At 69.3% G+C, this 57,671-nt stretch carries 43 protein-coding genes (2 of these 43 only partly in view); 19 read left to right on the forward strand and 24 right to left on the reverse strand.

Going from position 1 to position 57,671, the window contains the following annotated elements:
- The 8 genes from WME82_RS10770 to WME82_RS10805 form a co-directional block, all read right to left on the reverse strand.
- A protein-coding gene (locus WME82_RS10770; RefSeq protein WP_438042746.1) for a trypsin-like serine peptidase crosses the window boundary here: on the reverse strand, positions 1 to 1,230 show its 5' portion. 30 nt of this gene lie to the left of the window's left edge; 1,230 of the gene's 1,260 nt are visible here — the first part of the coding sequence; the start codon lies at positions 1,228 to 1,230; the stop codon falls past the left edge of the window.
- A gap of 136 nt (positions 1,231 to 1,366) precedes the next feature.
- The gene (mnhG, locus tag WME82_RS10775; RefSeq protein WP_438042747.1) at positions 1,367 to 1,942 is read right to left on the reverse strand and encodes a monovalent cation/H(+) antiporter subunit G; all 576 of its coding nucleotides are present in this window, start codon (positions 1,940 to 1,942) and stop codon (positions 1,367 to 1,369) included.
- On the reverse strand, positions 1,939 to 2,205 hold the full coding sequence (locus WME82_RS10780) for a monovalent cation/H+ antiporter complex subunit F (protein ID WP_438042748.1): 267 nt from the start codon (positions 2,203 to 2,205) through the stop codon (positions 1,939 to 1,941). Before WME82_RS10780 ends, mnhG begins: the two co-directional genes overlap by 4 nt.
- A complete protein-coding gene (locus tag WME82_RS10785; RefSeq protein WP_438042749.1) occupies positions 2,202 to 2,675 on the reverse strand; it encodes a Na+/H+ antiporter subunit E in 474 nt (157 codons plus the stop codon). The genes WME82_RS10780 and WME82_RS10785 overlap by 4 nt, the downstream gene beginning before the upstream one ends.
- Positions 2,672 to 4,183 carry a proton-conducting transporter transmembrane domain-containing protein gene (locus WME82_RS10790; RefSeq protein ID WP_438042750.1) on the reverse strand — a complete coding sequence of 504 codons (1,512 nt, stop codon included), beginning with the start codon at positions 4,181 to 4,183 and terminating at the stop codon, positions 2,672 to 2,674. The genes WME82_RS10785 and WME82_RS10790 overlap by 4 nt, the downstream gene beginning before the upstream one ends.
- Positions 4,180 to 4,527 (reverse strand): Na+/H+ antiporter subunit C, encoded by a 348-nt coding sequence (locus tag WME82_RS10795; protein WP_437745389.1) that lies wholly within the window; start codon positions 4,525 to 4,527, stop codon positions 4,180 to 4,182. Before WME82_RS10795 ends, WME82_RS10790 begins: the two co-directional genes overlap by 4 nt.
- Complete coding sequence (locus WME82_RS10800) at positions 4,524 to 4,943, reverse strand: Na+/H+ antiporter subunit B (RefSeq protein WP_438042751.1); 420 nt, start codon at positions 4,941 to 4,943, stop codon at positions 4,524 to 4,526. The genes WME82_RS10795 and WME82_RS10800 overlap by 4 nt, the downstream gene beginning before the upstream one ends.
- A 3-nt stretch (positions 4,944 to 4,946) precedes the next feature.
- On the reverse strand, positions 4,947 to 7,235 hold the full coding sequence (locus tag WME82_RS10805; RefSeq protein WP_438042752.1) for a putative monovalent cation/H+ antiporter subunit A: 2,289 nt from the start codon (positions 7,233 to 7,235) through the stop codon (positions 4,947 to 4,949).
- 211 nt (positions 7,236 to 7,446) lie between these two features.
- On the opposite strand from WME82_RS10805, the gene WME82_RS10810 reads away from it, so the two are divergent.
- A complete protein-coding gene (locus WME82_RS10810; RefSeq protein ID WP_438042753.1) occupies positions 7,447 to 9,213 on the forward strand; it encodes a hypothetical protein in 1,767 nt (588 codons plus the stop codon).
- Positions 9,214 to 9,335: 122 nt separating this feature from the next.
- Here WME82_RS10810 and WME82_RS10815 read toward each other — a convergent pair whose 3' ends face one another.
- The 3 genes from WME82_RS10815 to WME82_RS10825 form a co-directional block, all read right to left on the reverse strand.
- On the reverse strand, positions 9,336 to 10,997 hold the full coding sequence (locus tag WME82_RS10815; protein ID WP_438042754.1) for a response regulator: 1,662 nt from the start codon (positions 10,995 to 10,997) through the stop codon (positions 9,336 to 9,338).
- A gap of 66 nt (positions 10,998 to 11,063) precedes the next feature.
- Entirely contained in the window at positions 11,064 to 13,886 is a 2,823-nt protein-coding gene (locus tag WME82_RS10820; protein WP_438042755.1) for an ATP-binding protein, read from the reverse strand.
- Positions 13,887 to 13,942: 56 nt separating this feature from the next.
- On the reverse strand, positions 13,943 to 14,959 hold the full coding sequence (locus WME82_RS10825) for an ABC transporter substrate-binding protein (RefSeq protein WP_438042756.1): 1,017 nt from the start codon (positions 14,957 to 14,959) through the stop codon (positions 13,943 to 13,945).
- A gap of 554 nt (positions 14,960 to 15,513) precedes the next feature.
- Between WME82_RS10825 and WME82_RS10830 the strand changes: the two genes are divergently transcribed.
- On the forward strand, positions 15,514 to 18,318 hold the full coding sequence (locus WME82_RS10830) for a hypothetical protein (protein WP_438042757.1): 2,805 nt from the start codon (positions 15,514 to 15,516) through the stop codon (positions 18,316 to 18,318).
- A gap of 98 nt (positions 18,319 to 18,416) precedes the next feature.
- Here the strand turns inward: WME82_RS10830 and WME82_RS10835 are convergent, their stop codons facing one another.
- The 4 genes from WME82_RS10835 to WME82_RS10850 all read right to left on the reverse strand — a co-directional run bounded on the left by WME82_RS10835 (position 18,417) and on the right by WME82_RS10850 (position 21,786).
- Positions 18,417 to 18,983, reverse strand: coding sequence for a hypothetical protein (locus WME82_RS10835; RefSeq protein WP_438042758.1), 567 nt, complete (start codon positions 18,981 to 18,983; stop codon positions 18,417 to 18,419).
- Positions 18,984 to 19,026: 43 nt separating this feature from the next.
- Positions 19,027 to 20,178, reverse strand: a complete 1,152-nt coding sequence (locus WME82_RS10840) for a hypothetical protein (protein ID WP_438042759.1) — start codon at positions 20,176 to 20,178, stop codon at positions 19,027 to 19,029.
- Between the two features lie 110 nt (positions 20,179 to 20,288).
- Positions 20,289 to 20,828 carry a hypothetical protein gene (locus tag WME82_RS10845; protein ID WP_438042760.1) on the reverse strand — a complete coding sequence of 180 codons (540 nt, stop codon included), beginning with the start codon at positions 20,826 to 20,828 and terminating at the stop codon, positions 20,289 to 20,291.
- 10 nt (positions 20,829 to 20,838) lie between these two features.
- The gene (locus WME82_RS10850; RefSeq protein WP_437915612.1) at positions 20,839 to 21,786 is read right to left on the reverse strand and encodes an aldo/keto reductase; all 948 of its coding nucleotides are present in this window, start codon (positions 21,784 to 21,786) and stop codon (positions 20,839 to 20,841) included.
- Positions 21,787 to 21,909: 123 nt separating this feature from the next.
- Here WME82_RS10850 and WME82_RS10855 point away from each other — a divergent pair, with 123 nt between their 5' ends.
- Complete coding sequence (locus tag WME82_RS10855; protein WP_437915613.1) at positions 21,910 to 22,353, forward strand: MarR family winged helix-turn-helix transcriptional regulator; 444 nt, start codon at positions 21,910 to 21,912, stop codon at positions 22,351 to 22,353.
- A gap of 38 nt (positions 22,354 to 22,391) precedes the next feature.
- Here WME82_RS10855 and WME82_RS10860 read toward each other — a convergent pair whose 3' ends face one another.
- The 4 genes from WME82_RS10860 to WME82_RS10875 form a co-directional block, all read right to left on the reverse strand.
- Positions 22,392 to 22,949 carry a hypothetical protein gene (locus tag WME82_RS10860; protein WP_438042761.1) on the reverse strand — a complete coding sequence of 186 codons (558 nt, stop codon included), beginning with the start codon at positions 22,947 to 22,949 and terminating at the stop codon, positions 22,392 to 22,394.
- 295 nt (positions 22,950 to 23,244) lie between these two features.
- Positions 23,245 to 23,937, reverse strand: coding sequence for a hypothetical protein (locus WME82_RS10865; RefSeq protein WP_438042762.1), 693 nt, complete (start codon positions 23,935 to 23,937; stop codon positions 23,245 to 23,247).
- Positions 23,938 to 24,896: 959 nt separating this feature from the next.
- Entirely contained in the window at positions 24,897 to 25,928 is a 1,032-nt protein-coding gene (locus WME82_RS10870) for an AraC family transcriptional regulator (RefSeq protein ID WP_438042763.1), read from the reverse strand.
- 119 nt (positions 25,929 to 26,047) lie between these two features.
- Positions 26,048 to 27,301: a hypothetical protein gene (locus WME82_RS10875; RefSeq protein ID WP_438042764.1), complete on the reverse strand. Its 1,254-nt coding sequence runs from the start codon at positions 27,299 to 27,301 to the stop codon at positions 26,048 to 26,050.
- 585 nt (positions 27,302 to 27,886) lie between these two features.
- On the opposite strand from WME82_RS10875, the gene WME82_RS10880 reads away from it, so the two are divergent.
- The gene (locus WME82_RS10880; protein WP_438042765.1) at positions 27,887 to 29,200 is read left to right on the forward strand and encodes a sigma 54-interacting transcriptional regulator; all 1,314 of its coding nucleotides are present in this window, start codon (positions 27,887 to 27,889) and stop codon (positions 29,198 to 29,200) included.
- Positions 29,201 to 29,233: 33 nt separating this feature from the next.
- Positions 29,234 to 32,473 (forward strand): protein kinase domain-containing protein, encoded by a 3,240-nt coding sequence (locus tag WME82_RS10885; protein WP_438042766.1) that lies wholly within the window; start codon positions 29,234 to 29,236, stop codon positions 32,471 to 32,473.
- Here the strand turns inward: WME82_RS10885 and WME82_RS10890 are convergent.
- Positions 32,462 to 33,799, reverse strand: a complete 1,338-nt coding sequence (locus WME82_RS10890; protein WP_438042767.1) for a hypothetical protein — start codon at positions 33,797 to 33,799, stop codon at positions 32,462 to 32,464. The two genes, WME82_RS10885 and WME82_RS10890, sit on opposite strands and share 12 nt — an antisense overlap.
- A gap of 943 nt (positions 33,800 to 34,742) precedes the next feature.
- Between WME82_RS10890 and WME82_RS10895 the strand changes: the two genes are divergently transcribed.
- Positions 34,743 to 36,653: a hypothetical protein gene (locus WME82_RS10895; protein ID WP_438042768.1), complete on the forward strand. Its 1,911-nt coding sequence runs from the start codon at positions 34,743 to 34,745 to the stop codon at positions 36,651 to 36,653.
- Between the two features lie 238 nt (positions 36,654 to 36,891).
- Complete coding sequence (locus WME82_RS10900; RefSeq protein WP_438042769.1) at positions 36,892 to 38,454, forward strand: RtcB family protein; 1,563 nt, start codon at positions 36,892 to 36,894, stop codon at positions 38,452 to 38,454.
- A gap of 79 nt (positions 38,455 to 38,533) precedes the next feature.
- On the opposite strand, the gene WME82_RS10905 is transcribed toward WME82_RS10900, so the two are convergent.
- A complete protein-coding gene (locus tag WME82_RS10905; protein WP_438044875.1) occupies positions 38,534 to 40,177 on the reverse strand; it encodes a glycoside hydrolase family 43 protein in 1,644 nt (547 codons plus the stop codon).
- A 601-nt stretch (positions 40,178 to 40,778) separates the two neighbouring features.
- Between WME82_RS10905 and WME82_RS10910 the strand changes: the two genes are divergently transcribed.
- Together WME82_RS10910 and WME82_RS10915 are read left to right on the forward strand one after the other, a co-directional pair.
- The gene (locus WME82_RS10910; protein ID WP_438042770.1) at positions 40,779 to 41,198 is read left to right on the forward strand and encodes a hypothetical protein; all 420 of its coding nucleotides are present in this window, start codon (positions 40,779 to 40,781) and stop codon (positions 41,196 to 41,198) included.
- 576 nt (positions 41,199 to 41,774) lie between these two features.
- On the forward strand, positions 41,775 to 42,152 hold the full coding sequence (locus tag WME82_RS10915) for a hypothetical protein (protein WP_438042771.1): 378 nt from the start codon (positions 41,775 to 41,777) through the stop codon (positions 42,150 to 42,152).
- A 103-nt stretch (positions 42,153 to 42,255) separates the two neighbouring features.
- Here WME82_RS10915 and WME82_RS10920 read toward each other — a convergent pair whose 3' ends face one another.
- Positions 42,256 to 42,915 (reverse strand): glutathione S-transferase family protein, encoded by a 660-nt coding sequence (locus WME82_RS10920; RefSeq protein ID WP_438042772.1) that lies wholly within the window; start codon positions 42,913 to 42,915, stop codon positions 42,256 to 42,258.
- Between the two features lie 568 nt (positions 42,916 to 43,483).
- Between WME82_RS10920 and WME82_RS10925 the strand changes: the two genes are divergently transcribed.
- Entirely contained in the window at positions 43,484 to 45,655 is a 2,172-nt protein-coding gene (locus WME82_RS10925; RefSeq protein ID WP_438042773.1) for an OmpA family protein, read from the forward strand.
- Positions 45,656 to 45,750: 95 nt separating this feature from the next.
- Here WME82_RS10925 and WME82_RS10930 read toward each other — a convergent pair whose 3' ends face one another.
- Together WME82_RS10930 and WME82_RS10935 are read right to left on the reverse strand one after the other, a co-directional pair.
- Positions 45,751 to 47,784, reverse strand: a complete 2,034-nt coding sequence (locus tag WME82_RS10930) for a WD40 repeat domain-containing protein (protein WP_438042774.1) — start codon at positions 47,782 to 47,784, stop codon at positions 45,751 to 45,753.
- A gap of 446 nt (positions 47,785 to 48,230) precedes the next feature.
- Positions 48,231 to 49,487 (reverse strand): FG-GAP repeat domain-containing protein, encoded by a 1,257-nt coding sequence (locus WME82_RS10935; protein ID WP_438042775.1) that lies wholly within the window; start codon positions 49,485 to 49,487, stop codon positions 48,231 to 48,233.
- A gap of 1,052 nt (positions 49,488 to 50,539) precedes the next feature.
- Here WME82_RS10935 and WME82_RS10940 point away from each other — a divergent pair.
- The 9 genes from WME82_RS10940 to WME82_RS10980 all read left to right on the forward strand — a co-directional run.
- Positions 50,540 to 50,896 (forward strand): ArsR/SmtB family transcription factor, encoded by a 357-nt coding sequence (locus WME82_RS10940; protein ID WP_438042776.1) that lies wholly within the window; start codon positions 50,540 to 50,542, stop codon positions 50,894 to 50,896.
- The gene (locus WME82_RS10945) at positions 50,883 to 51,407 is read left to right on the forward strand and encodes an SRPBCC family protein (RefSeq protein WP_438042777.1); all 525 of its coding nucleotides are present in this window, start codon (positions 50,883 to 50,885) and stop codon (positions 51,405 to 51,407) included. The genes WME82_RS10940 and WME82_RS10945 overlap by 14 nt, the downstream gene beginning before the upstream one ends.
- Positions 51,408 to 51,600: 193 nt before the next feature.
- Positions 51,601 to 54,777 (forward strand): hypothetical protein, encoded by a 3,177-nt coding sequence (locus tag WME82_RS10950; protein WP_438042778.1) that lies wholly within the window; start codon positions 51,601 to 51,603, stop codon positions 54,775 to 54,777.
- Between the two features lie 507 nt (positions 54,778 to 55,284).
- Entirely contained in the window at positions 55,285 to 55,527 is a 243-nt protein-coding gene (locus WME82_RS10955; RefSeq protein ID WP_438044876.1) for a site-specific integrase, read from the forward strand.
- Between the two features lie 35 nt (positions 55,528 to 55,562).
- Positions 55,563 to 55,877 (forward strand): hypothetical protein, encoded by a 315-nt coding sequence (locus tag WME82_RS10960; protein WP_438042779.1) that lies wholly within the window; start codon positions 55,563 to 55,565, stop codon positions 55,875 to 55,877.
- A gap of 41 nt (positions 55,878 to 55,918) precedes the next feature.
- Entirely contained in the window at positions 55,919 to 56,143 is a 225-nt protein-coding gene (locus tag WME82_RS10965; protein WP_438042780.1) for a hypothetical protein, read from the forward strand.
- A gap of 96 nt (positions 56,144 to 56,239) precedes the next feature.
- Positions 56,240 to 56,728: a hypothetical protein gene (locus WME82_RS10970; RefSeq protein ID WP_438042781.1), complete on the forward strand. Its 489-nt coding sequence runs from the start codon at positions 56,240 to 56,242 to the stop codon at positions 56,726 to 56,728.
- A gap of 23 nt (positions 56,729 to 56,751) precedes the next feature.
- Positions 56,752 to 57,045 (forward strand): hypothetical protein, encoded by a 294-nt coding sequence (locus WME82_RS10975; protein WP_438042782.1) that lies wholly within the window; start codon positions 56,752 to 56,754, stop codon positions 57,043 to 57,045.
- 202 nt (positions 57,046 to 57,247) lie between these two features.
- On the forward strand, positions 57,248 to 57,671 hold the 5' portion of the coding sequence (locus tag WME82_RS10980) for a hypothetical protein (protein ID WP_438042783.1). It continues 278 nt past the right edge of the window; 424 of the gene's 702 nt are visible here — the first part of the coding sequence; it begins with the start codon at positions 57,248 to 57,250; the stop codon falls past the right edge of the window.

Raw genomic sequence — 57,671 nt, forward strand, 5'->3', positions numbered from 1 at the left:
GTCCGCGCAGATCGCGGACATCTCTGTTCCCCCGTTCCTGCAGGTGAACCAGCCGACGTTGGCGAGGTGATGGAGGCCGACCACCAGGCCCGTGTCGGCATCGATGATCGGCGACCCGCTCGAGCCCCCTTCGCTGTCGCACGAGTAGCCGATCTGCGATCCAGAGAGCGTGCCGGAGTAGGTCTGATCGATCGCGTCGATCTGGCAGCGGAGGGTATGCTCCGCATCCCTCCAGTAGCCGACCTGCTTCGGCCTCCCGCCCGGGTGCTGAATGAAATTGATGTGGGCGCCGACGCTGGGCGCCTCCGTCGTCGGGATGAGCTCGCCCCAGGTTTCCTCGAAGTCGTTCGGCGCCAGCAGTGTGATCAGCGTGTAATCGAGGCCGCCTCTGGAGCGGGCGCGGGTCCGGCTATTCGTCTTGAGGAGGGAGCCGCCCCTGACGCTCACGCCTGCCGCCACCGGGCCCGAGCAGGTCGTGTTCTGATAGCCAAAGCGGGCTTCGAGGCTCGCCGTCTCGACCTGGGTGCTGATGCAGTGGTTGTTGGTGATGAGCGTGTTGTCGTTCGACCCGGCGATCAGCCAACCCGTGCACAGGTACATGCCCCCGTCTCTCACGAAGCTCAGCCGCGCCACAGGTCCCTGCTGCTCGTTGAGCTCGCTGTGACACGCGATGTTCTCGCGACCCTCCGTGGCACACACGATATCCGGCGTGCCTCCGCCGGGCCTCCTCTCGAGGGAGACGCTGTGCGGCGTCGCCTCGCCCGATGTCACAGGCTCCGGAGCCATCGCGATCGTCCCGTGGCCGATGTCCGCGATCGAGAACCCGTGGCCACCGCCGGTGCTGCTGTGCAGCTCGACGATCGCGGTCTCGCCGTCGATGGCGAACGCCCAGACGTCGCCGTCCCCGTTCGGGCCGCGGTCCTCGTACCGGAACGACTGCGCGCCGTCGGGGCTCGAGACGGTGACATAATCGCCCTTCGCGAGAGAGAAGTCGTTGAAGTGAACGCGCACGAACGTGGCGCCCGGCGAGGTGATCGCCTGCTTCCAGCCACCGGCGTACGGGTGGGACGTCTCGGCCGCATACGCGATGACGTCACCCGCCCGGAGCGGCCCGGGTGCCGTCTCGAACCCGTCTGCATCGTCGGTTCCGCCTGCACCGGGAGCGTCCACGTTCCCGGCACACGCCGTGAGCGCGAGGAGCGACCCGGCGACCAGCATCATTCTGTTCATTACAACCCCCCTTCGTCCCGGCTCGCCGCATGGAAGCGGCGCAAGCGGACGAACCGCACAGGATAGGATAGGATGACGAGCCTGGCAAACACGCCTTCCCGCGGAGCGCCGGGGGCGTCGAGGTGCGGCTGCGGCGCTAGGCCTCGAAGATCTCGCGCACGCGGCCGAGCTCTGCCGGCTCCACGAGCACTTCGAGCCTGTCGCCGGCCTCGAGGATCGTCTGCCCTCGGGGCACGACGGTCCCGCCCTCCCGGTGAATCGCGCGAATGAGCACGCCGGCAGGCAGGCCGAGCTCGGCGATACGCTTGCCGACGATGGCGGCCCCGGGCACGAGCTCGAACGTGCGGGTCCTCGGCTCTGTGCCGGCGAGGGTGTGGGTCGCTGGATCGTAATGCGCCGCGAGCTCGTTCACCACGGTCTCCGGCGAGAGGGGCGTGCTCGTCGTGTAACCTGCGCGAGCGAGCAAGTGCGTCGCCACGGGCATCGTCAGCGCAACGAACGCGATGATGACGATGGCCCGGGTGGTGACGGCCGGGTCGTAGAAATGAAGGGCGGAGGCCGAGATGATGCATGTCATCCCGAACACCGAGGCCTTCGATGTCACCTGGAGTCGCGTGAACAGGTCCGGCATGCGCAGGATGCCCACGGCCGCGAGCAGCATGAAGATGCATCCGACGACGAGGAGCGCGCCCTCGACGAGTTCGAGGATCACGACGTCTCCCCCTGCCGCTCGAGGTAGTGCGCGAACGCGATGGTGCCGAGGAAAAAGATGAGCGACAGCACCATCACCGCATCGAGGAGGACGCCGTGGTCGGTCACCATCGCGTAGAGGGCGATGCCCCCGCTGCCGACCGTCGCCATGAGGTCCATGGCGACCACGCGGTCGGGCAGGCTCGGCCCGAGCAGGAGGCGGATGAACGCGACGACGAACGCCACCGTGACGACGGCGATCGCGACGATCAAGAGCGGGGTCATCGGAAGAGCTCCTTCACCCGGCGCTCGAGGTCGCTCTTGATGGTCGCGCGCAGCGCGTCGGCGCTGTCCACGAACATCGCATGGACGAAGAGGACCGTGCGGTCGCCCGAGACGTCGAGGCCAAAGGTGCCGGGCGTCAGGGCGAGGAGGATCGTCAGCACGGTGATCTCGAGATCGGTCGTCAGATCCAGGGGGACCGCGACGATGCCGGGTCGGCTCTTTCGCCTGATCGAAATGACGTCGCGGGCGACCCTGAGGTTCGCCCGCACCATCTCTTTCGCATAGAAGAGCATGAACGACAGCACCCCTGGCAGCTTCTCGAAATAGGTCGTGGGGCCGATCAGGCGCCGGAGCCAGAGGAGCAAGAGGTACCCGACGAGGAAGCCGAGGACGAGGCCCCCTGCGGTGGCGCGGCCGGTCAGGCCCACCCAGACGATCGCCAGGAACAGATTGAGGACGAGGGCTCTCATGGGTGACCCTCCCCCAGCACGGCGCGCACGTATTCGGTCGGATCGGCGAGCTGCGCGGCGGCCCGCCGGACGACGGCGAGGAGCGGCTCGGGCGCCATTCCGAGCGTGACGCCCAGCGCGGTCAAGAGGACGACCGGCACGTACAGGAGCGCGCGACGCCGCGCCCCGCTCTCGCGCGGGGCGAGGTCGGCCTCGGCGGGCGCGGGCTTCCAGAAGGCCTCGTTCCATATCTTCGTCATCGAAATGAGGGTGACGAGGCCGACGGCGAGGCTCGTGGCGACGACGGCCGCGGCCCCTCGCGAGCCGACCTCGAGCCCCGATCGCACCAGGATGAGCTTGGCCCAGAAGCCCGACAGGGGCGGCATGCCGGCGAGGGAGAGGGCCGTGACGAGGAAGCAGGCGGAGAGCCCGGGGCTCCGCGCGAGGAGCCCGCCCTGGAGGTCGAGGGAAACGTCTTTCCCGTCGGATCGCATGATCCCGCTGATGAGAAAGAGGTTCGACTTGATGATGGCGTGGTGCAGGACGAAGAAGATCGCCCCCGAGAGGGACGACAGCGTGAACAGGCCGAGGCCCATGACCATGTAGCCGACCTGGCTCACGCTGTGAAACGCGAGGATCCGCCGGACCTCCCGGTGGGACACCGCGCCGAGCACGCCGACGGCCATGGTGAAGGCCGCGATCCCGAGGAGGAGCGCGTGGGTGGCTTCCCCGTCGCCCACGAAAAGGAGGGTGAAGCTACGCACGAGGGCGTAGACACCCACCTTCGTCAAGAGCCCCGCGAACAGCGCGGTGACCGTCACGGGGGGCGTGTGATACGAGTCCGGCAGCCAGAAGAAGAGGGGGAAGACAGCGGCCTTGATGCCGAACGCGACGAGGAAGATCATCGCGAGGGTGAACCGGATCGGCGGCGCGAGGCTCGGCAGCTTGAGCGAGAGGTCGGCCATGTTGAGGGCGTGCACGGATCCGTAGAGGATGCCGAGGCCGGTGAGGAACAGGGCGCTCGAGATCAGGTTCATCGCGACGTACTTGATCGCGCCCTGCATCTGCGGCCGCTCGTTGCCGAGCACCAGGAGGACGAAGGACGCGATCAGCGTCACCTCGAACCAGACGTACAGATTGAAGAGGTCGCCGGTGACGAAGACCCCGTTCGTCCCCATGAGGAGCGCGTGCATGAGCGGGTAGAACCCGTGCGCCCGCCGTCCGCGGTCGATGTCCGACAGGGAGTAGATCGACGTGACGACCGCGATGACGCCCGAGAGCAGGACCATCAGCGCGGAGAAGAGGTCGACCACGAAGGTGATGCCGTACGGCGCGGGCCAGCCCCCGAGCTGGGTCGATTGAATGCCTCCCCGGTGCACGGCGCGGAGCAAGGCGAACCCGACGGTGAGCTGAAGGACGCTCCCGACGAGCCCGAGCGCGCGCTGTCTCCCCACGCGCCGGAAGGAGAGGAGCGAGAGGGCCGCCGTGGCCAGGGGGACGAGGACGGGTAGGACGAGGAGCACCTTCATGGGCGGGTCGATTCGAGAGAGTCGATGTCGTCGCTGCCCATCGTCCGATGAACGCGATGAAGGAGGACGACGGCGAACGCGACGACCGCGAAGCTGATGACGATCGCCGTCAGGATCAGCGCCTGGGCCACGGGATCGGCCGGCGGCGCGTGGAAGGCCCCCTCCCCCTCGGGGATCAGCGGGGGACGGCCGCGGACGACGCCGGCTGCCGTGAGGATGAGGAGGTTCGTCCCGTGCCCGAGCAGCACGAGGCCGAAGGCGAGCTTCACGATGCTGCGCCGGAGCATGAGAAACAGCCCCGACGCATAGAGCCCGCCGACGACGATCGCGAGGAGCACCGTCATGAGCTCATCTCCGCGGCCATGAGGAGGATCATGAGCACCATGCCCATCACGGCGGCATACACGCCGACGTCGAACAGCACCGGCGTCCCCACCGCGACGTCGCCGAGCCCCGGCACGGGGACGGTCGCCCACACGCCTTGCAGGAAGGATCCGCCGGCCACGAGCCCGACGACGCCCGAGAGCAGGATCGTCGAGAGCCCGAGCCCCATGAGCGTCTGGGGCGCGACGCGGAGCAGCTGCCGCGTCGAGGGGACGTCGTGAGCGAGGATGTGGAGCGAGAACGCCGCTGCGATGATGAGCCCGCCGAGGAACCCGCCCCCGGGCTCGTTGTGACCGCGGAGGAGCGCGTAGATCGAGACGATGATCAGGAGCACCATCAAGACCGGCGTGGCGGCGCGCAGGATGAAGGAGGGCATGGCTCAGGCCCCCTTCCGCGTGCGGGTCGCGAGCAGGGCATAGACCCCGATCCCGGCCACGCAGAGGACCGTGGACTCGCCCAGCGTGTCCATCGCCCGGAAATCCACGAGGATCACGTTGACGATGTCCCGCCCGTGGGCCTCCGGGTACCCCTTCGCCACGAAGAACTCGCGCAGGATCGGCTCCGGGGAGAGCGTCGACGACATGAGGATCAACAGGGTCACCGTGGCCCCGAAGATCAAGGAGACGATCGCGTCCGGGATCCACACGCGCGCGGGGGATCGGGGCACGAAGCGCGGCAGGTGGTGCAGGACGAGGACGAAGATGACGACCGTCAGCACCTCGACCATGATCTGCGTCAGCGCGAGATCGAGCGCGCTGAAGATCACGTAGACGAGCATGACGCAGAGGCCGATCGCGCCGAGCGCGGCGACGACGGCGAGGCGCGATTGCGTGCGCGTCGCCATGGCCGCGGACGCGAGGATCACGCCCGCGAGCACGAGCTCCGGGAGCTCCACCGTGAGCGACGGGATCGTGAAAGGGAGGCTCCGGAGCAGAGGCGTCCCGACGAGCACGACCGTCGTCAGGGCCGTGATGAGCAGATAACGGCGCAAATGCCCCGTCTGGAGCCGCCCGGTCAGCCACTCCGCGAACCGGAGGAGCCCCGCGAAGGCAGCGTCGTACACGCGCGCAGGGCCCCAGGCTCCGAGGCGCGTGGCGGCGTCGAGGAGGCGCCCTTCGCGGCCGGAGAGGACGCGGAAGAGCCCGAGGCCGGCGAGGAGCGTCGCGACGCTGAGTCCGAGTACGGGGGTCAGGCCGTGCCACAGGTGCAATTCGAGCGGCGCGGGCCGGGCGAGGATCGCGGTCGCCGCCGCGCTCGGGAGGTCGCCGAGGAGCCGCGGCGCCACCCCGAGGACGAGGCTCGCCGCCGCGAGCGTGGCTGGCCCGAGCCACAAGGACAGCGGCGCTTCGTGGGGGAGCGCGGGCGCCGCCGGAGGACCCCCGAAGAAGGGGCGATGGGCGACGACCAAGCTCACCACGACCAGGAGGGCGCTCGACAGGACCGCGGCCCCCGCGAGGACCGCCGTCGTCGAGGGCGGCGCCAGGACGGCCTCGTAGAAGAGCTCTTTCGACAGGAAACCGAGGAGGGGCGGCGCCCCCGCGCTCGAGATCGCCGCCAGCACGGCCGCCGTCGCGGTGATCGGCATCCGCCGCGCGAGGCCCCGCAAGCGGGTGACGTCGCGGGTCCCGGTCTCGTGGTCCAGGGTCCCCGCGGTCATGAAGAGCGCGCCCTTGTACAGCGAATGCGCGACCAGATAGACCACCGCCGCGGAGACGGCCGCCCGGGTCCCGATGCCGAGGAGCATCGTGAGGAGGCCGAGCACGCTCACGGTCGAATAGGCGAGGATCCGCTTGAGGTCCTTCTGCGTGACCGCGAGCGCCGCGCCCGCCACCATCGTGGCGGCGCCGAAGCCCGTCACGACGAGGTACCATTCGCGCGTCGCGCCCAGCGTGGGATGCAGGCGCGCGAGCAGATAGACGCCGGCCTTCACCATCGTGGCCGAATGCAGATAAGCGCTGACCGGCGTGGGCGCCTCCATCGCCCGAGGGAGCCAGAAATGAAACGGCACCTGCGCTGATTTCGTGAAGGCCCCCGCGAGGACGAGGAGCAGGATCGGCAGGTAGAGGGGGCCTTCGCGGACGACGTCCCCCGAGAACCGCGAAATCCGCGTCTCTCCGGTGACCACGACGAGGAGGACGAGGCCCGCGAGCATGGCGAGCCCGCCGCCGCCCGTCACGAGGAGCGCCGTCAAGGCGGCTTTGCGCGCCTCCGGCCGCTCGTGGTCCCACCCGATGAGGAGATACGAGCTCACGCTCGTGAGCTCCCAGCACACGAAGAGGAGAATGACGTCGTCGGCGAGCACGAGGCCCGCCATGGATCCCGTGAACAGGAGCAGGTAGGCGTAAAACCGCCCGAGCCGCGGGTGCGAGCGCAGGTACTCGCTCGCGTACACGAAGATCAGCGCGCCGATGCCGCAGATGAGCCCGAGGAACACGAGCGAGAGCCCATCCAGCCTCACCGCGAGCTCCACGCCGAGCGACGGGATCCACGGCAGCGACGCGTGATGGGCCTCCCCCTCGGCGAAGGGCCACGGGACGAACGGCACCGCGAACACGAGCACCGCGAGCGGGAGCGCCGCGAAGAGCCAGCCGGCGGGGCGCCCGAGCCCGCGGTGGAGGGCCGGCGCCAGCAGCGCTCCGACGAACACGCTCAGGACAGCCCACAGCATCGCAGCAGGTTCCCCTTCGATGCCGGCGAGGGGCCGAGGCGTTCGGGCCTACGGCCTGCCGAGCGGGCTCGACGCGCTGTTTGCCCTCGTTCCCGCGGCGCCGGCGAGCGCGATCGGGCGAGCGCGCCGTGCCGAGCAGCCCGCCTCGTCGCGGCCGCGCGCTCGATGGCTCTGCCGCGATGCGCGACGGGCGCAGAGCATCGGATGCGGCATGGATGCGCAGCGCGCCAAGGCGAGGCCCGCCGCCCGCCGCCCGCTCGCGGCGCTGCTCCTCGCAGCGCCGCTCCTCCTGGCGAGCTGCGGCCGGGCGCCCGCCGCCCGCCGGGTGGAGCCGCGCGTGCGGGCCGTCCTGGAGGCGCACGGGGCGCCTGCGCTCCCGGCGCCGCCTTCCGCGGAATCGGTCCCGTTGCTGCTCGTCGCCGACGCCGCGCCGAGTGCGCCCGCGCCCGCGCCCGCGAAGCGCCCGCCGGGAGCGGCGCTGCCGGCGCCGGAAGCCGTCGTGTCGGCGGCCGTGCCGTTCGCGCCGGGCGCGCTGCGCGACGTCCGGTTCATCCGCCTGCGCGACGCGCGCGGCGCGGCGGTCCCGCTCCGCGCGAAGCCGCTCGCCGTCTGGCCCAGGGGCCGCTCGATCCGCAGCGCGCTCCTCGTCTTCCGCGCCGCGCTCGCGCGCGGAGAACGAGCGATCTACACGCTGGATTTCGGCGCCCCTTCGCCATCGTCACCTTCGCAGCGCGCCGACCGCCAAGCCCCCCCGGCCCCCCGGCTCACCCAGGTCCCGCGGCCCTTCCAGATCCCTCGGGGCGCCGTGCTCGACGAGGCGCTCCTGCCGAACCCGGACGGCCCGATCGCGGCGGTGCTGCCGCCGTCGTGGTACGCGGCGAGCCTGGTGTCCGGGCCGCAGCTCCCGGCCATGGACGATCGCCGCTTCCCCGGGTTCGAGGCGGGCATCGAGGGCGCGCTCGCCCGCATGACGCCCGCCTACGACGCGTACGGCGTCAGCTGCGCGGCCCCGTACCGCACGTACTACGACGGCCCGCACGCGCTCTACCAGCGCTTCCTCCGCAACGGCGACGCCGCGCGCTACCGGCGCGCGCGCGCCGAGGCCGTCTGGTACCGGCAGCACGAGCTCAGGTTCTCGCCCGATCGCCGCCTCGCGGTCCACGTCTGCGAGCGCGACGACTGGAGCCCGGCGGCGCCCCTCTCCTGGCAAGTCCTCCGGCGCATGCTCGGCCAGGGGATGGTCGACGACTACCTGCTCACCGGCGATCCGGCGGCCAGGGAGGCGGTCCTCGCCATGGGCGAGGCCCTCCGGCAGAACCAGGCCGCGCTCACGGGCGGAAGGGAAGACGTGCTGCGCGTGACCGAGCGCAACATGGCCTGGGTGATGATGACCCTGTCGAGCTACTACGCGCTCGACCCGCGGCCGGAGCTCCTCTCGACGCTGCGCGGGCTCGCGGATCGCACGGTCGCGTGGCAGCAGCAGGGCGCGTCGGGCGCGTTCGAGCACGACCTGACCCGCGCCGACCCGTCGGAGTGCGAGCGCGGCCCGCGCGGCGGCTCGCCGTTCATGACCGCGCTGCTCGTCGACGCGCTCATGGACTACCACGCGCTCACCGGCGACCCGCGCGTCCGCGAGGTGGTGGCGCGCGCGGCAGGCTGGCTCGCCGAGCGCGCCATCACCTCGGACGGGCGCGCGTTCCGGTACCTGTGGGGCTGCGAGACCGACGCGTACGACGACAGCGGGACGGCCGACCTCAACCTGCTGATCGTGCCCGTGTTCGGCGCCGCCTACGCGCTGACGCGCGAGCCGCGGTGGATCGAGGTGGGCGACGCGCTGGCCGACGTCGGCGTGAAGGAGATGCTGGTGAAGGAGCCCAAGCACTGGAACCAGGCGATGCGCGCGTTCGGGCGCTACCTGGGGTACCGGGCGGCGCTCCCCGCCGCGGCGAGCGAATGGCCGCGATCCGCCGGTCGCTAGAGCGGCGGTCTCCCGCACAGGAGACGGGCCCAGATCGGCGTTTCGGCGCGCAAGCGCACTCAGGTGCGCTGAGCACCGAAAACGTCGAGGTGGGCCCGTATCCGAAGCGGGTGACCGTCGCTCTAATGGCCGTTCCTGCGCCCGGGAGCGGCGCCGTTGCGGGCGTGCTTGCCGTTGACGTGCAGGCCCGCCACGCCGTCGCCGGCCTGCTGGAGCGCATAGCCGATGCCGCTCTGGAGCGTCCCCTTGGTCACCACGGCGCCGAGATCGACGCCCAGATCGATGAGCGTCTGCGCCAGCTCGGCGCGGATGCCGGTGATCACCGTCTTCGACCCGAGCAGCCGCAGCGCCATCGCCGTGCTCATCAGCGTGCTCGCGACCGCCGAGTCGAGCACGGTCACCCCGGTGACGTCGATGATGACGACCTTCGCCCGGTTCGCCTGGACGCCGTTCAGCGCCGCCTCGAGCGCCTGCTCCGCTCGCGCGGAGTCGATCGTCCCGATGAGCGGCATCACCATGATGTGATCGGTGATCGGGATGAGCGGCGTCGAGAGCTCCGCGAGCCGGGCGCTCTGCGCGTCGATGACCTCCGCCTGCAGCGCGGCGCGCTCCTCCTCGGCCCGGGCGCGCTCCACGAGCTCCCGCTGCAGGCGCTCGTTCGTCTGGCGGAGCTCCTCCGTCTGGCGCGCCACCTCGGTCTCCAGGCGCTCGTTCGAGCGGCGGAGCTCGGACGTCATGTCCGCCAGGTGCCCGTAGAGCAGGGCGTTCTTCACGGCCACCGCCGCCTGGGAGGCCAGAAGCCCGAGCGTCTCCAGCTGCGCCGCGAGCAGCGGCTCCGGCGCCGCGTCGCCCTCGATGTAGAGGACGCCGATCAGCTCGCCCTGGCACATCATGGCCAGGCAGAGGATCGACCTCGGCCCCTTCCCGGCGAGGTACCGCGCGTCCTCCGGGCGAGCGTCGCGGCTCGTGTCCCAGACGAAGATCGATTGCCGGGCCCGCGCGACCTCCTCCACGAGCGACGCCGCGAGATCGGCGCCCGGGCCCACCGGCTTCGAGAGCCCGAGCACCACCGTGTCCGGCTCGCTCGTGATCGACGCCTCGATCACCAGCCCGGACTCGCGCGAGAGGACGAGGACGCACTTCCGCGCGCCGGCGTGCTCCAGCGTGAGCCGCATCAGCCGGTCGAGCACGTCGTCGAGGACGATCTCGCCCGAGACCGCCTGCGCCGCGCGGATGACCGTCGCCATCTGCGCCTGCGCCTGCGTGAGCCCCTCGAGCGCGCGCTCCAGCGCGACCGTGCGCTCTCCCACGCGCCTCTCCAGCTCCTGCGTGAGCCGCTGCAAGGCCGCCTCCGCCGCGATCCGCTCGTCCACCTGCGCGGCGAGGTGCATCGTCAGCCTCCTGAGCTTGGTGTGCACCCGGACGCGCGCGAGCAGCTCCTCGTCCAGGAACGGCTTGGCGAGGTAATCGACGGCCCCGAGGTTCAGGCCCTTCACCCGGTCCGCGGACAGGTCCGTGCTCGCCGTCATGAAGATGACGGGGATCGCGGCCGTGGCCGGGTCTCCCTTCAGCCGCCGGCACGTCTCGAATCCATCCATCCCATCCATCTTCACGTCGAGCAGGATGAGATCCGGCATCCCCTCCCTCGCGAGCCGGAGGGCGCGCGCGCCGTCCACCGCCACCGCGACCTCGAAGCCTGAGCCCGTCAGGGTATCCGACAAGAGACCGAGGTTCCTCGGGTTGTCGTCCACGATGAGTATCGTACCGGCTTCACTGGCATCCATCGTTCTACCCTCCAGGAAGCGCGCGCTCCCATTGCCGCGACCAAGGCGCGCGCCGTCCAAGCAACGTCAATCGCGTAGGTGCATCTTGATGAAATCTTCAACCGCTTCCATCTTGAAATCCTGCATCAGGCGGCGCAGGTGCCTGCAAAACGGCGCGAGCTTCGGATCGGCGCGTTCGAGCCTGTCGAGGTGCTTCTGGAGCTGGTGGAAGAGCCCCCTGTGCGCGAGATCGAAGAGGAGCCGCAGATCCTCGGCGGCGGGGGCGGTCATCGGAGAATCTGCGCCGCCGGCAGGCTCGGGTGAGCTCGGGTCGCGGTGGGCGCCGGCGGGCGCCTCGCCCGGCGCGCCAGGATCGCCCTGCTGCTCGTAGATCCACGAGAGCCCGAGGTGCCGCTGGATCTTGTCGAAGACCTCCTCCAGCTGCAGCGGCTTCGGGAGGAAATCGTCGGCGCCCGCGGCCAGGCTCTTGTCCTGATCGGAGAGGAAGACGCTCGCGGACGACGCGAAGATCTTCAATCCTGCACGATCCGGCGCCTTCCGGAGCAGCCGCATCATCTCCCAGCCGTCGAGCTCCGGCATCGCGAGGTCCGTGATCACCAGGTCGAACTCGCGCTCCGACGCCGCCGCGAGGCCCTCCTTGCCGTCCGTGGCCTCGGACGTCTCGAACCCGACGGACTGCAGCACCTTCACGAGCACCTCGCGGTTCTCGGGCTGGTCGTCGACCACGAGGATCCGCCGCCGCTTGCCCTCGTAGTCGACGACCGCCGAGGCGGGCCGGAGCGCCGTGGGCTGGGTTCGCCGGGGCGACTCGGCGAGGATCACGTCCATCCAGAACACGCTCCCCTTGCCGGGCTCGCTCCTCACCTCGATGGAGCTGCCGAGCAGCTTCATGATGCGCTGGCTGATCGCGAGCCCGAGCCCCGTCCCGTCGACGCGGCGCTTGCCGTCGCTGGCTTGCTTGAACGGGAGGAAGATCTGGTCGAGCTGATCCGGGCTGATGCCCGTCCCGGTGTCCTCGATCTCGAAGCGCACCCGGTGCGTCCTGCGCGGCGCGCTCTGGAGCGCGGCGGAGTCCGGCGCGGAGCCGTGCGGCGGGCGCGGCCCCTCGCCCAGCCGCTTGATCGTGAAGGAGACGCTGCCCTTCTCGGTGAACTTCACGGCGTTGCCGAGCAGGTTGATCAGCACCTGCCGCAGCCGCCGCTCGTCGGCGACCACGTCGGTGGGGAGCTCGGGATCGGGCGTATACACGAGCGCGATGCCCTTCTCCTCGGCGCGGATGCGGCAGATCTCGGCCGTCGATCGCAGGAACGAGGGCAGGTGGAAGTCGTTCGCGTGGGCCTCCATCGCCTGCGCCTCGATCTTCGCCAGATCGAGGACGTCGTTGATCAACGTGAGCAGGTGGGCGCCGGAGCGATGGATGACGTCGATCCCGCGCAGGTCCTGCTCGCTCAGCCCCCGCGAGCGCCGGAGGATCTGCGCGTAGCCGAGGATGCCGTTGAGCGGCGTCCTGAGCTCGTGGCTCATGTTGGCGAGGAAGTCGCTCTTCGCCTTGTTGGCGGCGTCCGCGGCGACCTTCGCCTCCTTCAGCTCGGCCGTGCGCTGCTCGACGCGGTGCTCGAGCTCCTCGAACGACCCCTGGATCTGGCGCGCCATCTGGTTGAACGACTCCGCCAGCGTGCCCATCTCGTCGTGGGATCGCACCTCGACCGCGGTGTCGAGCTTCCCGCTCGCCAGCTGCGACGCCGCCTGGGCGAGGCGGGTGATCGGCCTCGTCAGGACCTGCGCCATCAGGACGGCGACCGCCGTGACGATCGCGGCGATGAGCGAGGCGAGCAGCAGCGCGTCGCGCGTCGTCTTCTCCTCGATGGGCTCGAGGAACGCCGCCTCCGGCCGCACGAACGCCACGGTCCACGGCGGCTTCTTCATGCCGTCGAAGGCGCTCACGCGCGCGAGGGCCACCGCGCTCATGGGGGCGTCCCTCGCGGCCATGCGGGCCTGCAGGAAGCGGCTCGCGGTCGAGGTGGGGTCCTGCTCGCGCTCGAACCGGCGCAGCCCCTCGTCGAAGGCCTGCACGTCGGTCGACAGCTCCGCGGCCGGTTTGTCCGGCAGCCGCCGCTCTGCCTTGAGCCGGCCTTCGAGCTCCGGGGCGAGCGGCACCAGCGACTTGAACACGAGCTCCGGGGAGCGGCCGTGCGCCAGGCGGACGTGGTGCTCGTCGAGGAGGATCGCGAACGCGTCCGACGCCTCCAGGAGGCGCGTCTGGGAGAGGATGATCCGCTGGACGGCGGACAGGTTGTAGGTGCACCGGAGCACGCCGATCGTCTTCTTCTTGTTCAGCGCGTCGCGGACGGGGCTGCTGAAGACGAGCTGGGGCACCTCGCCGGCGAACACGACCGACGACGCGTACGGCAGGCCCGTCTCCACCGCGCCGACGAAGTAGTCCCGCTTGGATTCGTCCCTGTCGACGGGCGTCTGCACCGTGTCGAGGACGTTCTGCCCGCGCTGATCGAGCAGCGCGTACGAGAGAATGTTGATCGTGTCCTTCCGGATGAGCCCGTGCAGCGTCCTCGAGGCGCGCGCGTGCTCCTCGGTCCCGCTCCTCCGGGCCTCCTCGCCGAGGCTCAGGTAGCTGGTCAGCCCGGGCAGGCGGGCCTCGACGCGGACGGCGTCGAGGTTGCTCTCGATGAAGTCGTCGACGCTGTTCGCGGCCTGCGACGCGGCGGCGGCGAGCGCCTGGTTCGCGCTCTCGGTCAGCACCGTCTCGTTGGTCCGCTTGTTCAGGAGCGTGAGGATCGAGAGCGGCGCGAGCGCGACCGTCAGGAGCGCCACGATCAGCTTCATGCGGAGGGTGATCAGGGGGACCGGCAGCTGCTGCCTTGCGCGACTCATAGCGTTCGTCGAACCTCCGTGGTGGTGCTCTCCAGGTGCTCCACGCGCCGCTTCGATCACTCGCGCTTCGTGACGGGAGGCAGGAAGGACGAATCGAAGATGTTGTTGATGTCCGGGCGGCGCCCCAGCTGCCCGTCCTGGACGAGAAAATCGACGTGCTTGTTGACGAGCGGGGCCAGCGACGTGGGGTCGTTGTTCGGCGCGAACCGCTGTCGGACCTCCTCCAGCGAGAAGAGCTCGTATCCGTCGATGCTGATGTCCGTGACCGGGATCTTCAGCGCCTTCGCGATGATCTCGTTGCTCTCCTGCGGGTGGGCCTTCCAGAACTCGACGGCCTGGAACCAGCCCCGGATGAAGGCGCGGACGTCGTCCGGCCGGTCGCGCAGCACCGTGCCTCGGAACATCATGAAATCGGCGAACAGCCCGGGCGTCTCCTTGCTGGAGAAGATCGGCCTGGCGCCGGACTTCGCCGCCTGCGTCACGTAGGGCTCCCAGGTGTGTCCGGCCTGGATCGTATTGTTCGCCAGGAACGGGGCGACGTCCGTCTCGCTCACGTTGACCAGCGTCACGTCGTCGATGGCGAGGCCGTTCCTCTCCAGCATCTCGCCGACCAGCATCTCGCCCAGGGCGCCGGTCTTGGCCGCGATCTTCTTCCCCTTGAGATCCGAGATCTTCTCGATCTCCGGCCGTGCCATGACGACGTCGGCGCCCGCCGTCTGGCCGAGGTAGAGGACGACCCGCGCGTCCGGCTCCCTCGCGAGGACGCGCACGACGACCTCCATGGTCCAGGGCAGGCCGTCGACCTTCCCTGCGGTGAAATCGGAGATCATGCCGTACAGGTCCGGGTTGAAGAGGAGCTCGACGTCCACGCCCTGCTGGTCGAAGAAGCCCTTCTCTTTGGCGATCGACATCGGGAAGTACCCAACCCAGTAGCCGTGGCCGACGCGGAGCGGCGGCCGCGCCTCCTTGCTCCGATCGCCGCGCGAGGGCTCCGGCTGGCACGCCGAGGCGAGCAGGGACAGCGCCGTCACCGCGAGCCAGCCGATCGTGCGACGCACAGCGGATGTCTTCATGGTCTCTCGGGGCTCCTTCTCGGGATCGTGGAGAGGGCGCGTCAAGCGGGCGGCGCTCGACGTGCGCGCGAGGCGCCGGCGGGAAGGGGCGCGCGGCGGGGGTCCGGGGGCTGTCCTCTCTCGCACGCAGCGCCGCGCGGGCAGCGCGCCCCCCGCGCGGCGACGCGGCCGCGCGCGATGCCGGCCGATCGAGCGACCGGCGCCGTGCTCCCGGCGCCGAGACGACGGCCCGACTGCGAGGCCCCCCTGCATGTTGCGCAGCCTACCATGAACCGCCGCGGCGCCGCGATGCTCTGCGACCGGATCACGGCGATCCGGGGGGCCGTCTCGAGGTCGCCGGCGCCGTCTGCCCGACTGGACTGCCTCGCACCGTCGTGACACCTCGGTAGGTAGCTCGGCGCAGGTGTGCCGAAGGCATCGATTGCTGAAGCAAAACCATTGCGATATTGCAATGCGAGCCGGCCACGACTACCCTTTAACTCAACCTTCGCGCCTTATCGTCTGCTTGCCATTCGAAATCACGTGAAGAGAACCCCACTCACCGGAGGTGACTCATGGCCTCGTACTTTGTCGTGCGCGATGTCCTCTCCCGTCTCGTCGCGGCGTCGGCGCTGCTCGTGGGCCTCGCGGCCGGCCGATCCGCCGAGGCGGCGTCGTCTTTCACCCTCTTCGAGAGCGGTCATGTGCGTCCGCTCGCGCTCTCGCCCGACGGAAAGCTGCTATTCGCTGTAAACACACCCGACAACCACCTCGAGGTGTATCGGGTCAAGGATCAGGGGATCGAGCACCGCGCCTCCATCCCCGTCGGCCTCGAGCCGGTGGCCGTGGCGGCGCGGAGCGATACCGAGGTCTGGGTCGTCAACCACCTGTCGGACAGCGTGAGCGTCGTCGAGCTGACCCAGGGGGCGCGCTCGGGCCGGGTCGTGCGGACGCTGCTCGTGGGCGACGAGCCGCGCGATATCGTGTTCGCGGGTCCCGGAAAACGCCGCGCGTTCATCACGACGGCGCACCGCGGACAGAACATCCCGTTCGATCCCCAGCTCACGACCCCCGGCGTGGGCCGGGCGGACGTATGGGTCTTCGACGCCGCCCACCTCGGCTCGACGCTCGCCGGCGCGCCCCTCACGATCGTCACGCTGTTCAGCGACACCCCGAGGGCGCTGGCGGTGACGCCGGACGGCAGCAAGGTGTATGCGGCGGCCTTCCACTCCGGGAACCGCACAACCGCGCTCCACGAGGGCATCATCCCGAACGGCGGAGAGGCGGCGGGGGGCGTGCCCGGGCCGGCCACCAACGCGGAGGGGATCCCGCACCCGGAGACGGGGCTCATCGTCAAGTTCAATGGTTCCCACTGGGTCGACGAGCTGAACCGCGTCTGGGACAGCTCCGTCCGGCTCTCGCTGCCCGACAAGGACGTGTTCGTCATCGACGCGAACGCGAGCCCGCCGAGGCAGCTGCCCGGCGCCGCCGGGTTCTACACCGGCGTCGGCACCATCCTCTACAACATGGTGGTCAACCCGGTCAGCGGGAAGGTGTACGTGTCGAACACCGAGGCGGGGAACGAGAAGCGCTTCGAGGGGCCCGGGATCTTCGCCGGCCAGACGACACGGGGCCACCTGCACGAGAGCAGGATCACCGTCCTCGGCCCGGCGGGCAGCGTCACGCCGAGGCACCTCAACAAACACATCGATTACGACGCGTGCTGCGCCCCGGTCCCGAACGCCGAGAACCAGAAGAGCCTCGCCCTCCCGCAGCAGATGGCCGTCACGAGCGACGGCAAGACGCTGTACGTGGCGACGATAGGCTCGTCCAAGATCGGGGTGTTCAGCACCGCCGCCCTGGAGAACAACACCTTCACGCCGAGCACCTCCAGGCAGATCCCGGTGCCGGGCGGCGGGCCGACGGGGCTCCTGCTCGACGAGGCGCGGCGGCGCCTGTACACGATCACGCGCTTCGACAACGCGATCTCGATCCTCAGCACGACGACCAAGTCCGAGATCGCGCACGTGCGGATGCACAACCCGGAGCCGCCGAGCGTGGTCGCCGGCCGCCGGTTCCTCTACGACGCGTCGTTCGAGTCGAGCCACGGCGACTCGTCGTGCGCGAGCTGCCATGTCTACGGCGATTTCGACAGCCTGGCCTGGGATCTCGGCAATCCGGACGGGGTGGTCGTCGACATCCCGGGGCCGTTCGAGTCACACCCGCTGGACTTCGGGATACCCGACACCCACCACCCGATGAAGGGGCCGATGACGACGCAGAGCCTCCGCGGGATGGCGAACCACGGGCCCATGCACTGGCGCGGCGATCGCACCGGGGGCGACGACGAGCCGAGCGCGCACCCGGACAGCGGGACGTTCGACGAGGTGACGGCGTTCATGGAGTTCCAGGCCGCGTTCACGGATCTCCTGGGGAGGAGCGAGTTCATCCCCGAGGTCGACATGCAGGCGTTCGCCGATTTCATCCTGCAGGTCACCTATCCGCCCAACCCGAACCGGGCGCTGGACAACTCGCTCACCCCGGCGCAGCAGGCCGGGCGCAGCTTCTTCTTCAACAACGTGTCCGACTTCAGCGAGGAGGGCACCTGCGTCTCGTGCCATGTGCTCGACCGCCACGCGAACGAGGAGTTCGGCGTCGATGCGCCGGGCTTCTTCGGCGGCGATGGCCGGTACACGTTCGACCTGGAGACCGAGGCCTTCAAATCGCCGCACTTCCGCAATCTGTACCAGAAGGTCGGCATGTTCGGGATGGCGAACAACGATCTCTTCCCGGGCAGCGACGCGTTCCTGGGCGACCAGGTCCGCGGCTTCGGCTTCAACAACGAAGGGGGCGTCCCGACGCTCTTCCGCTTCGTGAGCTCGGCGACCCCCGACATGGGGTTCAACCAGTCGCCGCTCACCCCGGGCGGGTTCCCGCCGGGGCCGGAGGGGGACGTGATGCGGCGCGAGGTGGAGCAGTTCCTGCTCGCGTTCGACAGCAACCTGGCGCCGATCGTCGGGCAGCAGGTGACGCTCACCCGCCACAACGCGGCCGCGGTCGGGCCGAGGATCGATCTGCTCCGCGCGCGGGCTGATGCAGGGGAGTGCGATCTCGTGGTCAAGGGATCGCACGACCATGAGGCGGCGGGGTTCCTCTACGTCGGCGCGGGCCTGTTCGTCGGCGACCGGCTCTGCGACGCGCCGATCCGCGACGCGGCGCTGCGGCACCGGGCCTCGCGCAATCGGGGCGAGCTCACGTACACGTGCGCGCCGCCGGGCTCTGGGGAGCGGATCGGGCTGGATCGCGACGGCGATGGATTCCGCGACGGCGACGAGGAAGACGAGGGCAGCGACCCGGCAGACCCGTCGAGCACACCCTGAGGGTCGCGCCGCGCCCCTCGCTCGCGCGACTGCCCACATGACGGAAGCGCTGCTCGTCGCTCGGCGTGGCCTGGCGACGAGCAGCGCGAGGGGCGGCGCTACCCCGCCGGCCGGAGCCGGAATGCGCCGCAGTCGGGGTATTCGATGCGTCCGGCGAAGAGCGAGCCGTCGAACGCGAGGTCGCCCTTCATGCCCACGGTGACGTAGTTGGGCGGGCGCTCGAGCCAGGCGCCGGGCGAGAACGATGCCGTCCGCGTCTCGGCGTCGTAGCGGCCGCTCATGAGGTATTTGCCGGCGGCGCCGGACTCGGCATGATGAAAGCCGAACACGGCCTTGATCCTGTCGCCCTTGACCTCCAGGATCCGGAACGTCATCTCGGTCGTGCCCTGAGGGCAGTCGTAATCGCCGATCCAGGTCCGCGTCCGCTCGAACGGGTTGTCGCCGGGGAATTCTTCTGGCACCCAGCCGTCGGCCGCCGCTATCGCCGCCGCCGGGGGCGGATCCTGGAGGACGATGTAGACCGTCTCGGCTGCGGGCGGCGGCTCCGGCGCGCGCGGCTCGGCCAGCGTGGGCGCGGGGCCGCACGCGGCCGGCAGGAGGGCCGCGCATGCGGCGCGGCGCAGGGCCGAGCGCCGTCGGGGGGCGGGGGCGTTCGCGGTACCCATGCGCGGGAGGGTACCATGGAGAGGGCCGAGCGCGGAGCGTGCTTCAGCGGCGGCAGCCGATGCGCTCGGTCGCGACGACGACATCGTCGTAGAGGATGGTGTGTGTGTCGGAGACGGTCATGCCGAGCTCTTCCATCTCCGCCCGCCGGCGCGCGTCGGAGTCGCGCTCGTAGTAGGCGTCGAGCATGAAGCTCTTGAAGCGCACGTCATCGCTCGATCGGAAGTCGAAGCCACCGAACGGCTCGGGCGGCGTGCACGCGCTGAAGTCGCACCCTCCCGTGTGGAACTGGGCGCGGAGCCAGGTGCCGTCGGGGTAGCCGGGGCGGTAGTCGCCGATCGCCACGCCGTCGATCCAGAACGCGAGCGCGCCGTCGCTCTGGCCGACCGTGTTGGCGCGCGCGTGCATCTCGACGCAGAACCATCGGTCGCGCGGGAACGGCGCTTGACCCGGCGGCTGGAAGACATTCCCGTAGTAGTACGTCGTGCCTTGATCGCCGGCGCAGCCAGGGGTGGCGGTCCCATCGTTGCAGCGCCCGGAGCGCATCTTGTACCAGTAGGCGTAGAAGTTGAAGACGTCGTCGGTGGTCGTGTCGAAGTCGAACCAGAAGCCCTCGTCCCCGGGCGGCACCGTGTTCGCGAGGCCGCTGCTGTCCCAGCTCTCGGTGCCCGCCGCCATGCGCACCCAGTGGTGCGGGTTCGGGGCGAGCTCGGGGAAGCGCACATGGAAGCGCCAGTAGAGCGCGTCGACGCGCTCGTGGGTGACCCACGTGGACGACGAGATGTACGTCTCCTCCGCCAGATCGGCGGTCGTCACGGTCGAGCGGAGGTAGCCCTGCCCGGCGTGGGCTGTGGCCGCGTCGGCCTCGATGTGCAGATAGCGCGTGTCGGCAGTGGGCCCGTCCCAGCGCCCCCAGCCTTGCTCGAAGTCGTCGTGGAAGAGCACGGCCGGGTCACCGGCGAGCCCCACGTCGTCCGGGTAGCGCTCGCTCAGCGTGCCGGACGGCGACGTGTCGCCGCCGCCCCCGCCGCCATCGCTCGTTCCGCCGCCCCCGCCGCCATCGTTCGGTCCGCCGCCGTCGGGGTGCGGCGAGGGCACGTCAGGCCCTGAGCCGCCGTCGCCGCCGGAGCCCGGCGTCGAGTCGCAAGCGGCGAGGAACAGCGCGATCACCAGCGGGAATTGCAGATGGTTCTTCATCCTTCCACGCTATCCGCTGCTCCGCCGCCTGCGCGAGCGCCCGGTCCAGAAAAGCGGAAGACCCCGTGGCGGGCGGTGTAGGTTCGCTGTCCGGCGAGCCGCGGTCAGGATCAGAGGGCGCAACCGGCTCTGGTGTGCGCGCCGCTTTCGTGCGTGGGTTCGCGACGGAGACGTCGTCCGCTCGCATCCACGAGGACGGCCGTCGCGACGATCGCCGCCGGCAGCGCATACCATCGTGATCGCGAGACCAGCGGCACGTACGTGCTGACGAACATGTACCCGAGGAACAGCGTCGAAAGCCTGCCAGCGACGCGTAGCGTCGATCGCGCTCGCGCCCCCATGCGCCTTGCCGCGAACGCGATGAAGGCGAGCGCATAGAAGAGGGCGAAGATGCCGAAGACCGCGGGCCATCCGCCGACGTCAGCGACGCTCCTTCCGCCCGGGAACATGTTCGCGCCTCCGGTCGCCCGCACGAGCCCGATCACGAACATGAAGTGGATCGTGTGGGCGAGGATGAACCCGAGGTAGAACCCTTGCGAGCGTTGCCCCGAGCTCCGGAACAAGGCGGGCGCCACGAGCGCCGCGGCGAACAGGAGGGCGGACGCGCGAGCTGTCCAGTGGACGGCGAGGTAAAGGTCCGATGTGTGCACGATCGCTCTCCTATTCCCGCCACGCGGCCGTCTCACGCTCGAGGGCCTCGATTTCCGAGCTCGACAGCGCGAACGAGAGCGCACCCGCGTTGTGCCTCGCCTGCGCGCTGCTCTTCGCTCCCGGTATCGGGACGACGTCCTTCTGGATCAACCAGCGCAGAGCCACCTGGCCAGGGCTCCTGTCGCGCGCCTCGGCGATCTCCCGGAGCAGGCCGATGGTGCGCGACACCCGCGGCTCGTGCTTCGCTCGAAACACCTTCATGAAGCGCCGGAACCCAGCAGGCCGGCGCCCGTCCGCGTACTTCCCCGTCAGGGCGCCCATGGCCAATGGCATGTAGGCGATAAGCGTGATACCGAGCTCCCTGCAGGCCTCCAGCACGCCGTCGGTCTCCGGCTTCCGGTGCAGGAGCGAGTACTCGACCTGATTCGAAGCGAGCGGGATTCCCTGATCCGAGAGCGCGCGGTGCGCGAGGCGCATCTGCGCCGCGGAGAAGTTGCACACGCCGACCGCGCCGATCTTCTGCGCCCGTACGGCGTCGGCCATGCGGGTCATGACCCGAGGGATCGATAGCCAGGGGAAAGGGGAGTGCACCTGGTAGAGCTCCACGGAGCGGCGGTCGAGGCGCATCAAGCTCCCTTCGAGCTCGGCGCCGAGGTGGCCTGCGCCCGAGGACCGGAGCCGCGACGGGAACTTGGTAGCGATGAAGGCACCAGTGTCTCGCGTCAGCTCTCCGACCGCGCGCTCCGAGGCGCCGTGGCCGTACATCCCTGCAGTGTCGAACAGGCCGGCGCCGCTCGCGATGCTCTCATGGACAGCTGCTCGCTGCTCGTCCATGCCCCCGATCGGGCCGTACGCCGCCTGCCCGAGATCCAGGCGGCTCAGCCGCGACGGATCCCCCCAGTTCATCGTGCCTACCCCGAGCCGAGGGATCTGGAGCGAGGTCCGGCCGAGTCGCATGAGTCGGCTATCGTCACCACCGGATTTCATGGCCCACCTCAAAAGTTGAGCACATCAAGCATATGCAGAAGCTTGAGGTTGTCAAGCTTTGAGCTCGACGGGGTTTCCGAGTACCGTGGCCTCATGCCACGCTCATCCAAGACCCATGCCGTCGAGGCCAACGAGCTCGCCGCGTTTGCGACGGCCCTCTACCAGCTGGTGGAGACGCTGCGTGGCGAGCACGAAGAGGCGGCGGCCATGGCGGGCCTCACCGCGCCCCAGGCGATGGTGTTGACGCTTCTCTCGGAGCCCGCCTCGATGCGGCAGTTTGCCGAGCGCATGGGGTGCGATGCGTCGAACGTCACCGGCCTCGTGGACCGACTCGAAGCCAAGGGCCTTGTCGTGCGCACCGTCGACCAGGCGGACCGGCGCGTGAAGCGGATCGCGCGAACGCCGGCGGGCGATGCGGCGGTGAGCCGGTTTCAAAAGGAGCTGGTCCACGCGTCGTCGCTCGCGAAGCTGAGCCCCAAGGCGAGGCGAGGGCTGCTCGCGGCGCTCGCGGAGCTCCGCCGCGATCGGGAGCCGTGAACCGCCTGACGACCCACGACGGCCGAGAGGTCGTGCCTTTAGCGAGACGCGCGACGTAGAACGGTGGACCCACAAGCCGCGCCAGCGGCCACTGGAAGCGCGAGAAACGCGTACCACGCGAAGGGTACGACGTCCTCCGAAAGCAATCGCGAAAGCTCGCGCAGAAGCGGCGGCGGGTGCTCGAGCGCGACGGCCAACAGGGGTGCCAAGGTCGTGGCCCCGAGGATCGCGCCCAGCAGGGTCAAGGCGGGGCGCCTGCTGCCACCGGCGAGGGAGTCGCCGAAAAGCCAGACGAGGACGGCTACCGTCGTCGGTACCAGCAAGACCGGAAGGAAGGCGAGGGCCAAGCCGGCGGCTTCGTGCTGGAAATCATGGAGCTCGATCGCGATGAGAGTCTCCGCAACAGCCGCTGGCCCGCCAAGTAGACCAGCCAGGACGAAAGCGCCGACACGGGCGGTGGAGCCGGCGGCACGCTTCGGAAGCACCGAGTACGCGCCAATCGCGAGGGCAATGTTGATGGCGGCGACGATCCCTGCCGGCACTCGATACGAGTTCGCGAGTTCGAAGAGAAACCGCAGAGGCTCGAGAGCTTTCATCGATCGCCCGTTGTTAGTCGACCCAACGACCTGTAGGTCTGTCGCTGCCCGAAGCGCCGCCGGTCGCCGCGGCCTGTCGGGCTACCCCGAGCTCGCCGATGGGCGACGTGGTCATAGCTTTTGAGCGCCTTGCGTTGAAACCCGGAGAATTTTCACAGGGAGGCGGGGAGGAAGAAAAAATGAATCTCTCGCTCCCCGCCTCCCCGCCTCCCTGTGAAATTCCTGCTTTCTCTCGTGGTTTCAACCCGTTTGTCGCTCTGGCACGGCGCTGCATCCTGCGCGCAACGGAGCAGAGTCATGTCCTCGATTGCCGCCGGGCACGTTGAACCGCGTCGAGATATGCTCTCTGCGCGCTCGTCAGCGGCCTTCGCTCGGCCAGCGCGTACCAAATCGCGTTCTCGATCCAGAAGCGATACATGAAGGTTTCGAAGTCTGGAGCGCACAACACAAGCTGTTCGAACACGACGATGTCGTCGAGCGAGCCTTCAGAGTCGTCATCGAGCCATTCGGGAATTCCGGCGACAACAGCAGGCACATCGCCCGGCGGGAGGTACAGGTACCAAAGTACACACGCCTGCTGGTCGTTCATGAACCGAAGCAGGCGGCCCGGCTGGTTGCTCGGGGGTTCAAGGAGGCGCGCGGACAGTTCGAGATAACACGCTGTGCACGTCGGAACTCGACGGTGAATCTCCGGCGTCGTCAGGAACGCGGCGAAGGCATCAGGAATCCTGAACCCTGCCTGCTGTGCCTCCCTGTGCAGTTGGCTAACATCCAGCCGCTTGTCGTTGCTCTCCTCGTGAACGTCCAGAACCGTGTCGCGTTCAGGCGGGGCGGGAAGCCAGCGAAACGAGCCATCCCAATGGCTCCGTCCGAGCTCAGGAAGCTGATCGTAAGGGATCAACGTGTAGGTATTCCCGCACCCCCAGAAGCTTTCGTGCGAGCCCGCGGTATACCAGCCCAACGGGAAGGGAGAATCCAAAATGTTCATGGCGCTCCTATGCCCCATCTCGAGTCGGCACACTGCTCCGCCCAACGGCTGGCGCTCATCGGCGGCGCGAAGCGCCGTTCGGTGCAGCGTCGGGTTGGGCAAGGGGCGCGAGTGGACGCGCTATTGTCTGTCGTCGAAGAGCTCAAACCGCTCGAGCTCAGATCGTCCAATGTTCGGCGCGAATTGTCGTCCATGGAAGCTCCTTCAGAGTGAACTTTGCAGGGCACGCGTTGCGGTAGCGAGTGTCCGGCAAACGAGTAATCCACTGATCAACCGAAGCCGGAACCAGGTCCGTCTATTCGAGCGCCGCTGGTGACCTCCTGCACGGAGGATCTCACCAGCGGCGCTGCGCCGCAAGTCCGAGTGCGGTCCAGCGCCGTAGGGTAGATCCATCCGACGCAGGCGTCAGTCGCAGCCTTTCCGCGGAGCTGGGGGGCGCCTGTTGGGGGGCGCGGTGAACCGACCGCCCGGGAGCGGGCGGCGGGCGGCGTCCGCGAGATGACGACGTGCCGGGGGTGCCACCCGCGCGACGATCGGCGGACCAAGGGCTCTGTGGCGATCACGTCATGCCGCGACTCTACCCGGGATGGTGACCCGGCCCGGGTTGGACGATCCCGCCGATGTCGAAGTGGCCCACGGTCGTTCGCGAGCCTGAACACGTGGTCCGGGCCGCCCGTCACCCCGGCGGCGCGCATCGCCACACAGCCTTGTGCAGCTCGTCACGGTCGCCGGGAATCTCGCCCCATTCTCGCGTCACCGCCGTGTGTCGCTCGCGCAGGCGGCCAGGCCTTTCAGGAGATCATCGGCTGGCGGCGAGATCCAGAGGCGCCACAACACGGCAGGACGCGAGCGCGCGCGACAGCGGCGGGTGGGCACGTGAAGCGGCGGCTCACCCCTGTCGCATCGTAACTCCGTAACTCGCGACGCAGCCGCGCACGCCATCCCAGGCTCGCTCCCGCTCACGCCCCTTGATGGCCCGCAGCCCCCCTCGCGCCCCGGAGCTCGCGTGGAGGGCAGCCGAACCAGCGCCGGAACGCGTGGCTGAACGCGGTCGTGTCCGAGAAGCCGAGCCGGAGCGCCGTCTCGGTCACGCTGCTCCTCGCCAGCAGGTCGGCCGCGCGGTCGCGGCGCACCTCCTCGACCAGCTTCCGGAAGCTCGTCCGCTCGGCCTCCAGGCGCCGGCGCAGCGTCCGCTCCGTCGTGCCGAGGGACCGAGCCACGTCGTCCAGCGTCGGGATCCCGCCCTCGGCGCTCGCGAGCGCGCGGGCGAGCTGGTGCCGCACGCCGTCCGCGCTCGACGGCGGCGCGAGCTGCTCGCAGAGGGCGCTCACGCTCCGGCACAGGTACTCCCATAACCTCTGGTTCGCGCCCACAGGCACCATGTCGAGGACCTCGCGGCGGAACACCATCCCGTCCCAGGGCGCGTCGAACCGCACGGGGCAACGGAAGAACTCCAGGTGCGCAGTCCGGCGCGGCGGCGCCGCGTGGCGGAAGCTCACCTCCAGCGGCGTGAGGTCGTCGCCCGCCATCTGCCGCAGACAGCCGAGGTTCTGCGCCAGCGCTGTCTCGTTGGAGAGGCGGTGCCCCAGGGTGAGCGGCCGCAGGCGATGCCACCGCACCTCGGCGCGCTTCCCGCTCTCGATCGCCTCCCATCGGCCCGAGTCGGTCAGGAGCGCGCTGTACCGCGCCGCGGTGTCGAACGCATGGCGAATGGAGGGCGCGCTCATGATCGCGAAGCCGAGCACGTGCAGGTCCTCCACCGTCGCCCGCTGCGCGACGCGGATCGGCAGCGACGGGTCGTCCAGCGTCTGACCCAGATAGGTCCACAGATCGAGCAGCCGGTCGATCTCGATGCGCCGGTCGGGATCGGCGGCGAGCGACGGCAGGCGCGCGGCGCGCTCCATCGCGCCCAGCCGGATGCCGTCGCGGAGCCCGAGGTCGACGACCAGCCTGGCCACGGACGTCATCACGGTGGGCAGCGGGCGGTGCATGCGCCCGGGATCATGCAGGATCCGCACCGGCGGTCGCTCGCCGGTGTTCGCCGCGGCGCGAGAGCGCGGCGGGGCGAGCGCGGTCTGACGCGCCGATCAGGGCGCATGCACCGCGGGCGTCAGGGGCTGGTGAAGCCGAGGAGCCCGTGGCCGACGAGGAGGGTCGTGACGTTCGGGGGCAGGGAGGCGGCGTTCGCGGGGCCCGCCCATCCTTCGCGCATCAGCGCCGTCCGGATACGCGAGATCGGGGAGACCTGGTGGGCCTCCTGGAGCAGCTTCATCGCCTCCGCCGGGATGGTCAGCGTGCCATCACCTCCCAGCGCGACGCATTGAATCTCGACCTGCTTGCGCGCGGGCGGGGGCATCGCGAACGGCGACGCGCCCTCGACGTCGCCGTCCGTGCTGGTGAGGCGCACGACCGTGGCCTGCGCTGGCCCGCAGCTGCCCCCCGGGCCGCCGCAGCCGAGCGTCAATGGGCTGCCGTCGAGCGGCACCGCGACGAGGGCGGCCGCCGACGCCGTGTCGGGCGTGAACGCCTCGCCGGCCACGATCGGCGCGCTGTCGGGGAAGTCGAAGGCCATCTCGCCGCCGGGCGAGATGCCCACGACGACCTCGTCGCCGCCCTCGATCGGGTCGACGGGGTTGTTCGGAACGGGCCCCGCCCCGGCGAGCACGGTGTACTCGGCCGCGAAGGCTTCCTCCGCTGCGCCCTGGTTGACCACGATCGCCGTCGTGCTCGACTCCACGGCGACGATGGGGAACGCGCCCTGGTTCTTCGCGTTCGCCGCGCCGGTGACGCGCAGGTAACGGCCGACATCCGCTGCGGAGAAGGTCGCGCCCTCGATCGTGTAGGCCGCGGTCCCCGTCTGCCCTGGAGCGACGCTCGCCTGTCCTGCTCCCGTCGACGTCGGGCACACATAACCCGAGCCAGCAAAGCGGCACGCGAGGGGCCCGCCTTCGAGGCCGGCAATCGAGATCACCCCCTGATCCGTCAGCGCCGGCGGCGGATTGTCCTGCGTGTCGTAGACCCACGCCCTGCACCCTTCGATCTCCCCGGGCATCTGCTCGTAAGCGGGAGGCCTGGAGGGGGTGAACAGGACTTGCACCGTGAGGCCGTGGCCCGCCTGCGGAGCGCCTTGAATCGATACATCCTGGATCGAGATGATCCCATTGTGCGTCGCGACCGGGCAGCGGACCGAGCCGCCCTCACCGGAGCTCGATGAGCCGCCTTCACCGGAGCTCGACGAGCCGCCTTCACCGGAGCTCGATGAGCCGCCTTCACCGGCGCTCGACGAGCCGCCCTCGCCGGAGGCCGACGAGCCGCCGTCCCCTGCGCTCGTCGAGCTGCCGCCGGCGCCATCATCATCCGACATGGGGCAGCCCCCTGCGACTGCGAGGGTGGTGGCTAGCGCGAGGGCCATTGAGCCCCTCCTTGAATTTCGCGAGAGTTCCATTCGACCGATCATGGCTTTGAGCCTCCACGCGTCCGGCGAGGCGCGACGCGCGCCTCGCGGCTGGACATGAGGCAGATGTAGCGATTGGCCTCAGGGGCGGCCTGGTCGCGCCGGCCAGGGAGTTGGTCGAATCGGCCAGCCGCTCGCCTCCCGACGCGCTCCGCTCGTCGCGTCGAGGCCTTGCCCGAGCTTCCCCGAACGATCCCTCGCGACGAACGCGCGCAGCGCTGACCACGGGTCGATCGAGCCCCCGATCGGGTGCTCCTGTGCGCCGCGCCGTGCAAGGTGCTCGCGGCGTTTCTGGTCGATCGACGACCAGATGCAGCGCACGCCCGTGGAGGACGAGCAACCCGCGCGCCAGCCGCTCGGAATGCCGCCCGTGGCATATTGACCGCGTCTGCCCGACTGGGTACGACTGGGTTCGTGCCTGGTGAACCTGAACAACGAACGCTATCCGCCACGGGCGGACAGCGGTATCTGGACAAATCAGGCAACGGCAGCTTTTTGTTTCTGATCGCGGACAGCCATCGGCCGCTCGCGTCGTCGGCGCGCATCGCCCTCGATGACGTGGAGGAGGTCGTCATCGGCCGCGGCAATGCCCGGAGGCTGGAGGTCGTGGACAGCGGCTCACGCCGGCGCGTCGAGATCCGGCTCGACGACCCATGGCTCTCGTCGAGGCACGCGCGGATCATGCGGGTCCTCGGCCGGTGGTGCTTCGAGGATTGCGGCTCCAAGAACGGCAGCGTCCTCAATGGGGCGCCGAGGAAGCACGCCGAGCTCGCGGAGGGCGACGTGCTCGAGCTGGGCCGCACGTTCTTCCTCTACCGCGCGGCGATTCCGCGCGGCGCCGAGCAGGTCACTCTGCTGGAGGCGTCGAGCCTCGCCGCGCACGTCCCCGGGCTGCTCTCCCTCATCCCGTCGCAGCTCGAGATGTTCGAGCAGCTCAGGGTGGTGTCGGCCTCCACCATCCCCGTGCTGATCCAGGGCGAAACGGGCACCGGCAAGGAGGTCGTGGCGCGCGCCATCCATTCGCTCTCGGGCAGGCCGGGCGCGTTCGTGGCGATCAACTGCGGCGCGCTGCCGCGGGATCTCGTCGAAGGCGAGCTCTTCGGGCACAGGAAGGGCGCCTTCTCCGGGGCCACCGAGGATCGCCCCGGGCTCGTGCGCAGCGCCGATCGCGGCACGCTCTTCCTCGACGAGATCGGCGACCTGCCCTTGTCCGCCCAGGTGGCCTTGCTCCGCGTGCTCCAGGAGCGCGAGGTGCGCCCGGTGGGCGGCACGCGCTCGATCTCCGTGGACCTTCGCGTCGTGGCGGCCACACACCGGCCGATCGAGCGCATGGCGGCGTCGGGCGACTTCCGCTCCGACCTGCTCGCGCGGCTCTCCGGTCACGCCGTCGAGCTCTCGCCGCTCCGGGCTCGCCGGGAGGACCTCGGCCTCATCCTCGGCGCGATCCTCCGGCGCGCCGACGGAGAGCGCGCCGAGCACATCCAGCTGCACCCGCGCGCGGCGCGCGCCCTCGTCACGTACGGCTGGCCGCTCAACGTGCGCGAGCTCGAGCAGTGCATCACGACCGCGGCGGTGCTGGCGCAGCGGGGTACGATCGAGCTCGATCACCTGAACAGCGCGCTGAGGCGCTGCGCCGCCGACGCCGCGGCCCAGGGAGACGAGCCCGCGCGGTCCGACGAGCTCAAGGCGCTCCTGCGCGCGCACGGCGGAAACATCGCTGGCGTGGCGCGCGCCATGGGCAAAGCCAGGATGCAGATCCATCGCTGGTTGAAGCGGTATGAGATCGACCCCGATGACTTCCGCCAGTGAGGCGCTGCGCCGCGGTCGTGGGATGAGGCGACCGTGACGCCGGACACGGTCGTCGCGGCCCGATACCGCATCGTGCGACGGCTGGGCGCGGGCGCGATGGGCGCTGTCTACGAGGTGATCGACGTCCAGACGGATCGCCGGCGGGCGCTCAAGGTGATGCACCCCCACACCATCGAGCGCGCCGACCTGAGGGAGCGATTCGCGCTGGAGGCCCGCGTGTCCGGTCAGGTCGACAGCCCCGCGCTCGTCGATGTCGTCGACGCGGGCGTCGATGACGCCACGGGGACTCCGTTCCTCGTGATGGAGCTGCTCCGGGGGGAGACCTTGAGTGAGCGGCTCTCGCGCGTGGGCCGCCACCCGCCGGAGGAGGTGCTCGCCTATCTCGGTCAAGCGGCGCCGGCCATCGACAAGATGCACCAGATCGGCATCGTCCACCGCGACCTGAAGCCGAGCAACCTGTTCCTGGAGCAGCGAGAGAACGACGCCCCGCGCCTCAAGATCCTCGATTTCGGCGTGGCGAAGGTGCTGCGCGAGGGCGCGACCCGCGGCTCGACCGGCGCGGTCGGGACGCCGATCTACATGGCGCCGGAGCAGTTCCAGAGCGGCAGGATCACACGCTCCGCCGATATCTACGCGCTCGGCATGATCGCGTTCACGCTCCTCGTCGGCAGACCCTACTGGGAGGACGAAGTGGGGATTGGCGACAGCCCCGTCGCCTTCGCGCTCATCGCGCTGCAAGGCCCCAAGGACCCTGCGTGCGAGCGCGCCGCGAGTCACGGCGTGACGTTGCCGCCCGCGTTCGACGCCTGGTTTGCTCGCGCGACGGCGCTCGCGCCGGGCCAGCGCTTCTCGACGGCGGGCGCCGCCGTGGAGGCGCTCGCGCGAGCGCTCGGCGTGCCAGGCCACGATCTGTCCGCCGAGCAGGCCGATGGGGGCGAGGCTCGTGAGGGGGCGCCGCCCGCTGGCGAGCCGTCGACGCGGACCGACACGTTCCCATCCGACGGCCGATGGGGCGGCGGCGAGGCAGCGAGGCGCACGGACTCGGCGGGCCCCGGCGCATGGGGGACCGGCACCGAGCCGCCTCGCTCCGGGTCCGAGGGTGATGCACCGAACCCGACCTCCCCTCAGCAGCAGGCCATCGTGCATCGACCGCGCCGGCGACGCTGGATAGCGGCCTCGATCCTCCTGCTGGCCGCCATCGGTCTGGGCGCCGTCCGGTGGGCGTTCCCTCACCGGCCCGAGCCTGCTCCACCGCCCACCGTCGTGCGCTCTCCGCTGGAGCCCGACAGCATGGTGCTCGCTTGCCCGATCCTGGAGGCCTCCGGGGTCGAGGAGCCGGCCGGGTGGCTGGGGGCCGCCGCGGCGGCGACGTTGTGCGAGCGGGCTCGTGTCCTCCTCGGAGGCCGCGCGGCGCGCACGTTGGCCCCTGCGGAGCTGCTCTCGCTCCCGCGGCCGCACGCGGACACGGTTCCGATCGACCCCTATGCCGGACCCGAGGCTCGCGCGCGATCGCTGGAGGCGGCGCGCCGGCGGGGAGCGGCGTATGTGGACGGGACGATCGTCCTGGAGCCGTCCCGTTCCTTTCAGCTCACGGTCACGCTGCGAGCCGCCGACGGCAGGGAGCTCGCGTCCTCGGTCGGCAGGGCGAGCGCGCTCTATGAAGCCGTGAGGAACGCCATGGACCCCTGGGTCGATGCAGGGGCGTTGCCAAAGGCCCCACGCCTCGACGACGCCGTGGCCGACTTCTCGAGGGCGCGCACGGTCGACGGGGCGCTGGATCTGCTCGACCTGACGCTGGCCATGACCCACAACGCCGGCGGGCTCCGACAGGAGTGCGCCCGGTTCGAGGCGCGCGGCGGCGGGCTCGCGGAGATGGGACCGGGAGAGCGCTTCCGCTGCGCCTACACGCTCGGCGAGCCCGTTCCTGCGGTCGCGCTCCCACCGGCCAGCGCCGGCGCCTCACCGGGTGAGCTCGCCGCGCGCGCACGCGTCGACCTGATGGTGCGGCGTGCCGTCGATCCGTCGGTGGTGGGTGAGCTCCAGCGCCTCTATGATCGCGAGACGTCGGCCTGGGGACGCTCGACCCTCGCAGCGACGATATCCTGCCTGCTGCCGTCGCCCGATGAGAAGCGCGCCACCGAGACGACGACGCTCGCCAAGGACATGGCGTTCGCTGCGGTGCAGGCCGAGCCGAAGAACCCGCTCGGGGAGTGGTGCGCGCCCTGGTTGCAGCTGGCGACGGTGACCCACGGAACCCCGAGCGCGACGAGCGCCTTGCGGGGGATGCGGGGTTGGATGCCGTGGGAGGCGTATGGATGGCTGTGGGAGGACTCCGATCCCGGAGCCGCCGAGCGCCCAGCGCAGGATGCTCGCCAGCGCGCTCTCCGGTTCGCGCGGCGTGCCTATGTCCTCTCTCCCCTGGACATGAACGTGGCCGACACCCTGGTCGATCGGCTGCTCCAGGAGGGAGCGCGCCAGGAGGCGCGCGGGATAACGCTCGCGGTGGCTCAGGGAAGCCAGGTGCTCCACAAGGTCGGGAGCGAGCTGCTCCTCATCCGCGTCGAGGCGAGCGAGGCCAGCATCGGCGCTGCTCTCGAGCGGGCGACGCGCGCGATGGCCATCTCCCCTCTCGATTCCGGGTTCGTCCGCGTGCAGCGCCTCCAGATCGCCTGGCGCGCCCTGGAGCTCGCGCTCGTCCTCGGGCGCGAGCGCGCGATGGCCGACCTCATCGTCGCCCGCTTCCTCGACCCGGAGCCACCCCTCCTCGAGGGCACCCACATCAGCGTCCCGCTGCGCATGGGAGCCGTCTGCGCCCGCGCCAGCCGGGCGGTGTCGCGGCGTTGCTTCGAGCGGCTTCGCAAGCTCCGGGGCAGGTTCCCGGAAGGCGAGCTGCCGAACACGGAGAGCTTCATCACCGGAGCTGAGCGTTATGCCAGCGGAGACCCGAGGGGCGCCGCGCTGGCGTGGCGCCCGTTGCTGCAGGAGCCTGAGCCGTTCGTCGAGGTGCTCGGCGACGCCATGATCGCGACCTATGAGCGCGAGGGGGAGCGCGAGCTGGTCGACCGGCTGGAGCGGGCGATCCCGGACGACAGCGAGGCCCTGAACGGCGCGAGCCTGAAGACGGTGCGCGAGGCGGAGCGCGCGGCGAGGCGCGGGGACAGGCAGAGGGCCCTCGCGCTCGCCCAGCAGGTGATCAAGGCCTGGTCCGCGGTGGACGCCCCCGTTCCGGCGGTCGAGTCGATGAGGCGGCTCGTGGCGAGGCTACCTGAGTGAACGGTCGATCAACCAGGGTTTGAACGAAGAGCACCGGGAGTCGCTCCTGAGATCGCATGGATGGTTCAGGTAGACCGTGACAGGGTATCTCCACTGCGCGCCCGCCTCGTCGCACGGCGTGTAGATGGATCGCCTGGCGCCAGCAGACCGGGTGCAAGCGCCTGGATTCCCGTTGAAAGGAGAGCATGGCTTCGGTTCATGGACGAAGCACTGCGCTGCCGCATCGGACGCAGGGAGAGCGCAGAGCCTGTCGGCCAGGTTCGCCATGCCTTGATTCCAGTCCTCGCCATAACACGCGTACTGCTTGTCGAAGAGCACCCCGTCGGGCCGAGCCCCCCCGGGGTTCGAATCGAAGATGTTCCCGTAGAACCCGCCCTCGCGGTACCTGAACAGCTCCACCTCCTTCGCCGGATATCTCACTGCCTCGGAGCTCTCGAATTTTACGTCGACCGCAAAATTTCGCTCCGATAGCATCACGCTGAAGTACCCAACTCGTTCGTGGGTGGAGCTCGCCTCGTCAACAATGCCTGCGCCAGCAGGGCCATTCGAGGGGCACGTGAACTCCACCGTATCGCCAGGACCGTCGAGCGCGTCGCTCTTGATGTGCTTGATGTACCTGCTCCGAGGATCTGCCGCAGCGTAGTCCTCATGGTTGCATCCATGGATGCCCGCGCATACACGCACGAACACCGGAGATGAGCTGGCGTGGGCCGAGTTGAGCTCGAGCGTGACCTTCCTCGGCCCGCTATCGCCTGGCCGCTGCGCCAGGCATTGCCCGACGTAACGCGCCGTCCACCCGCAGTCGCTCGTCGCCCGACGCGGTCCGCCGGGAGGGTTGCAAGCGGCGAAGCTCTCGATCTTCGTGGCCTCGCCTGTGCTGGTGTTCCTCTCGCGAGACCTGGTCTCGGCGGGGACCTTGTCATGGAGCGCGACGAGATCCCCTGGGCCGCGCATGGATACCACGACCACCTTGTTGAGCGCGTTCACCCGGGCGAGCACGCCGGCGGAGACCGCTTGCAGGCATTCCGGGGAGGGAAGGTCGTTGAACCAGTCCCCGAGCGGTCCCCCGCTGGCGCATGCCCCGATCTGCCCGTTCCACTCATAGCGCTTGTTCCCCACGCGGGCCGACACCTTTTGGCCTTCCTTCAGGGCAAAAGATACGATGTAGTGCATCAGCTGAACGGCGCGAGGCTCCAGCGTCGGGTCCTGCGTGCTGAAAGGCTTGACATCGTCGAGCTTCAGGCTGTTCAGCTTGCTCACCTTGAGGCGCTCGAGCAATTCGCTGTTCGCGCGGAGCGCCTCCGCGCTGATGCCGTTCTTGGGCATGCCGTTGTGAGGCAGCTGCCCCGGGGGAGCGACCGGCTCTGTTGGCCCACCTGTGGACGCCGGCGTCACAGGCCCGTTGGGATTCACCGTGACGATGCATCCGCCGCACCCCAGCAAAGAACCCACGCCGATGCAGGCTAGCGCCATGTACAAACGGCTGATGGTCACAGGCATTCTCCTTCTCCTGAACTCGAGTCGCGAGGTGAGCGCCCCTCGTGGGCGCGCATCCTGGCACGGACGTGCGGCGGTTGGCCAGCTGGCTCCATCGGTGCTGAATGGCTCTTGCCGCCGGCGAGGCATCTTTCATGCCACGGTGTGCGCTGCGCGCCCTTGCCTACCAGCATGGCTGGATGCCTGGATCTGACAGCGGGCGGCACGTTCGCCGTCCCATCGAGGCAGCGCAGAGCGCCGGCGCGGTGAGCCCGGCGCCGGCGATAAAACGAGGTGTTACGCCGGTGATACACCGTGTTGCGCTGCGGAGAACCTCGGCGCGCACGTCTCCCCGTAACAGGTCGGGCGCCCCGCTGTTGCACCGCGCGGCGCGGAGCCAGGGGGGCGTCACAGGACGGCGACGGTAACCGATGCGCCGGGCCGGCGGTCCGTTTCGGCGTGAAGCCACGGACGATGCGCCGCCATAAAACGGCACGTCCAGCCCTCCGGCATCACCCCGTCGAGGCGCGGGCGTCCCCGTTTGGCACGCGCTTGAAGGGCCAGCTCTGGCCACGCGTGACCGTCCGTCCGGTTGGCACCGGAGCTGCAATGTGGGCAAGCGTCTCCCCGCCCGGGCGGTCAGGCGCCCGGATAGCCATCACTCGGCCCGGGATCTGCGACCAGGGGCGGGGGATACGTCCAGCTCTGCGTGAGGATTGCAGACGTCTGGATCTCCTTGTCACGCGCGCGCCTTTCGCGCCGCGCGCACCAACGACCAGCGACGGAGAATTCCATGAAGAATCGAACGATAGGCGCGGCGTTGACCTGCGCCCTGCTGCTCACCGCCTGCGGCTCCGAGCCGGAACAGCCGGAAGAGCCGGAGCTCGCCGGATCGAACAGCGACTCGCTCATCGTGGCGCCCTCCAAGCGGGCGCCCAAGGTCGATCAATTGTACCTGCGGGTCACGTCGGATGGCGTCGGGGTGCTCTCGCTCGAGTTCGCGCCGGGCGACCGTAAGCGGGTGATCGAAGAGAACAAGGGCGCGGCGTTCCAGCTGAGCCTCGATGCGCGCGAGAAGGCGGTCACCTTCAACGACTCGGGAACGAAGCCGGATCTCAAGGCCGGAGACGGCTTGTTCTCCGCCGCGGTCCCCATCGACCTGGAACGGCTGAGCCAGATCAACAGCGAGATCTCGAAGCTCAAGACCCGCACGCTCCAGACGTTCGAGCCGGGGTCGCGTTTCGCCGCCAAGCCCATCGAGATCTCGCAGACCAACGCGATCGACATCGAGGCGCTGAAGAAGGGCGCGACCATCCGTTTGCCCAACCTCGCGGAGCTCGGCCCCCTGCGCACGCTCGGCGGCGTGACCACGGCCGCCATCAACCCGCAGAAATCGCTGCTGATCCGTTCGCTGCCGGTGATCGAGGACCCGGCGCGCACCATGAACCCGTGCGACTCGAGCGCCGCGAACGCCCCGCTCAAGAAGTGGACCTTCGGCTACCTGATGGAACAGATGGCCATCGGGTCCGGGCTCACCGCGAGCCAGTTCGTCGAGCAGTGGCTGGCTTCCTGGCGCACCCAGCAGATCGTCAACGCGAGCTCGGGCAGCCTGGTCCTCGATGCGACGAGCGCGGCCGCCGCGGCGAGCGTGGACAGCATGATCATCAACCCCTGGCGCCAGAGGAGCGGCGGGGGCGCGTTGAACCTGAGCATCGCGCCGTTTCGGCTGCAGGCCATCTTGTATCGCCCCGACCTCGCGCAGAGCTCGCCCTACCTCGGCGGGGCTGCCGGCAACAACGGAGGCGAGCTCCGCTTCGTCTTCGGCCTGATGGAGGTCCGCGACGGAAATCGCGACGGCGACGCCAGAGACGGCGTGGACACCTGCCAGCCGATCGAGGCCGCGGCGATCTTCGAGTACGGAGTGCCCATCACGAGCTGCGGCGACATCAAGGATTGGGCGAACAAGTGGGTCAACCTGAGCGCCTTGCTCCCCGGTGACCCCGCCTACGGCACGTCGCTCGAGGCGCTGACCGAGCAGGTGGTGAGGAACGGCGCCGCGCCGGGCAACCCCAACCAGAACGCGCTCAACCAGCTGCGCACGAACGAGATCGATCTCACGGGGATCTGGCAGATGCGCGAGTTCGTGATCCGCCCCGGGAGCGGGCCTTTGCAACAGACCACCACGAAGAACAACCCCCGCGAGCACCAGGCCAGCTTCACGTCGGTTCCGGGCACGACCCCGGCGCCGATCGATCTGAATGGCAGCGATGCGCTGCTCACGGAGATCCTGGCCTCCATGAGCCCCGGCTACACGATGCCCGAGGCCCCCGGGGGCGTGCCCTTCATGGGCGGCGCGTCGACCTACAACGCCGGGACCTTCTGGGATCACCCGGACCTGGCGACGCCGGCGGAGCTCGAGGCGCGCTTCCGGTTCTCGTCCAACACGTGCAGCGGCTGCCATACGGGCGAGACGGACACGCTCTTCTACCACATCCGCCCCGCGGGCCCCGGCGGCGTCCCCAGCATCTCGGCCTTGCTGCAAGGTCCGTTGACGGTGACGGACAACCGTGGGCTCAGCCATTCGTTCGCGGAGATGGACAACCGCAAGCAGGCTCTCGCGAGCCTCGCGAACCAGTCGTGTTCGTTCCGCATTGGAATCCCGCCCTTCCAGGTGTTGCGGCTGCCGCTGCTGAGCGTCCACTGAACCGCGATGAGCGCGGGGCCCGCGGCGACCGAACGCGCCGCCCGGGCCCCGCGCCAGCCGGGCAGGTCGAGCTGGCCGGCGCCGCTTGACGACCGGCGTTCCTGGTTTATAGTGAGCCCCGCTGCTGCGGTGTGCGATCCCCTCGTTCGCGCGCCGGGTCCAAATCGGGGGAGAGTGAGCCGCGGCCCCGTCGCGTGAACGCGTCGGCCGCGTGCGTCTTCGTGGATTGGACAGCAGCATGGTTGGCAAATTGCATCTCGATGCGGTGGTGCGTCGCCTGGATGGCGCGACGGCCCGCATCGACAATCCGTTCGGTATTCCGATCACCCTCGTGGCCAGGGAGGATGTCGTCGTCGAGGCCGACGGCATCGAGGAGCTCCTCCGGTTCGCCTCGCTTGAAGGAACGCTCCGCGATCTTCAGACCTGGGAGAAGGCCGGCAGGATTGCCCCGTTCTGGGGCGGCACAGCCGGCGAGATCCGCTCCATCGTGCTCACGCCCGACTTTCACAAGGGCGCGGGCATCCCCGTGGGCACCGTCGTGGATGCCCGCGGGTTCGTGGTGCCGCAGGCCGTCGGCAACGACGTCTGCTGCGGCATGCGCCTGCTCGCGACGGACGTGGACCGGGACGAGCTCGCGCCGCACATCGGCGCCCTGAAGCAGCGGCTCCGCGCGATCTTCTTCCAGGGCCAGCGCGATATCCCCATGTCGCCGCGCCAGCGCGCGGCGATGCTCCGTGATGGCCTGTCCGGGCTGCACGAGACGGCGGCGGACAACGCCCGCACCGGCCTGTGGGCCCACTACGATCCTCGCGCCCAGCGCGCGGATCTCGATCGTGTGCACTTCCACGGCGGGCTCCCCGCGCGTGGGACGTTCGCGTTCGACGCGTACATCCAGGCGTCGGGCCGGGCGGACGGGCGTGACATCCAGATCGGCACGGTCGGCGGCGGCAACCATTTCGTCGAGATACAGGCCGTCGACGAGCTGGTCGACGGCGCGACGGCGCGCTCGTTCGGGCTCTCGAAGAACGCCGTCACGATCATGGCCCACGCGGGCTCCGTCGGGCTCGGGCACGCGGTCGGCGGCTATTTCAACGAGCGGGCCCGCGCGCTCTACCCCGCGGGGGTGCCCCATCCGGCGCACGGCTTCTATGTGCTGCCGGCGGTGGGCCCCCACGCCCACGAGGCCTCCGTCTACCTCGACGCGATGCGGAACGCCGCGAACTTCGCGTTCGCGAACCGCCTCTTCCTGGGCCTCATGGTGGTGCGCGCGATGCGGGAGGTCCTTGGCCGTCACGTCGCGAGCACGCTCGTGTACGACGCGCCGCACAACCTCATCTGGGAGCCCGACGGGGCCGAGCCGCGCTACCTGCACCGCAAGGGCGCGACGCCCGCCGGGGGACCCGATGGCGAGGGCGGAGCGTTCTCGTACACCGGTGACCCGGTGATCATCCCCGGCTCGATGGGCGACTCGAGCTGGGTGCTCGCGGGCGCAGGGCACGCGGCGCTGCTCTCGAGCGCGTGCCACGGCGCGGGCCGCAGCCTCACGCGCGGCCGCTCCGCGCACGCGGACGAGGACGTCTACCGGCGCGCGGTCGAGAAGCTGCACGTCGTGACGCCGCTCGACCCCGACGCGCCCCACGTGCGGCGGCGGCGCGACATCCTCGCGAAGTACCACCAGCGGATGAAGGAGGAGGCGCCGTATGCCTACAAGCCCATCACGCCGGTGGTGCGCTCCGTCGAGGAGGCAGGGATCGCGCGGCGCGTGGCGCGACTCTGGCCGCTCGTCACGGTCAAGGGATAGGGAACGCGATCGGAACGATGGTTCCGATCGCGAGCGGGTGCCCGACCTGCGCGGGCTCCTGGTTCCACCTGCCGAGCGACTACCGGCGCCGACGCCCAAGAACGAGCGCAGAAGCGGCCAGCCAGAGAGCGGCGGCGAGTCCGCCGCCCCCGGTGCTCGCGCCCGTCCGGCAAGCGCACGAGCCGTCTGCGTCGTCGCCGGCCGCGTCGTTCCCACCGGAGGGGCCGGCGCTGCCGCTGCTGCCCGGGCCGGCGGAGCCGGTCGTTCCGCCGGTGCCTCCCGTGACCGAGCCGCCGCTGCTCGAGGTCGTGGCGTCGGCGCCGCCGCCGGTGCCCGAGGGCGCGCCCCCGGCGCCGGCGCTGCCACCGCTGCCGCCCGCTCCCGGGTCCGAGCCGCCGGCACCGCCTCCGCCGCCGTCGCCCCCGTCACCCGGCATGGTGGGTCCGGTGAACCGCCACCAGTTGAACTTGAAGAGATCGCCGCCGCCACCGACGAACTTCAGGAACAGGTCGTGTTTCCCGCTGCCCCCGCTGACCGCGCAGGTCTTGGTGGTCCAGGACGACGCGCCCGAGACGTCACACGTCCCGAGCAGCGTGCCGTTCTGGCTGTCGAGGTGGAGCTCGATCTTCGCGTCGCTGGCTGCGGACGACACCCGCGCCTCGAAGGAGGTCACGCCGTCCAGGAACTCGACGTCCTTCACCTTGATGTAGTCGCCGTTGCTGATGGACGTGACGTTCATGCCGGCGCCGGTGTCGGTGCACACCTCGGTCTTGAGCCCGGACGAGAAGGCGATGGTCTCGGCCTCGACTTGCTTGAACGGATCCAGCGTGTCGACGGCGGACGGTCCGTTCGTGGACATCATGATCCTCGGAATGCTGCCGTCGGCGCCGTAGGTGAACTCCTCCACGCAGACCGAGCGCTTGAAGTCACTGCCGCCCGGCAATGCGCTGTTGTGATAGAAGAAGTACGAGTGCCCCTTGTAGTCGACGACGCCGGCGTGGTTGGTGAAGGTTCGGCCAGCGCCCATGATGTCGCCGCGGACGGTCCAGGGCCCGGTCGGGCTGTTGCTGGTCGCGTAGCTGATCTTCTCGGTCCCGGCGATGGCGGCGTAGACGAGGTAGTACAGCGACCCTCGCTTGTAGAACCACGGCCCCTCGGTGAAGCCACTCAACGGCACCTCGGTGATGCTTCCCGAGGTGCTGATCATGTCCGAGTTCAGCTTCACGTGCCGGAGCTTGGCATTCCCCCAGTACATGTGGGCCTGTCCATCGTCGTCGACGAACACCGTCGGGTCGATGTTGCCGCCTCCGGGCGCCACGGCCAGCTCCTTTCCCAGCGGGTCCATGAACGGGCCTGCCACATTGTCCGATACGCCAACGCCGATCTTCGCGCCGGTGTTGTTGTTCAGCGGCACGTACAGATAGTACTTGCCGTTCCTGGCGATACCCTGCGGCGCCCACGCATTGTCGGTCCCCCAGCGGAAGGTCTTGTAGCCCGCGGGCGAGCCGTGGTCCGTCCAGTTGACCATGTCCGTGGTGGAGTACAACCTCCAGTCGTTCATGGTGTAGAAGTTGCTCACCGTGACGTCCTCGTCGTGGGACGTGTAGAGGTACAACGTGCCTTCGTGCACCATGGGAGCGGGGTCGGCCGTGTAGAAGGTCTGCACGATCGGGTTGTCCGCCCGAGCGGGGGACGGAATCGCGGCGACGAGGCCCAGCGCCATCGCCGACAGGGTCATTCTTCTTGCTCGGTAGAACGTTGTATTTAAGCGCACGTTGAATCCTCTCGCGAGCGAAATTGCCGGCGCCCCGCACCCCTGGTGCTGGCTCGACGGAGGCGCCATCAGATGAGAGGACAGCCCGCGCAAAGGCACGCAGGACGGCCCCCCCAGGGCAAAGCACAAGTATACCCTTTCGAAATGTGAACGATCACATTCCTGGTGTCAAACCCAATCGACCGGCCCGGGCGGGATCCTCGATCCCGAAGGGAGGACTGCGCTGGCGGGCTCTTCCGGAGCGCCGCGTCACGGGGGGCGGGCGGGCGCCGGACCGCGGTGATCGCAGGCTCGATGCGCTCTATGCCGACCTGCGCACGGACGGCTGACGCCTCGATGCCGGCCTGCGCACGGACGGCTGGCGCTCGATGCCGCAGGCGGCCGGCGCCCCGGGTATCGCCTCTTGTGCGCGACGACTCGAGCGCGCGCTCCGGCCAAGAGCTCGCCCCATCATCGGCCGATTTTGATTGACGTCGTTGATGTGAACGATCACATTTCGAGCTGCGATGGGGTGGTTGAGCTTGCCTTTCACCGGATCAGGAGACGCCAGATGTCGATAAGCATGAAGCTGATGGGGGCCATGATCATGAGCGTCGGCATTGGCTCTGCCGGCGGCTTTGCGAGCGCAGCATGGGCCGCGGGCGAGAAGGCGGACGTCCCCGCGTCGGTCGCCGAGGGGAAGGATTTCGGCTGCGGCGCAAAAGGACAGAAGGCCTGTCCGATGCAGGGCTGGATGAAGACGGTGATGCAGTCGGCGACCACGAGCGGCGACGGCGCGAAGATCGCGTCGGCGCTGGACTATGTGGCGTCGAAGCCGCCGCCCGGGATGCCGAAGTGGGTCGCCATCTCGAAGGACGGCGCGGAGAAGGCCAAGAAGGGCGATATCGACGGCGCCAAGGCGAGCTGCAAGGCCTGCCATGATCTGTACAAGGCGGAGTACAAGGCGAAGCTCCGTGACGCCGCCTTCTGAGGCGCCGCGCCCTGCTCTCGCCTCTGTCAAGCGACAGTAAAACTGGCTCTCCCGCGATCTTGCTGCTGTCCTCGCTGAGCTCGCTCGCGATTGCGTGCACCTTGCGTGCGTTCTAGCTTGGGAGCTCATCGAGCCGGCTGGAGATCGCAGGCGCTCGAACGCGACCGCGCCAGCGCGGCCGCAGCGCCATCGCCATGGTCGATTCCATCCTCCTTCCCCCTGACCCTGAGCCAACGCTCGAACGCCTGCAGCACGAGGCGGGCACGCTCGTGCTGACCCCGAAGCTCGCGGTCCTTCAAACAACGCGCATGCCGCGGGGCTCGAGCTCGCGACGGCAGCCCGGGACCGGCAGCGCCGGCGATGCGCAACCACGCGCGAAGGTGAGCGAGGTTTCGCTCAACCACGCGCGAAGGTGAGCGAGGTTTTGCTCAGTCCCCATCGCGACGAAGGAGGCAGCGTCACAGGCAGGCGTCCGGCGGCCCCGGCCCTGGGAATGGCCCGAGGATGCGGGGGGTTGATGCGCGGGCACCGGCCTTGCTCTGAGGGAACAGCGAACCTTCACAAGGAGCTGCTCAGATGAAGAACACCATTCGCGCCGCGCTCGCCATCCTGTCTCTTGCCTCCGGCCTCCTGGCCGGCTGCGTCGTAGCCCCCGACGAGACGAGCACTCCGGATGAGACGACCGCCGTGACAGAGGCGCTCGTGAACAACGGAGGCGGTGCTGGTTCGCTCGGTTGGTGGTGCGGCGACGACGGAACCTGCACGTGCGAGGGTGGAACGCTGTCGTCAGACTGCTGGGGGCTCTCTCAGTACTGCGTCGACAGGTTCGAGTGCCGCATCAATCCGCCATACCTGTGTTATTGCCACTGGAAGGTCGTGCGGCAACACCCTGGCGTCAAGGGGACGACCGGGACAGTCGGGAACGGGACAGTCGGGACGGCGATCAGTCCGTGAGTGCCCGCGCGGCGGCAGGGCTCGGATCATGGGAGGGCGTGACGACGGATCGCAGCCCCTCGGAAGGCGTGGGCCCAACCCGGGCCCAATGGTCAACTCAGCCTCAGGCTGCGGCTGGAGCGTTACGAGCGTAGTCCGCCATTTGGTCGCGCAAGGCCTTTTGGAAGGCTGGCCGCGCCTCACAGCGCTTGACGTAGGCGTCGAGCACGGGAAACTCGGTCACCAGGTCTGTGTGGCGAAGGAACCTCAGCACGGTCGTCATCAGGACGTCCGCCGCGGTGAAGCGATCGACCAGGTAGTCGCGCCCGTCGAGCCAAGCGGAGAGCGCGCCCAGCCGAACTTTCACCGCATCCACAGCCGCGGGGCGCCGCAGCTTCGCCCACTGTTCCTCGCTGTGCTGCAGGTCCATCGCGAAGAGGTTCTGGATCGGCGGCTCAACCGTGTCGAGCGCGGCGAACATCCAGGCGACCGTGCTGGCGCGGTCGTGCCGATCGGGGGGCATCAGAGCCTCGGAGTCCGCAGCGATGTGATGCACGATGGCGCCCGATTCAAACAGCCCCCGACCATCCGCCTCGAAGGCCGGCACCATGCCGAAGGGGTGCTTCTGACGGTATGCGTGCGAGCTCCGCTCCCCGCCATCGATCAGCCTGACCTCGTAGGGAAGCCCGGCCTCCTCCAGCGCCCAGCGCACGCGCAAGTCGCGAACGAGCCCCTGCGCGAACGGCGGGGCCCAGGGCAATCCCGTGACGGTGATCTTGTCCATTTGAATTCTTTGCCTCTGTGGAGTTGTGTTCCTTGGAGATGGCGCCGATCCTCGGACGACCTTCGGCCACCCTTCGCTCATGCTCTCGAGCGAAAATCATTCCTCGTCGTGCAGGGACCGGCATGCACCAGGCGAATCCGGGTGCCGTCGTGGACTTTTGTGAGCGTCCACGTGACGACGGTCTCTCGAACAAATCGCGGAGCGACGCGCGGCCGCTCGGCCCACGAAGACGTACTCCTTTTCGATCTTCATCCAGGGGAGCTCGTGCCGCTCCGCGGAGAGCGGGACGCGTGCTCACGCGCCGTCCGCCGGCAACGAAAGGTGTAACGCAGGGGCAGCGCCCCTGGGAGCAACAAATCTGTCGCGAATCCGGTGAGCAGGGGCCGCGGCCCAGCGGTTGCGGGTCCGGCGGCAGGGATAGGCCGGGCGGTATGCGCCTTCGCTGCGGCCGGGCGAGCGGGGAGCTGCTGCGCCGCCGCCGTGCTCGACCGCTTGCCGTCGATCTGCTTCGGGTACACTGCCGGCGCACCAGCGCCTCCACCTACTTCTGCACAGAAAGCTCGCCCCCATGAAGCACGCGTTCCTCGCGGCGCTCTCGCTAGCCCTCAGCGCGTGTGCCGGACCGCTGGCGAAAGGGCCGTCGGTCGATCTCCGCCTGCGGCACGTCGTCCTCTACCAGAACGGCCTCGGTTACTTCGAGCGCACCGGCGTCATGTCGGGCGAGCGGCTCACGCTCCGGTTCCGGGAGCGCGAGGTCGACGACGTGCTGAAGAGCATGGTGGTCGTCGAGCAAAACCTTGGGCCGAACGAGACCCCCTCCACCGTGAGCGCGCTCTTGCCGCGCTCCGAACAGGCGAGCGGGCCCGAGGATCCCACCGAGATCGAGCTCGTCTTCTCGCCGGCCGCGAGGAGGCCCGTGTCGATCGCGTATGCGGTGCCGACCGCCGCCTGGAAGGCGACCTACCGCGTGATCCTGCCGGCCAAGGGGCAGAAGGAGAAGCGGGCGCTCCTCCAGGCCTGGGCGCTCATCAGCAACATCGGCGACGAGGACTGGAGCGAGGTCAACGTGACGCTCGCGACGGGCGCACCGCTCTCCTACGTCTCGAACCTGCGCGCGCCGGCGATGCTCGACAGGCCGGAGCTGAAGGGCGTCTACGACGGCGAGGGAGGCGCGCTCGCCCCGGTGCTCGCGGAGAGCTCGCCCGGGCCCGACGCCGACCGCGATGGCGTGCTCGACCACGAGGACGCCTGCCCGCGCGAGCCCGGCTCGGCGAGCCCGCAACCCGACCGGCACGGCTGCCCGCAGGCGGTCCGCGCCATCAGCAGCGAGATCCAGATCCTGACCCCCGTGCTCTTCGACAAGGGCTCAGACGTCATCCCGCCGCGCGCGAGGCCGCTCATCGAGGAGATCGCGCGCACGATCAAGAGCGTCCCGCACCTCCGCGCGTTCGAGGTCGAGGGGCACGCGTCGTCCGACGAGGCCGGCGCGGCGGATCTCGCGGCCCGGCGCGCCGCGGCCGTGCGCGCGGCGCTCCTCCAGCTCGGGGTCACTGCCGAGCTCGTGACGCGCTCGCACGGCGCCGAGATGCCCCTCGTCGCCGGCGACACCGAGGAAGCTCGGCAGCGCAACCGCCGCGTCTTCCTGCGCGCCCCGGACGTCAGACAGGCGCAGGCCCCAAGCCCGAGGCGCGAGGCGCCGGCCGTCACGCCCGAGGCGATGGCGAAGGCGCCGGAGGGCGCGGCGAGCGTGGACGCCGTGGCCGGGGCCTTCCGGTACGCGATCGCGAACCCGGTGACGCTCCCGAAGAAGTCGTCGGCGCTGATCACGCTCATCAACCGCCCGGTCGCGGGCGAGGACGTCCTCCTGTTCCGCCCCGATCCCGCGGCGCCCGCGAGCGCGACCCACCCCTTCCGCGCAGCGCAGATCGAGAACCGGAGCGCGCTCGGTCTCCAGCCCGGATCCGTGTCGATCTTCTCCGGCGGGACCTTCGTGGGCGAAGGTGTGCTCACGCGCCTTTTGCCCGGGGAGAGCGCGACGATCCCGTACGCCATCGACAGCTCGACCGAGGTGCGCGCGACGAGCATGACCACGGACGTGCCGGTGCGGGTCGTGTCGCTGTCCCGCGGCGCGCTGCGCGTGGAGGATCGGTACCGGCGCGTGACGGTCTACGACGTGAGGCCCGGCCGGGACGTGCCGGAGACATTGCTCATCCGCCACGCGAGGGCGACTGGCTTCGAGCCGCAGGGCCTCCCGGGGTGCACGGACGCGACGCCGGACGCCTGCCTCGTCGAGAAGAAGCTCGCGCCCGGCGCGCCCCAGAAGGTCGTGGTCGAGGAGACGCGGCTGTCTCAACGCGAGATCCCGCTCGTCCAGGCCGACAGCGAGCAGCTCTCGATGTACCTGAAGGGATCGAGCCTCCCGGCCGAGCTCCGCGCGAGGCTGGACCGCGCGCTCGCGCTCCGGCGCGCGCTCGACGCGGCGAACGACGAGCTCGACCCCCTGCGGCGGAGGCGCGCCGAGCTGATCGACCGCGCGGCCGAGCTGCGCGAGAGCCTGAGGACCATCGAGCGCACGCCCCAGGCCGGCAAGCTCCGCCAAACCTTGCTCGACCGGCTCGCCGAGGTGGCCCGACAGTCGGAGGAGATCGGCGCGAAGATCACCCAGCGCGTCGAGGACGTGGCCATGGCGCGCGCCGAGTTCGACGACACGCTCCGCGATCTGGTCATCGAAGGTCGGTGAGCGCCGGCGGACGATCCGGGGAGACCGCGCGGCGGCGCGCACCCCGCTTCCTACGCTGCCTTCGACGACGAGGGGCGATCGTCGGCTACGCTGTCTCAGCGCGGCGGGGGAGCAGGAGATGGATGCGCGGGCGAGTCACCGAGGCAATACACGCGCACGCCGGGGGCCACGCCCACGATGACGTGACGCGCGTCGGGGGAGAAGCTCACGTTCCCCATGTTCGCCTCGGCGAAGGAGTACAGGCGACGAACAGGCTCATGCTTCTCGATGTCGAAGATCGTGATCGTGCCCGTGTGACCGGGTGTGAGGCCCCAGTTCGTCGCCGCGCTCGCCAAATAGCGACCGTCGGGCGAGAGGGCGATCTCGCCGTCGTGGATGTCGATGTCGCCTGTGCCGCCGCTGCTCCGCTCGAGGAACTCCTCGATCGGATCGCCGGTCTCGACATCCCAGAAGCGAATGCTGCCCTGCTCGTCGGCGGTGGCGAGGCGTCGATTGTCGGGGAAGAAGGCGAGCGTCCGCACTGGGTGCTCGTGGCCGGCGAGCTCGTGGAGCACCTCGGTCGTCGCTGCGTCGTGGATGCGGACGGCGATGCCAGTGTACGTCGTGGGAATGGTGGAGTCGTCGCTCGAGGCAAACCCCGCGACCGCGATGAGCCTTTGATCCGGAGACCAGACCCAGGCTGTTTGACCGCCGTCGAACCCGGGGAAGGTGGCGACGCGCGCGCCGGTCGCGGCGTCAAATACCGGGAAGATCCCCCTCGTGTTGGCGTCATGGGTGCCGAGCATCAACGTGCCGTCGGGGGACATCCTGAAGTCTCCCGACCACTCGGGGTCCGAGGACGAGGTCGTGGGCAGGTCCTCGTCCGTCTCATAGGTGACGGTCCGCGTCGGGTCGCCCTTCTCGAGGTCGTAGTAGCGACCGACGCCATCATGGTTGATGAGCAGCTCGCCGGAAGGGTGGAAGGCGACGAGGTGCTGATTGCCAGGCGGCCTCGGAAAGACGCGCCGGCGGACGCCCGTCTCATAGTCCCACACCTCAGCGGGCTGCCCCGCGCCCGCGAACGCGACGAAGGGTCGTGTCCTGTCCAGGTCGTGGCTCCAGACAAAGCCGTTGGCGATCCGCTCGTAGATGACCTCGCCCGAGCCGGTGTCGTAGATGTGAAGGCTCTGCGACGCGACCGCGAGGCGCGAGCCGTCAGGGGACACGGCGAGCTGGCGCGGCTGGAACCGGGCGGGATACTCCATCTCGACCGCGCCGCCCTCGAGGGCGAGCCGCTCGACGTGGCTCGGGTGGGCGACGTAGACGGCGCCGGTGTCAGGGCCCAGCGCGAGGGCCAGGACGACGTTGCGCGCCCGCACCTCCGCGAGCTCCGGGATACCCTCCTTGGCCTCGAAGACGATCACGTCGTCGTCCTCGGCCCAAGCGAAGCGCATCCCGTCGGGGGAGAAGGCGCCCACGCGATCGCCGAAGGTCGTCTCCCCGACGAGCCTCCCGTCCGTGGCGTCGCGAAGCTGGGTGCCGCGGTCCTTGCCAAGAGCGAAGAGGCTGCCGCGCGGCGACGCGATCAGGGGCGCGACAGGGCCTTCGCCGACGTCGACCGACCAGCGCTCCTCCCACGAGGCGGGGTCGAGCGCCTTGACGGTGCCGTCGCCGAACCCAACCAGGATGACGCCGCCCTCCTCGGAGCGGGCGAACGCGGCGATGCCGGTGATCTTCGGGCTCTCGGCGAGGCGCCCGCCGGACGGGGCGTCCCAGATTCGCACGACCTCGTCCTCTCCGAAGCTCGCGGCTACGCGGCCGTCCGACGAAAGAACGGCGTCGTAGACCGTGCCGCGATGATCCGCCACGGTGCGCTCGACGGCCCAGATCCGCGTGTCGATCGCGCTCGTCCCGAGCGAGTCGCCGACGAGCAGGCGCTTGCCGTCACCCGAGAAGTCGACGGTCTTGGCGTCCGAAGGGAGGTCGCGGCAGGGGGTGAGATCGAAGCCGCCATCGGCGTCGATTCCGCCGCCGAGGCTGTCGCCACCGGAGCCGCTTTCGCCCGGGGCAGCGGGGGGCTCGCCGGACCCGCCGCAGGCCGCGAGGACCGAGAAGAGAAGGATTGATGATGCACCGAGAAGCTGTCTCATGGTGAGAGGCAGCGTAGCGACGTCCCGGGTTTGCGGGAAGGCGCAGCCGCCCGGAGCAGAGGCCGTCGTGGGCTCATGAAGAGCGCGCGTCCCCTCGTCGCGTGCGAGACGGGCCAGGGCGTGATCGCAAGTCAGCGGGCAGCTGCCCCCTCATGGCGCGTGGCTGCGGGTGGTCAGCGAGCGGCCTTCATGCCCGCGCCGCTCGTCCACGCGCGCGACGCCGCCCGGAGGGCGCAACTGGACTCCCATCGGTCCCGTGACTCTCAACCCCCCACACGCACGAGGCTCACGCACTCACGAGGATGTGACCAAATCAGCGGCCAGCAATCTTGACACCCACCGACCAGCACGTCAGCGCCTCGACCCAGAACCAAGCCCTCGCCTCCGTCGCTTCGAAAGTTTCGCGCCGGTGGGAGGCCGTCTTGGATCGGCGCGAGGATTCTGCCCTAGCGTTGTAGGAAGACGAAAGCGCCCTTCTTGTTCGAGATGACGATGTCCGGCCGGCCGTCTCCGTCGCCGTCCGCGACCGTGAGCTGGGTGCCTACCCCCGAATCGTCGTCGATGAGAACGGGCTGGAAGTCGATGCGTTCCGCCGCTCGCGCCTGCTCGAACCAGTAGAGCCGTGCCGGCGCGTCGAAGTCCGGCATGCCGGCAGGCACATGACCCCAGAAGCGCTCGCCGCTCACGAGGTCCTGGAGCCGGTCACCGTCGATGTCGGCGTGAGCGAGCGCGTGCGGCTCGTGCATGAACACGCTCGACGCGGCATCGGGTGTGGTCCCCGGAACGACGACGTGCTCCACGAACGCGGCGCCGGCCGCGTTCGGAACCTGCTCGAACCAGGAGAGCCCGTAGCCGTGAGCGGCGAGCGTGGTCGCGATGTCCGCATCCCCGTCGCCGTCTACGTCGACCACCGGCATCTGCGCTCCCCCGGCACCGAACGGCTGCTCGACGCGCGTGAACGGCAAGCCGTCGGGCGACTCTGGGCTCCGCGTGAAGTAGCCGCTCGCCTCGACCAAGTCGCTTGCGCCGTCCCCGTTGACGTCGCCTGCACCGAGGCCGTGCGTGAACGCGCCGTACCCCCGATTCTCGGTGAGCGCCCGGAAGACCCACGGCTCGGTCGGGTCCACGCCGGGCGACGACGTTCCGAGCACGCCTCCCGACATGTGCACGAGCTCGGGCGCGCCGTCGCCGGTGATGTCGGAAAACAGGGGCGACTCGTTATCGATCGGCCACGGCAGTGTGTCGTGACGAGCCCAGAGCGCGTCGCCGTCGCGTGGGTTCTGGTACCAAGCCGCGGGCACACCCGGAAAGCCGACGACGAGGACGTCGGTGAAACCGTCGTGGTCGAAGTCGTAGGGGAACTCGAAAAAGCAATCCGAGTAGCCGTGCGGATCGAAGGCTTCCCTCGGCCAGACGGGATGGCTCGTGCCATACCCCGGACCCTCGTACCAATCCGGGCCCGCGATGACATCCGTCACCCCGTCGTGATTGAAGTCCGCAAAGCTCGCCCCCTCGCAGTAGAACTCGCGGTGCAGCGTGATCTTCACGAAGCGTGCGTCGAGGGCGGCCTCACGGGGGAGCGGCGGGGGCGCGGTGACGGTGCCCGCGGGCGGCGCGTCGGTGCCCGCGTCGACGGGCGCGCGCGAGGATTCGGCCGCGCAGGCGACGACCAAGGCGAGCGGTGTGCAGCACAATCCCCCCATTCCCGAAGCCATCTCCGAGCGCTTAGCACGTCGTGGTAGAATCGGTCACCATGCGCCGGCCATCGCGCACGGTCCCGCTCGTCATCGGGAGCTATGCCCTGGCGAGCAGGAGTATCGCTCGCGCAAAGCCACTTCGGCCTGTCAAGAATCTTCCGCCAACGACCGGCAGTTGACATCACGTACAAAAAGTACGGATCCACTGATCCCCTATAAAAACCAACAGATCCAACGAGTTCACTCGACTGTGCAATGTTGTCTACACCACGCTGAGCTCGTCCAAACGCCGTCACGCACGACCCCGCAGCGCACCGTGTCCGGCATCGACGGCTCCTCGGGCGGCTCTCGCCACCCGGGCCTGCTCGAGAGCGTTCCGCCTGACGCGCGGCATGCCGGGTCGTCGTCTACATGTCGGCCCCGATTGGCGGGGCCTCGCTCCAGGTAGGGTCTCGCCATCGCTTGACCGGTGGAGGATCCACCGGCATGCCGAGGTGCTCGAGGATCTTTGTGATCGTGGCGCGCTCGTTGATCGCACGGAGGGTGCGGAGCCGCGCGTGGCACTTTCCGAGCGCGGGTGAGGGCGCGGGCAAAGAGGCGGCGCGCGAGGCGGGGGCGGGTGGCGACCGTGGGGCGCGGGAGCGAGAGGGAGGCGGTGGGCCTTGTCGCGGTAGTGCGAGGCCTGCCGCGAGGCGATGCCGGCGAGCCAGGGGCGGAGGGCGTCGGCGGGAGGAAGAGCGGGGGACGGGCGGAAGCGACCGGCGCGCATGCTGCGCCAGGCGCCGAGGACGGTGTCCTGCGTGAGGTCGTCGAGATCGGCGGGGAGAGCGCCGCGGGCGCGGAGGATGCGGGGATGAGCGGGCGCTGCTCGAGGAGCGCGGTGGGGTCGAGGTAGACGGCGGGGCGCGTTGGCCCAGCGAGGCGGGGTGGCGGCGCCGAGCCGAATTCCGCTATCACTGCAAATGGTCGCAAATTTCTGAATCAAAGTCGGCTCGCGACGGAGCACGCGCTCGATCTCTCTTGCACGACGCCGACTCGCGCGTTAGATACTGAACCACATGGTTCAGTTTTCGAGTGTCCGCCTCGATGCTTCCTTCGCTGCGCTTTCCGACGCGACCCGGCGCGGCGTTCTGGAGCAGCTCGGACGAGCCGACGCTTCGATCACGGACCTCGCCGAGAAGTTTCACATGACCCTCACGGGCATGAAGAAGCACGTCGGCGTCCTCGAGCGGGCCGGGCTCGTCACCACCGAGAAGGTCGGCCGCGTGCGTACCTGCAAGCTCGGCCCGCGCCGGCTCGACGAAGAGACGGCGTGGATCGAGAGGTACCGCCAGCTCTGGGCCGCACGCTTCGACGAGCTGGACAAGGTCATCGAGGAGCTGAAACGAAAGGAGAACGTCGATGGACGCAAGTAAAGAGAGTGAGCCCAAATTGACGAGCAATCGCACGACGGTGGAACCGAAGTCCGAGCGCGAGATCGTCGTCACACGGACCTTCGATGCGCCGGCGCGCATCGTGTTCCAGGCGTGGACCACGCCGGAGCTGTTCAGGCGGTGGTGGATACCGAAGTCGATGCCCGTGCCTCTACTTTCCTACGAAGCGGATATTCGCGCCGGCGGCAGCTACCGCCTGGTCTTTGGTCACGATGCCGCGCAGCCGATGGCGTTCTTCGGCACGTACCTCGAAGTGACACCGCATTCGCGCATCGTGTGGACGAACGACGAAGCGGGCGACGATGGCGCCGTCACGACCGTGACCCTCGAGGAAAAAGGCGGCAAGACGCTGCAGGTGCTGCACGAGCTCTATCGATCGAAGCAAGCGCGCGACGCCGCCCTGGCCTCGGGCGCGTACAGCGGGATGGGCGAGACGTTCGAGCAGCTCGATGAGCTTCTCGTCACGCTTGGTACGACGGCGCGATCGTCCTGAAGCCATCGCGCGGGAGGGGCGCCGGGGAGCGCGACGAGCGCGCGGTCGTCATCGAGCGGTGTTGCTGGCGGGACTGTTCCGCGGGGATGAACCGTCCCGAGCCGTCGCTTCCCCGAGGAGCTGGGGAGAGCCTCTACCGGCGTTGAGGCCGGGCCGGATGAATGCGGCGCTCCTGTCGTGCAACGAAGCGGGCATGAGCGAACACATCGATTCTGGTGGTCTTAGCCCCGGGGGTCGTCCGTGGGTCGCGTCCGCCCTGACCATCGCGGCCCTTGCTGGCCTCACCGCGTGCGAGCCCATCCTCCACGACGGAGCGGGCTCAGGCGGCAGCGGCGGCTCTCCGGGAGCAAGCAGCAGCGGTGTCACGGATAGCGCGGGAGGCTCTGGCGGCGACGGCGGCGCACCTGGCTCCGGCGGCGACGGCGGCGCACCTGGCTCCGGCGGCGGGCCCGGTACCGGCGGCGCGCCCGGCACTGGCGGCGGCAGCAGCTCGACCGGCGGTGACGGCTCGCCGGGCACGTGCGTGCCGGGCTCGGTCGTCGCCTGCTACACCGGCCCTGCCACGACGAACGGTGTCGGGCGCTGCGCTTCCGGGACGCAGACCTGCCGCCCCGACGGCTTCGGCTACAGCCCATGCACAGGCGAGGTGACGCCCGCTCGAGAGCTCTGCGCCACGCCGGAGGACGAGAGCTGCGACGGCGAGCCCCGCTGCGCTCAGCCGCCGCCCTGGGCGCGGGGCTTCGGCGGACCTGGCGCGGACACGGGCCTGTCCATCGCGAGCGACGCCTACGGCAACTACTACGTCTCGGGCTCCTTCAGAGGAACCGTGGATTTCGGTACCGGCCCTCTGACCAGCGCCGGACGGTCGGACATCTTCTTGCTCAAGCTCGACGCCGCGGGCTCGGTGCTCTGGAGCCAGCGCTTCGGGAGCGAGGACTACGAGGAAGGAGCCGTCGTGACGGTCGACGAGAACGGCAACGTCCTCCTCGCCGGCAGGTACGACCACGTGTGGCCGGGCCTCGATCTGCACGGGTGTCCTCTCCTCCCCGATGGCTCCGCCTTCTTCGTTGCCCAGTTCGATCCCGACGGCAACCACATCTGGAGCCGTGGTCCCTATGCTGGTGGGGAGTTGTACTCCGTCAAGCAGATCGCCGTCGATGCTCACGGCGACATGTACGTCGTGTACCACCAATGGGCGAGCGCCTACCTCGTGAAGATCGACGCAGCGACCAAGGACATCCGGTGGACAAAGAGGCTACCAGGAGTTTACGTCATCGGCGCGCAGATCGCGCTCGACAGCGCCGGTAACCCCGTGGCGGCGGTGGTGAACGTCGGCTCGAGCCCCGTGGCGGACCCGCCGAACCCCGATACAGACGTTCCGACGAGCTTCGTCATCTCCAAGTACTCTCCGACAGGCGATCGGCTCTGGTTGCGAGATTTCCAATCCACCTCGGACCCTGAGTTGGGCGGCAGCGCGACGGCGCTCTCGGTGGCGATCAACGCGGAGGACGAGATCCTCGTGACGGGCAGGACGGACGGATCCGTCGACTTCGGCAGCGGGCTCCTCCCCGCCGGCTTCGCCCTCGTCAAGCTGGATGCCGCAGGCGAGCCCATGTTCAGCCGCTCCGTCCGCTTCGGCAGCGAGATCGCGGTCTATCCCGCCGGCGACATCATCGTTGCGGGGCGCGGCCTCGCGCTGCTCGACGCGAGCGGGACGGAGCTCTGGTCGGTCAACTTCGATGCCTCTACGGCGGATATCTCGTTGTCCCCGAACGGCGCTGTCGGCATCGTCGGCAGCGCGTTGGGCCCCGTGGACTTCGGAACCGGCCCGATCACCTATGGAGGAGGGAACACCGACGCCTTCGTCGCCACGTTCAACCCGCCAAGGAGCGACGACGACGGCGAGGGCGGCGACGGCGCAGGGTCGACCGGCACGGGCGGCGGTGACCCGCCTGCGACGTGCATGCCGGGCTCCGTCGTCGCGTGTTACACCGGCCCCGCCGGGACCCGGGGCGTCGGGCCCTGCGCTCCTGGCACGCAGACATGTCTTCCCGACGGTGCTGGGTACGGTCCCTGCGTCGGCGAGGCGACGCCCGCCGCGGAGGTCTGCGCGACGCCGGAGGACGAGGATTGCGACGGCGAGCCCCACTGTCCTCTGCAGCCGCCGTGGGCGCGAGGATACGGCGATACCGGCGCCGACGTGGGCTGGTCGATCGCGAGCGACGTCGCCGGCAACTACTATGTCACCGGCTCCTTCGAAGGTACCGTCGACTTCGGCGCCGGCCCGCTGACCAGCGCCGGCCTCACGGACGTGTTTCTCCTCAAGCTCGATCCCTCCGGCGCTTTGCTCTGGAGCAAGCGCTTCGGCAGCGCTTACGCCGAGGCGGGCGGCGCCGTCGCCGTCGATGGGAGCGGCAACGTCTTGCTGGCCGGCACCGACAGTAACACCGACGGAAACTCGGGCATGGGCTTTGGCAGCTGCGAGCCCCTGCCCGGACCCGGTGACGAAACAGTCTTCGTCGCCAAGCTCGACCCCGAGGGGAACCTCATCTGGAGCCGGCGATCCGTGTTGGACCAGAGCGTGCGCCAGCTCTTCGAACAGCTCGCCGTCGACGCGCTCGGCGACGTCTACGTGGCGTTCTTCCAGACCCAGTGGTACTGGGATCCATCCAGGCCCTCCGTCACGAAGCTGGACAGTGCAGGAAACCTGCTCTGGAGCAAGCCGCTCACGGCGGGGTTCCCGTATCATGTCGACGACCAGCATCAGAGCGACAACGTCCTCCTCGCGGTCGACAGCGACGGCTTCGTGATCACGGCGAGCGCGTCCACCAGCGCGTCCATCGCCGATGACCCGTCCTGCCCCTGCGATCACCGGTTCACCGTCCAGAAGCTCACCCCGACCGGCGACGTGGTCTGGAGCCGCCAGCTCGGTCCCTCGGACCCAGCCGACACGGGCATCGGAACGTCCGCCCTCGCGCTGGCGGTCGACGCCGACGACGAGATCCTCCTGACGGCCTACACCGACGGGACCGTCGACTTCGGCGGCGGCGTGCTCCCCGAAGGGCCCGTCCTCATCAAGCTGGACGCCGCGGGCGAGCACGTCTTCAGCCAGCCCATCCCCTTTGGCGACGCGCTCGCCCTCGACCCCTCGGGCGGCATCGTCATCGCCGGCGACGGCCTCTCCAGGCTCGACCCCAGCGGCACGGCCCTCTGGACGAGCAGCTTCGACGCCACCGCGAACGACATCGCCCTCTCCCCGAACGGCACGATCGCCCTCACCGGCGCTGTCGAGCAGGCCACCGACTTCGGGAGCGGGCCCGTACCGTACGCGGCCGGCACCGACGTCTTCGTCGCCACGATGGCCCCCTGAACGCCCCGGCGGCGGCGCCGTGTCCTCGGCGGCGAAGCAGGCGGAAACTACGAATTGCTACTGGTTCCGGCGACCGCTCGTCATCGACCGGTGTTCCTGGCGGGACGACAGCGCCCGCGGGCTCTGCTGAGATCGCCCGCGCGCAGTGGCTGCATGCGGGCAAGCGTTTAGCTGCCGGACTGGCTGATCCAAAGCATTACAATGAAGAATATCTGCTTGCCTGCATGAGTTCGCGCTCACGCGGTCTGGGCGGGGTGGGTCTGACCGAACCCCCGACAGCCGCCATGGCGGAATTGGCGCCGACCAAACCGGAGGCCGCCGCCGATCCCCGACAGACCGGGCCTTCGCGCCTGGCACGGCGCCTGCCGAGAGCGCCACCATGCCCCGGACCCCTGAAGCGCCTACGCCGCACCCCCCGCGCCTCCTCGAACGCGTGCGCGAGGCGATCCGGACCGCCGTTACAGCCCTCGCACCGACGAGGCGTACTGCGCCTGGAGCCGGCGCTTCATTCTCTTCCATGACCGCCGCCACCCACGCGACCTCGGCCCGGCCCACGTCGAGGCGTTCCTCACGCACCTGGCGACCGACCAGCACGTCAGCGCCTCGACCCAGAACCAAGCCCTTGCCGCCATCCCGCCGGAGTTAGATGGATCTACCGTAGGGCGCTGGACAGCATTTGGGCCTTGCGGCGCAGAGCCGATCCGTGAGATTTTTCGTAGGGGAGGTCACAAAAGGCAATGGCCTAGATAGACCTGGTCCGGCGGCTTCGGTTGACCAATCGACGGATGGCTAGCCAAATCTTCGTCGATCCCATGAGAGACTTGCTGCGTCGTGCAGATTCGTTGATGCGCGCCGGACGTTGGTCCGAGGCGGTCGAGCTCTATGAGTCGGCTGCCGACGCCCTCGAGCGAGGCGGTTTTGACCTCAAATCGGTCGCGGTCTCGCGGCAGATTGTTGCTATCATCGCGGCATCCGCGCCCGAGCTGACAGTCGCACGAGTGGCGGCACTGACCCGTCTCGAGCGCCTATATACCCGTCTCGGGTTATCCACGGAGGCAGAGGACGTGCGACGGTCGCTCGGCGAAGGGCAGCAGCAGTAGCATGAGAAAACCGACCAACCCGGTGCAACAAGGCTAAACCGGTGGATCCGCGCCTTGCCAAGCTCATCGAGGACTATCGTGCAAAGGTCGCAGAGGCCGTTGCCTTGCTGGAACGTGCAGGCATACCGCGTCCTTCGAGCAGCCTCGAATGGGCTCAAGCAGACGTCGGCGGTCGCGGTGAGGAGCAGCTCGAGCACACCTTCGAGGACGCGAAAGCAGCTGGTGACCTGGTCTACTCTGGCTACACCCTGTACTACACAAAGTGAGCACTTGGTTAACAAGGGCTTGCTGCCGGCGGCGCTGTGCGCCGCGGCAGCAAGCCCGGTCGTTCGGTCGACCGCTCTGATCGGAAGGAGGATTGGATGACCAAGCCCGCCATCGTGCTCTTCGCGCTTGTCCTTCTCGTCGCGGCGGTGGCGGGCCTGTGGTCCGGCGAGGCGCGCGTCGGACCGCTCCCGAGCGGGACCACGTTGATGTGGACCGCGGCAAGTGGGGGCGCCGCCGCCATTGTTCCGGTGAGGCGCCGGCTGCGGCGTGCTGTCGCTATCGCTGCTGCGGTCGCTTCGTTTTGGGTCGCTTGGTGGGCCGGTCGCCGAGAGGCCACCGCTGCGTTCAACGAGTGCGTCGCGTCTGGCGAATCCCTGCGAGATGCCCTGGCACTCTACAAGGCGACGACAGGGAAGTTTCCCACCAAGCTGTCGGAGCTTCCTCGACGTCCGCCGGGCCGCCTGATCTTGCGGGGCTCGATGTGGGACTACGAGCGAACAATGGAGGGGTATGATCTTCGATTGTCAGACTGGCTCGTTACACATCGCGCGACCCACGCCCAAGCATTCACCGCGCACAAATAGGTGTTCGGCGAGACAGAATGACGATGGAATATGAATTCCCGGACGAGGAGATGCTGCTCCGCTACCTTGCCGTGCTCCGCGAGATCCTTATCGACGCGAAGCTTCTAGCATACGAGCGGGCCCCTCAAGTCGCAGAGTTGCTCGACGCTGTGGAAAACGTGCCAGATCTACTTACGCGCTGGGGCGGCATGAACCTGTCAATCGTTCAAGGGGAGCTCGAAAATTACGAGCGAGAGCACCTCGTCGGCGCTCCGGGGTACTCCAGTGTCTTTCATCACGGCCTCCGGCTCAACTGGCAGCTTCGGTGGGGCAAATGATTACTGCTCCCTCGCGGTTCCCGAGAAGACCGCCGAACAAAACGCTGGTTCCGATGGACCGGGCTGCTGAGCGAAGCGAGGCTGCCCGGTTCCGCGGCACAGCGGCCAGTCGTCCGGCGGCAGACGACATGCCGAAGCTCGTGGGGGGGGACACCCTGCATCGGGCAGAGCTCCGTTTCGTACGACATCACAGAGCAGGAACATGATGCTTGAAGGGCTCCCCGCATTTTCGGAGTACGTCATCCGCATCAGTACGGTAGCGCGGGGGCGCCCTTGTGGCTCACTGGCGCTCGTCGTCTACCACTTGCTTGGGGATATGGCGAACGCTGCCGAGCTGGCCCTGGGCCACTACTTCCCGCTCACGTTGACCGAACCATACCTTCAGAATTCCAGTCTCGGAAGCCCGTACCAGAAGTGGGCCACCTTCACGAACGAGGACTTCGGCACGCTGGACGAGTGCGTGCGTCGGGTCGTCCGCGCAGCGTGGAAAGCATATGAAGAGGCTGTCGGCTCCGTCGATGGGGACTGGAGCGCGAAGGACGCTTGGCACTGGTTTCACTCGGTGTACACGGAATACGCCAGCTGCGTCGTGAGCAAGGAGGAGCCGTTGCTGACGCTGTCGACCA

The sequence above is a fragment of the Sorangium sp. So ce128 genome (assembly GCF_051525245.1).
GTDB classification, from domain to species: domain Bacteria; phylum Myxococcota_A; class Polyangia; order Polyangiales; family Polyangiaceae; genus Sorangium; species Sorangium cellulosum_B.

What these genes read in the sequence shown, in the direction of transcription:
- WME82_RS10815 (WP_438042754.1), bottom strand. Translation starts at nt 10,997, where the DNA reads ATGGATGCCAGTGAAGCCGGTACGATACTCATCGTGGACGACAACCCG.
- WME82_RS10850 (WP_437915612.1), bottom strand. Translation starts at nt 21,786, where the DNA reads ATGCGACTCGGCCGGACCTCGCTCCAGATCCCTCGGCTCGGGGTAGGC.
- WME82_RS10915 (WP_438042771.1), top strand. Translation starts at nt 41,775, where the DNA reads ATGAAGAACACCATTCGCGCCGCGCTCGCCATCCTGTCTCTTGCCTCC.
- WME82_RS10780 (WP_438042748.1), bottom strand. Translation starts at nt 2,205, where the DNA reads ATGACCCCGCTCTTGATCGTCGCGATCGCCGTCGTCACGGTGGCGTTC.
- WME82_RS10860 (WP_438042761.1), bottom strand. Translation starts at nt 22,949, where the DNA reads ATGAAAGCTCTCGAGCCTCTGCGGTTTCTCTTCGAACTCGCGAACTCG.
- WME82_RS10925 (WP_438042773.1), top strand. Translation starts at nt 43,484, where the DNA reads ATGAAGCACGCGTTCCTCGCGGCGCTCTCGCTAGCCCTCAGCGCGTGT.
- WME82_RS10900 (WP_438042769.1), top strand. Translation starts at nt 36,892, where the DNA reads ATGGTTGGCAAATTGCATCTCGATGCGGTGGTGCGTCGCCTGGATGGC.
- WME82_RS10810 (WP_438042753.1), top strand. Translation starts at nt 7,447, where the DNA reads ATGGATGCGCAGCGCGCCAAGGCGAGGCCCGCCGCCCGCCGCCCGCTC.
- WME82_RS10820 (WP_438042755.1), bottom strand. Translation starts at nt 13,886, where the DNA reads ATGAGTCGCGCAAGGCAGCAGCTGCCGGTCCCCCTGATCACCCTCCGC.
- WME82_RS10785 (WP_438042749.1), bottom strand. Translation starts at nt 2,675, where the DNA reads ATGAGAGCCCTCGTCCTCAATCTGTTCCTGGCGATCGTCTGGGTGGGC.
- WME82_RS10890 (WP_438042767.1), bottom strand. Translation starts at nt 33,799, where the DNA reads ATGCCCAAGAACGGCATCAGCGCGGAGGCGCTCCGCGCGAACAGCGAA.
- WME82_RS10855 (WP_437915613.1), top strand. Translation starts at nt 21,910, where the DNA reads ATGCCACGCTCATCCAAGACCCATGCCGTCGAGGCCAACGAGCTCGCC.
- WME82_RS10920 (WP_438042772.1), bottom strand. Translation starts at nt 42,915, where the DNA reads ATGGACAAGATCACCGTCACGGGATTGCCCTGGGCCCCGCCGTTCGCG.
- WME82_RS10930 (WP_438042774.1), bottom strand. Translation starts at nt 47,784, where the DNA reads ATGAGACAGCTTCTCGGTGCATCATCAATCCTTCTCTTCTCGGTCCTC.
- WME82_RS10940 (WP_438042776.1), top strand. Translation starts at nt 50,540, where the DNA reads ATGGTTCAGTTTTCGAGTGTCCGCCTCGATGCTTCCTTCGCTGCGCTT.
- WME82_RS10800 (WP_438042751.1), bottom strand. Translation starts at nt 4,943, where the DNA reads ATGCCCTCCTTCATCCTGCGCGCCGCCACGCCGGTCTTGATGGTGCTC.
- WME82_RS10905 (WP_438044875.1), bottom strand. Translation starts at nt 40,177, where the DNA reads ATGGCGCTGGGCCTCGTCGCCGCGATTCCGTCCCCCGCTCGGGCGGAC.
- WME82_RS10935 (WP_438042775.1), bottom strand. Translation starts at nt 49,487, where the DNA reads ATGGGGGGATTGTGCTGCACACCGCTCGCCTTGGTCGTCGCCTGCGCG.
- WME82_RS10875 (WP_438042764.1), bottom strand. Translation starts at nt 27,301, where the DNA reads ATGTCGGATGATGATGGCGCCGGCGGCAGCTCGACGAGCGCAGGGGAC.
- WME82_RS10950 (WP_438042778.1), top strand. Translation starts at nt 51,601, where the DNA reads ATGAGCGAACACATCGATTCTGGTGGTCTTAGCCCCGGGGGTCGTCCG.
- WME82_RS10870 (WP_438042763.1), bottom strand. Translation starts at nt 25,928, where the DNA reads ATGCACCGCCCGCTGCCCACCGTGATGACGTCCGTGGCCAGGCTGGTC.
- WME82_RS10840 (WP_438042759.1), bottom strand. Translation starts at nt 20,178, where the DNA reads ATGAAGAACCATCTGCAATTCCCGCTGGTGATCGCGCTGTTCCTCGCC.
- WME82_RS10970 (WP_438042781.1), top strand. Translation starts at nt 56,240, where the DNA reads ATGACCAAGCCCGCCATCGTGCTCTTCGCGCTTGTCCTTCTCGTCGCG.
- WME82_RS10805 (WP_438042752.1), bottom strand. Translation starts at nt 7,235, where the DNA reads ATGCTGTGGGCTGTCCTGAGCGTGTTCGTCGGAGCGCTGCTGGCGCCG.
- WME82_RS10910 (WP_438042770.1), top strand. Translation starts at nt 40,779, where the DNA reads ATGTCGATAAGCATGAAGCTGATGGGGGCCATGATCATGAGCGTCGGC.
- WME82_RS10835 (WP_438042758.1), bottom strand. Translation starts at nt 18,983, where the DNA reads ATGGGTACCGCGAACGCCCCCGCCCCCCGACGGCGCTCGGCCCTGCGC.
- WME82_RS10960 (WP_438042779.1), top strand. Translation starts at nt 55,563, where the DNA reads ATGGCTAGCCAAATCTTCGTCGATCCCATGAGAGACTTGCTGCGTCGT.
- WME82_RS10795 (WP_437745389.1), bottom strand. Translation starts at nt 4,527, where the DNA reads ATGACGGTGCTCCTCGCGATCGTCGTCGGCGGGCTCTATGCGTCGGGG.
- WME82_RS10790 (WP_438042750.1), bottom strand. Translation starts at nt 4,183, where the DNA reads ATGAAGGTGCTCCTCGTCCTACCCGTCCTCGTCCCCCTGGCCACGGCG.
- WME82_RS10865 (WP_438042762.1), bottom strand. Translation starts at nt 23,937, where the DNA reads ATGAACATTTTGGATTCTCCCTTCCCGTTGGGCTGGTATACCGCGGGC.
- WME82_RS10825 (WP_438042756.1), bottom strand. Translation starts at nt 14,959, where the DNA reads ATGAAGACATCCGCTGTGCGTCGCACGATCGGCTGGCTCGCGGTGACG.
- WME82_RS10830 (WP_438042757.1), top strand. Translation starts at nt 15,514, where the DNA reads ATGGCCTCGTACTTTGTCGTGCGCGATGTCCTCTCCCGTCTCGTCGCG.
- WME82_RS10975 (WP_438042782.1), top strand. Translation starts at nt 56,752, where the DNA reads ATGGAATATGAATTCCCGGACGAGGAGATGCTGCTCCGCTACCTTGCC.
- WME82_RS10895 (WP_438042768.1), top strand. Translation starts at nt 34,743, where the DNA reads ATGAAGAATCGAACGATAGGCGCGGCGTTGACCTGCGCCCTGCTGCTC.
- WME82_RS10945 (WP_438042777.1), top strand. Translation starts at nt 50,883, where the DNA reads ATGGACGCAAGTAAAGAGAGTGAGCCCAAATTGACGAGCAATCGCACG.